The 55,836-nt window shown below is 73.1% G+C and carries 51 protein-coding genes (2 of these 51 cut by a window edge); 22 read left to right on the plus strand and 29 right to left on the minus strand.

From position 1 onward, the window contains the following. The 4 genes from ACIPAE_RS14525 to glnA (ACIPAE_RS14540) all read left to right on the plus strand — a co-directional run. Positions 1–340 carry the 3' end of a hypothetical protein gene (locus tag ACIPAE_RS14525; RefSeq protein ID WP_402445276.1) on the plus strand. The gene continues 353 nt to the left of window position 1, outside the view, so the window shows 340 of its 693 coding nt (coding positions 354–693); its start codon lies off the left edge, out of view; the stop codon is at positions 338–340. Positions 341–513: 173 nt separating this feature from the next. Beyond that, a complete protein-coding gene (locus tag ACIPAE_RS14530; protein WP_366412295.1) occupies positions 514–1,068 on the plus strand; it encodes a hypothetical protein in 555 nt (184 codons plus the stop codon). Positions 1,069–1,118: 50 nt separating this feature from the next. Continuing rightward, a complete protein-coding gene (locus tag ACIPAE_RS14535) occupies positions 1,119–1,961 on the plus strand; it encodes a hypothetical protein (protein ID WP_402445278.1) in 843 nt (280 codons plus the stop codon). Between the two features lie 141 nt (positions 1,962–2,102). Beyond that, complete coding sequence (glnA, locus tag ACIPAE_RS14540; RefSeq protein ID WP_328463226.1) at positions 2,103–3,464, plus strand: type I glutamate--ammonia ligase; 1,362 nt, start codon at positions 2,103–2,105, stop codon at positions 3,462–3,464. 88 nt (positions 3,465–3,552) lie between these two features. Here glnA (ACIPAE_RS14540) and ACIPAE_RS14545 read toward each other — a convergent pair whose 3' ends face one another. Further along, positions 3,553–3,987 carry an Asp23/Gls24 family envelope stress response protein gene (locus tag ACIPAE_RS14545; RefSeq protein WP_366412282.1) on the minus strand — a complete coding sequence of 145 codons (435 nt, stop codon included), beginning with the start codon at positions 3,985–3,987 and terminating at the stop codon, positions 3,553–3,555. Positions 3,988–4,110: 123 nt separating this feature from the next. On the opposite strand from ACIPAE_RS14545, the gene ACIPAE_RS14550 reads away from it, so the two are divergent. Continuing rightward, the gene (locus ACIPAE_RS14550) at positions 4,111–4,788 is read left to right on the plus strand and encodes a histone deacetylase (RefSeq protein WP_329370225.1); all 678 of its coding nucleotides are present in this window, start codon (positions 4,111–4,113) and stop codon (positions 4,786–4,788) included. Positions 4,789–4,882: 94 nt separating this feature from the next. Further along, a complete protein-coding gene (locus ACIPAE_RS14555; protein WP_402445281.1) occupies positions 4,883–7,897 on the plus strand; it encodes a bifunctional [glutamine synthetase] adenylyltransferase/[glutamine synthetase]-adenylyl-L-tyrosine phosphorylase in 3,015 nt (1,004 codons plus the stop codon). 118 nt (positions 7,898–8,015) lie between these two features. On the opposite strand, the gene ACIPAE_RS14560 is transcribed toward ACIPAE_RS14555, so the two are convergent. The 6 genes from ACIPAE_RS14560 to ACIPAE_RS14585 all read right to left on the minus strand — a co-directional run bounded on the left by ACIPAE_RS14560 (position 8,016) and on the right by ACIPAE_RS14585 (position 15,420). After that, positions 8,016–8,927 carry a phosphatase PAP2 family protein gene (locus ACIPAE_RS14560; RefSeq protein ID WP_329370229.1) on the minus strand — a complete coding sequence of 304 codons (912 nt, stop codon included), beginning with the start codon at positions 8,925–8,927 and terminating at the stop codon, positions 8,016–8,018. Positions 8,928–9,016: 89 nt separating this feature from the next. Continuing rightward, on the minus strand, positions 9,017–10,057 hold the full coding sequence (locus ACIPAE_RS14565) for a LacI family DNA-binding transcriptional regulator (RefSeq protein ID WP_329370231.1): 1,041 nt from the start codon (positions 10,055–10,057) through the stop codon (positions 9,017–9,019). A gap of 34 nt (positions 10,058–10,091) precedes the next feature. Continuing rightward, complete coding sequence (locus tag ACIPAE_RS14570) at positions 10,092–11,915, minus strand: glycoside hydrolase family 13 protein (protein ID WP_402445284.1); 1,824 nt, start codon at positions 11,913–11,915, stop codon at positions 10,092–10,094. A gap of 165 nt (positions 11,916–12,080) precedes the next feature. Then, entirely contained in the window at positions 12,081–12,986 is a 906-nt protein-coding gene (locus tag ACIPAE_RS14575; RefSeq protein ID WP_402445285.1) for a sugar ABC transporter permease, read from the minus strand. A 13-nt stretch (positions 12,987–12,999) separates the two neighbouring features. Further along, positions 13,000–13,998 (minus strand): carbohydrate ABC transporter permease, encoded by a 999-nt coding sequence (locus ACIPAE_RS14580; RefSeq protein WP_402445287.1) that lies wholly within the window; start codon positions 13,996–13,998, stop codon positions 13,000–13,002. 126 nt (positions 13,999–14,124) lie between these two features. Further along, entirely contained in the window at positions 14,125–15,420 is a 1,296-nt protein-coding gene (locus ACIPAE_RS14585; protein ID WP_329370234.1) for an extracellular solute-binding protein, read from the minus strand. Between the two features lie 803 nt (positions 15,421–16,223). Between ACIPAE_RS14585 and ACIPAE_RS14590 the strand changes: the two genes are divergently transcribed. Further along, on the plus strand, positions 16,224–16,760 hold the full coding sequence (locus tag ACIPAE_RS14590) for a GNAT family N-acetyltransferase (protein WP_329370236.1): 537 nt from the start codon (positions 16,224–16,226) through the stop codon (positions 16,758–16,760). A gap of 48 nt (positions 16,761–16,808) precedes the next feature. Here the strand turns inward: ACIPAE_RS14590 and ACIPAE_RS14595 are convergent, their stop codons facing one another. After that, positions 16,809–18,929, minus strand: a complete 2,121-nt coding sequence (locus ACIPAE_RS14595) for a hypothetical protein (RefSeq protein ID WP_402445289.1) — start codon at positions 18,927–18,929, stop codon at positions 16,809–16,811. Positions 18,930–19,087: 158 nt separating this feature from the next. Beyond that, the gene (gene glnII, locus ACIPAE_RS14600) at positions 19,088–20,107 is read right to left on the minus strand and encodes a glutamine synthetase (RefSeq protein WP_402445291.1); all 1,020 of its coding nucleotides are present in this window, start codon (positions 20,105–20,107) and stop codon (positions 19,088–19,090) included. Positions 20,108–20,330: 223 nt separating this feature from the next. Here glnII and ACIPAE_RS14605 point away from each other — a divergent pair, with 223 nt between their 5' ends. From ACIPAE_RS14605 to ACIPAE_RS14615, 3 genes are all read left to right on the plus strand, one after another. Then, positions 20,331–20,705 carry a 5-carboxymethyl-2-hydroxymuconate Delta-isomerase gene (locus tag ACIPAE_RS14605; protein WP_366412276.1) on the plus strand — a complete coding sequence of 125 codons (375 nt, stop codon included), beginning with the start codon at positions 20,331–20,333 and terminating at the stop codon, positions 20,703–20,705. Positions 20,706–20,707: 2 nt separating this feature from the next. Next, the gene (locus tag ACIPAE_RS14610; protein ID WP_329374365.1) at positions 20,708–21,577 is read left to right on the plus strand and encodes a Gfo/Idh/MocA family oxidoreductase; all 870 of its coding nucleotides are present in this window, start codon (positions 20,708–20,710) and stop codon (positions 21,575–21,577) included. 132 nt (positions 21,578–21,709) lie between these two features. Continuing rightward, a complete protein-coding gene (locus ACIPAE_RS14615; protein ID WP_329370242.1) occupies positions 21,710–22,078 on the plus strand; it encodes a hypothetical protein in 369 nt (122 codons plus the stop codon). Positions 22,079–22,177: 99 nt separating this feature from the next. Here the strand turns inward: ACIPAE_RS14615 and ACIPAE_RS14620 are convergent, their stop codons facing one another. Then, positions 22,178–22,624, minus strand: coding sequence for a group II truncated hemoglobin (locus ACIPAE_RS14620; RefSeq protein ID WP_328463196.1), 447 nt, complete (start codon positions 22,622–22,624; stop codon positions 22,178–22,180). 165 nt (positions 22,625–22,789) lie between these two features. Here ACIPAE_RS14620 and ACIPAE_RS14625 point away from each other — a divergent pair, with 165 nt between their 5' ends. Beyond that, positions 22,790–23,797, plus strand: coding sequence for an NADPH:quinone reductase (locus ACIPAE_RS14625; protein WP_402445294.1), 1,008 nt, complete (start codon positions 22,790–22,792; stop codon positions 23,795–23,797). A 145-nt stretch (positions 23,798–23,942) separates the two neighbouring features. On the opposite strand, the gene ACIPAE_RS14630 is transcribed toward ACIPAE_RS14625, so the two are convergent. The 4 genes from ACIPAE_RS14630 to ACIPAE_RS14645 all read right to left on the minus strand — a co-directional run bounded on the left by ACIPAE_RS14630 (position 23,943) and on the right by ACIPAE_RS14645 (position 26,990). Further along, positions 23,943–24,413 (minus strand): Clp protease N-terminal domain-containing protein, encoded by a 471-nt coding sequence (locus ACIPAE_RS14630; protein WP_402445296.1) that lies wholly within the window; start codon positions 24,411–24,413, stop codon positions 23,943–23,945. 7 nt (positions 24,414–24,420) lie between these two features. Further along, positions 24,421–24,615 carry a helix-turn-helix domain-containing protein gene (locus ACIPAE_RS14635; protein ID WP_328463190.1) on the minus strand — a complete coding sequence of 65 codons (195 nt, stop codon included), beginning with the start codon at positions 24,613–24,615 and terminating at the stop codon, positions 24,421–24,423. A 242-nt stretch (positions 24,616–24,857) separates the two neighbouring features. Next, positions 24,858–26,135 (minus strand): serine hydrolase, encoded by a 1,278-nt coding sequence (locus tag ACIPAE_RS14640; RefSeq protein WP_402445299.1) that lies wholly within the window; start codon positions 26,133–26,135, stop codon positions 24,858–24,860. Positions 26,136–26,303: 168 nt separating this feature from the next. Next, positions 26,304–26,990 carry a MarR family winged helix-turn-helix transcriptional regulator gene (locus tag ACIPAE_RS14645; protein ID WP_402445301.1) on the minus strand — a complete coding sequence of 229 codons (687 nt, stop codon included), beginning with the start codon at positions 26,988–26,990 and terminating at the stop codon, positions 26,304–26,306. A gap of 45 nt (positions 26,991–27,035) precedes the next feature. Here ACIPAE_RS14645 and ACIPAE_RS14650 point away from each other — a divergent pair, with 45 nt between their 5' ends. Together ACIPAE_RS14650 and ACIPAE_RS14655 are read left to right on the plus strand one after the other, a co-directional pair. After that, a complete protein-coding gene (locus ACIPAE_RS14650) occupies positions 27,036–28,037 on the plus strand; it encodes an EamA family transporter (RefSeq protein ID WP_402445303.1) in 1,002 nt (333 codons plus the stop codon). Between the two features lie 179 nt (positions 28,038–28,216). Next, the gene (locus ACIPAE_RS14655; RefSeq protein WP_366412270.1) at positions 28,217–28,849 is read left to right on the plus strand and encodes an NAD(P)H-binding protein; all 633 of its coding nucleotides are present in this window, start codon (positions 28,217–28,219) and stop codon (positions 28,847–28,849) included. Between the two features lie 39 nt (positions 28,850–28,888). On the opposite strand, the gene ACIPAE_RS14660 is transcribed toward ACIPAE_RS14655, so the two are convergent. From ACIPAE_RS14660 to ACIPAE_RS14670, 3 genes are all read right to left on the minus strand, one after another. Continuing rightward, entirely contained in the window at positions 28,889–30,088 is a 1,200-nt protein-coding gene (locus tag ACIPAE_RS14660) for a serine hydrolase domain-containing protein (RefSeq protein ID WP_402445305.1), read from the minus strand. Between the two features lie 324 nt (positions 30,089–30,412). Beyond that, positions 30,413–32,341, minus strand: coding sequence for an ABC transporter ATP-binding protein (locus tag ACIPAE_RS14665; RefSeq protein WP_402445307.1), 1,929 nt, complete (start codon positions 32,339–32,341; stop codon positions 30,413–30,415). Then, on the minus strand, positions 32,338–34,308 hold the full coding sequence (locus ACIPAE_RS14670) for an ABC transporter transmembrane domain-containing protein (RefSeq protein WP_402445309.1): 1,971 nt from the start codon (positions 34,306–34,308) through the stop codon (positions 32,338–32,340). The genes ACIPAE_RS14665 and ACIPAE_RS14670 overlap by 4 nt, the downstream gene beginning before the upstream one ends. Positions 34,309–34,447: 139 nt before the next feature. Here ACIPAE_RS14670 and rpmG point away from each other — a divergent pair, with 139 nt between their 5' ends. Both rpmG and ACIPAE_RS14680 read left to right on the plus strand, forming a co-directional pair. Then, positions 34,448–34,612, plus strand: a complete 165-nt coding sequence (gene rpmG, locus ACIPAE_RS14675; protein WP_328463179.1) for a 50S ribosomal protein L33 — start codon at positions 34,448–34,450, stop codon at positions 34,610–34,612. A gap of 5 nt (positions 34,613–34,617) precedes the next feature. Then, positions 34,618–34,878, plus strand: coding sequence for a type B 50S ribosomal protein L31 (locus ACIPAE_RS14680; protein WP_329370262.1), 261 nt, complete (start codon positions 34,618–34,620; stop codon positions 34,876–34,878). Between the two features lie 139 nt (positions 34,879–35,017). On the opposite strand, the gene ACIPAE_RS14685 is transcribed toward ACIPAE_RS14680, so the two are convergent. Then, positions 35,018–35,890 carry an ABC transporter permease gene (locus ACIPAE_RS14685; RefSeq protein ID WP_402445312.1) on the minus strand — a complete coding sequence of 291 codons (873 nt, stop codon included), beginning with the start codon at positions 35,888–35,890 and terminating at the stop codon, positions 35,018–35,020. Further along, on the minus strand, positions 35,887–36,843 hold the full coding sequence (locus tag ACIPAE_RS14690) for an ABC transporter ATP-binding protein (RefSeq protein ID WP_402445314.1): 957 nt from the start codon (positions 36,841–36,843) through the stop codon (positions 35,887–35,889). Before ACIPAE_RS14690 ends, ACIPAE_RS14685 begins: the two co-directional genes overlap by 4 nt. Positions 36,844–36,977: 134 nt before the next feature. Between ACIPAE_RS14690 and ACIPAE_RS14695 the strand changes: the two genes are divergently transcribed. The 3 genes from ACIPAE_RS14695 to ACIPAE_RS14705 all read left to right on the plus strand — a co-directional run bounded on the left by ACIPAE_RS14695 (position 36,978) and on the right by ACIPAE_RS14705 (position 41,887). Then, positions 36,978–38,303: a sensor histidine kinase gene (locus tag ACIPAE_RS14695; RefSeq protein ID WP_402445316.1), complete on the plus strand. Its 1,326-nt coding sequence runs from the start codon at positions 36,978–36,980 to the stop codon at positions 38,301–38,303. Continuing rightward, positions 38,300–39,058 carry a response regulator gene (locus tag ACIPAE_RS14700; protein WP_402445317.1) on the plus strand — a complete coding sequence of 253 codons (759 nt, stop codon included), beginning with the start codon at positions 38,300–38,302 and terminating at the stop codon, positions 39,056–39,058. Before ACIPAE_RS14695 ends, ACIPAE_RS14700 begins: the two co-directional genes overlap by 4 nt. 402 nt (positions 39,059–39,460) lie before the next feature. Beyond that, positions 39,461–41,887, plus strand: coding sequence for a hypothetical protein (locus ACIPAE_RS14705; RefSeq protein WP_402445319.1), 2,427 nt, complete (start codon positions 39,461–39,463; stop codon positions 41,885–41,887). Between the two features lie 218 nt (positions 41,888–42,105). Here ACIPAE_RS14705 and ACIPAE_RS14710 read toward each other — a convergent pair whose 3' ends face one another. The 3 genes from ACIPAE_RS14710 to ACIPAE_RS14720 all read right to left on the minus strand — a co-directional run bounded on the left by ACIPAE_RS14710 (position 42,106) and on the right by ACIPAE_RS14720 (position 45,032). Next, positions 42,106–43,260: a Gfo/Idh/MocA family protein gene (locus ACIPAE_RS14710; protein ID WP_402445321.1), complete on the minus strand. Its 1,155-nt coding sequence runs from the start codon at positions 43,258–43,260 to the stop codon at positions 42,106–42,108. Positions 43,261–43,503: 243 nt separating this feature from the next. After that, a complete protein-coding gene (locus tag ACIPAE_RS14715) occupies positions 43,504–44,370 on the minus strand; it encodes an Fpg/Nei family DNA glycosylase (RefSeq protein WP_402445323.1) in 867 nt (288 codons plus the stop codon). Between the two features lie 5 nt (positions 44,371–44,375). Next, complete coding sequence (locus ACIPAE_RS14720; RefSeq protein ID WP_402445325.1) at positions 44,376–45,032, minus strand: TetR/AcrR family transcriptional regulator; 657 nt, start codon at positions 45,030–45,032, stop codon at positions 44,376–44,378. 148 nt (positions 45,033–45,180) lie between these two features. Between ACIPAE_RS14720 and ACIPAE_RS14725 the strand changes: the two genes are divergently transcribed. Together ACIPAE_RS14725 and ACIPAE_RS14730 are read left to right on the plus strand one after the other, a co-directional pair. Further along, positions 45,181–46,116 (plus strand): SDR family oxidoreductase, encoded by a 936-nt coding sequence (locus ACIPAE_RS14725; protein ID WP_402445327.1) that lies wholly within the window; start codon positions 45,181–45,183, stop codon positions 46,114–46,116. Between the two features lie 274 nt (positions 46,117–46,390). Then, entirely contained in the window at positions 46,391–46,795 is a 405-nt protein-coding gene (locus tag ACIPAE_RS14730; RefSeq protein ID WP_402445329.1) for a VOC family protein, read from the plus strand. Between the two features lie 146 nt (positions 46,796–46,941). Here the strand turns inward: ACIPAE_RS14730 and ACIPAE_RS14735 are convergent, their stop codons facing one another. Further along, positions 46,942–47,805 carry a PhzF family phenazine biosynthesis protein gene (locus tag ACIPAE_RS14735; RefSeq protein ID WP_402445498.1) on the minus strand — a complete coding sequence of 288 codons (864 nt, stop codon included), beginning with the start codon at positions 47,803–47,805 and terminating at the stop codon, positions 46,942–46,944. Between the two features lie 255 nt (positions 47,806–48,060). Further along, complete coding sequence (gene glnA, locus ACIPAE_RS14740; protein ID WP_329370284.1) at positions 48,061–49,470, minus strand: type I glutamate--ammonia ligase; 1,410 nt, start codon at positions 49,468–49,470, stop codon at positions 48,061–48,063. A 252-nt stretch (positions 49,471–49,722) separates the two neighbouring features. Here glnA (ACIPAE_RS14740) and ACIPAE_RS14745 point away from each other — a divergent pair, with 252 nt between their 5' ends. Further along, complete coding sequence (locus tag ACIPAE_RS14745; protein WP_328463150.1) at positions 49,723–50,190, plus strand: RDD family protein; 468 nt, start codon at positions 49,723–49,725, stop codon at positions 50,188–50,190. A gap of 195 nt (positions 50,191–50,385) precedes the next feature. Here ACIPAE_RS14745 and ACIPAE_RS14750 read toward each other — a convergent pair whose 3' ends face one another. The 4 genes from ACIPAE_RS14750 to lipB form a co-directional block, all read right to left on the minus strand. Then, positions 50,386–51,066, minus strand: coding sequence for a DUF4191 domain-containing protein (locus ACIPAE_RS14750; protein WP_328463149.1), 681 nt, complete (start codon positions 51,064–51,066; stop codon positions 50,386–50,388). A gap of 33 nt (positions 51,067–51,099) precedes the next feature. Continuing rightward, positions 51,100–51,339 carry a hypothetical protein gene (locus tag ACIPAE_RS14755; RefSeq protein WP_402445500.1) on the minus strand — a complete coding sequence of 80 codons (240 nt, stop codon included), beginning with the start codon at positions 51,337–51,339 and terminating at the stop codon, positions 51,100–51,102. Between the two features lie 327 nt (positions 51,340–51,666). Further along, on the minus strand, positions 51,667–52,656 hold the full coding sequence (lipA, locus tag ACIPAE_RS14760) for a lipoyl synthase (RefSeq protein WP_366412257.1): 990 nt from the start codon (positions 52,654–52,656) through the stop codon (positions 51,667–51,669). A gap of 167 nt (positions 52,657–52,823) precedes the next feature. After that, positions 52,824–53,600 (minus strand): lipoyl(octanoyl) transferase LipB, encoded by a 777-nt coding sequence (gene lipB / locus ACIPAE_RS14765; RefSeq protein ID WP_329370289.1) that lies wholly within the window; start codon positions 53,598–53,600, stop codon positions 52,824–52,826. A gap of 311 nt (positions 53,601–53,911) precedes the next feature. Here lipB and ACIPAE_RS14770 point away from each other — a divergent pair, with 311 nt between their 5' ends. Next, positions 53,912–55,564: a regulator gene (locus ACIPAE_RS14770; protein WP_402445333.1), complete on the plus strand. Its 1,653-nt coding sequence runs from the start codon at positions 53,912–53,914 to the stop codon at positions 55,562–55,564. A gap of 181 nt (positions 55,565–55,745) precedes the next feature. Here the strand turns inward: ACIPAE_RS14770 and ACIPAE_RS14775 are convergent, their stop codons facing one another. Beyond that, positions 55,746–55,836, minus strand: partial view of an FAD-dependent oxidoreductase gene (locus ACIPAE_RS14775; protein WP_329370293.1) — the 3' end only. 1,166 nt of this gene lie beyond the right edge of the window; the window shows 91 of its 1,257 coding nt (coding positions 1,167–1,257); its start codon lies beyond the right edge, outside the window; it ends in the stop codon at positions 55,746–55,748.

Here is a 55,836-nt window from a genome sequence, read left to right on the forward strand (position 1 = left end):
CAGCAGCGCGCTGAGCCAGATCTTCGCGTACACGCCCGACGGCACCGACGCCACCGAGCAGGCCGCCCGCAACGTCCTCGCGGGCAGCGCGGCCACCCAGTACCAGGCGCTGTTCGCGCAGATCAAGCAGAATGTCGCCACCCAGCAACTCACCCTCACCACAAGGGTCGTACGGGCCGGCGTGGTCAGCCTCACCGCCGACCACGCCCGCCTGCTGGTCTTCCTCGACCAGACCGCGCAGCGCGCGGGTTCCACCGCCACCAGTGCCGCCGCCCAACTCTCGGTCACCGCCGAGCAGAAGAACGGCCACTGGCGGATCACCGCTCTCAAGGCCCGCTAGGGGAGAGGCAGATGCCACGTATGCGTTTCGGCTCGCGCCCACCGCGCAAGGACGACCCCGAGGGCGTCGAGCACGTCGAGGACATCGCGGATGTCGCGGATGTCGAGGGCGTCGCGAAGGCGGCCGAGCCCGCGCGGGTACGGCCCCCCGCGCCCGCCGGACGGCGGCCGCTGCTGGGCGCGGCGGTCGCCCTGGTGGTGGCTGCGGCCGTCGCCGCCGCGTGGACCGGCTGGTCGTGGTACTCCGCCGCGCACGACGACAACGCGGCGTTCGCCCGTACCCGGGACACCGTGCTGGCCGCGGGCGAGCAGGCCGTGCAGAACATGAACACGCTCGACCACGCCCACCTCGCGGCGGGCCTCGCCGTGTGGGAGCAGAGCACCACGGGCGACCTGCACAGCCAACTCGTGCAGGGCCGGGCCGACTTCGAGAAGCAGGTGCAGCAGGCGCAGACGGTCAGCACCGCGAAGGTGCTGAGCGGCGCGGTGACCGACCTCGACGACCGCACCGGCAAGGCCGATGTGATGGTCGCGCTCCAGATCACCGTGCAGGCGCCCAAGTCGAAGCCCGCGGTGAAGGAGAGCCGGCTGCTCGGCGAGATGACCCGCACCTCGGCCGGGTGGAAGCTCAGCGCGCTCGGTGACGCGCCGATGGGCGACAGCGCCTCCACCGCGGCCGACCCCACGGCGGCCCCGACCGCCGATCCCACCGCCACCGCCGGCCACTGACGCCCGCACCGCCGTACCGCCGCACGTCGTCCGCGAGAGGACCGCAGCCCATGTCGACCACCCGCCACCTCATCAACCGGCAGCGCAGGCTCGCCGCGGCGTCCGCGGCGTCCGCGGCTGCGACCGAGCGCACCGTACGACCGGCCCGCGACCGTACCGACGGTACCGACCGGCCCGACCGCACGGCCGCGGGCGCCGGCTCCGGCACGGGCAGCGGCACGGGCGGCGGCGCGGCCGAGCGCGCCCCCGGCAGGTCCGGCCGGACCGCGACCGTGACCGCGACCGCGGTCCGCCCGCGCCGCCCCGCCGCCCCGACCGAGACCGCCGGGAAGGACGAGGCGGCCCAGCGCCGTACCGCGTCCCTGCGGCTGCCCGCCCGCTTCCCCCTCACCATCGCCGTGCTCGCCCTGCTCACCGTGCTGCTCGGCGGCTTCGCGGCCTGGGCGGCCGGGAGGGCGTCCGCCCTGCACGACGGCTCGGCCACCTCCAACACCGCGCTCACCGACAACGCCCGCACCGCCGAGGTCAAGGGCCAGATCGCGCAGGACGTGAACTCCGTCTTCTCCTACGACTACACCGACACCGCCCGGACCGACACCGCCGCGAAGAAGGTGCTCACCGGCAAGGCGGTCCAGCAGTACGCCACGATGATCGCCCAGGTGAAGGCCGCCGCCCCGAAGCAGAAGCTCGTGCTGACCACCACCGTCACCGACACCGGCGTGGAGATGATCAGCGGCGACCGGGCCCGGGTGCTGGTCTACGCCGACCAGGCGAACACCTCCACAGCCAAGGGCGCGAACGCCGGCAGCGCCTACTCGGCGGCCATGTTCGCGGTCGACGCGGTCCGCCAGGCGGGCAGCTGGAAGATCGCCTCGATCGACACCTTCAGCTGACGTCTCCGCCCGATCCCGTCCGGCGTGCACTATGGAGGAGCGGCGCCCGCAACCCGTGCGAAACGGTGTGGTGCAATGCTCCTGATCCCCCGGGTTGCCGACGGCGGGGGAGCGGTGCCTGACCGGCGAGGATGGATGGATATGGACAAGCAGCAGGAGTTCGTTCTCCGCACCCTGGAGGAGCGGGACATCCGCTTCGTACGGCTGTGGTTCACCGACGTGCTCGGCTACCTGAAGTCGGTCGCCGTCGCCCCCGCCGAGCTGGAGCAGGCGTTCGACGAGGGCATGGGTTTCGACGGCTCCGCGATCGAGGGCTTCGCCCGGGTGTACGAGTCCGACATGATCGCCAAGCCGGACCCGAGCACCTTCCAGATCCTGCCCTGGCGCGCGGAGGCACCCGGTACCGCCCGGATGTTCTGCGACATCCTGATGCCCGACGGCTCCCCGTCCTACGCCGACCCGCGCTACGTCCTCAAGCGCGCCCTGGCCAAGACCTCCGACCTCGGCTTCACCTTCTACACGCACCCCGAGATCGAGTTCTTCCTGCTCAAGGAGCGCCCGCTGGACGGCAGCCGGCCGACCCCCGCGGACAACTCCGGCTACTTCGACCACACCCCGCAGAACGTCGGCATGGACTTCCGCCGCCAGGCGATCACCATGCTGGAGTCGATGGGCATCTCGGTCGAGTTCTCCCACCACGAAGGCGCCCCCGGCCAGCAGGAGATCGACCTGCGCTACGCCGACGCGCTGTCCACCGCCGACAACGTGATGACGTTCCGGCTGGTGATGAAGCAGGTGGCCCTGGAGCAGGGCGTGCACGCCACCTTCATGCCCAAGCCGTTCTCGGAGTACCCCGGCTCCGGCATGCACACCCACCTCTCGCTCTTCGAGGGCGACCGCAACGCGTTCTACGAGTCCGGTGCGGAGTTCCAGCTCTCCAAGGTCGGCCGGTCCTTCATCGCGGGCCTGCTCCGGCACGCCGCCGAGACCGCCGCCGTCACCAACCAGTGGGTCAACTCCTACAAGCGGATCTGGGGCGGCTCCCAGCGCACCGCGGGCGCCGGCGGCGAGGCCCCCTCGTACATCTGCTGGGGCCACAACAACCGGTCCGCGCTCATCCGCGTGCCGATGTACAAGCCCGGGAAGACCGGCTCCACCAGGGTCGAGGTCCGCTCCCTCGACTCCGGCGCCAACCCCTACCTCTCCTACGCCGTCCTCCTCGCCGCCGGCATGAAGGGCATCCAGGAGGGCTACGAACTCCCGGCCGGCGCCGACGACGACGTCTGGGCCCTCACCGACTCCGAGCGCCGCGCCCTCGGCATCGAGCCCCTGCCCCAGAACCTCGGCGAGGCGATCGACCTCATGCAGCGCAGCGAACTCGTCGCCGAGACCCTCGGCGAGCACGTCTTCGACTTCTTCCTGCGCAACAAGAAGCAGGAGTGGGAGGAGTACCGCTCGGAGGTCACCGCGTTCGAGCTGCGCAAGAACCTGCCGAACCTGTAACCGCAGGTCGGCGACTGAGCGAGGCGCCCCCGGGCCCGCCTTAGGGCGGTGCTCCGGGGGTGGCAGGACAGGGGTGCCCGGGGACGGGTCAGCGGACGCGGCCCTCGTCCTCGTCGGTGTCGGAGTCCTCGCCGGGGACGTGGACGTCGCGGACGTTGATGTTGATCTCGACGACCTCGAGTCCGGTCATCAGCTCCACCGCGCTGGTGACGCTGCCCCGGATGTCGGAGGCGGTCTCGGCGATGTGCGTGCCGTAGTCGACGACCACGTCGATGTCGAGGGCCGCCTGCTCCTCGCCGACCTCGACCTTCACCCCGCGGGTGTGGTCGTCGGAGCGGGAGACGCGGTCGCGGACCGCCCCCACGGCACGAGCGGCGCCGCCGCCCATCGCGTAAACCCCTTCGACCTCCCGGGTGGCGATCCCGGCGATGGTGGCCACCACCGTGTTGGCGATCGTCGTCTTCCCGGCGGTGTCCTTCTTGCGCCCGGGTGTTGTCTTCGCAGTGCTCTCCGCGGTTGTCATGGGGCAAGCCCCTTCCCTCTCGACTGCTCGCTGACGAAATGCGGGCTCCCTACCACTGTGAACCCGCACCGGCACCCGTGCCACTCTGATGCCGTAAGGGTCCGCGCGGGTCACACTGGGTGGATGGGCGCGCACACGGTCTGGTACGTCTCCTACGGCTCGAACACGCATCTCGCCCGGCTGACCCGGTACCTGGTCGGGGGCCGTCCGGCGGGCGGCGCGCGGGCCTACCCGGGGTGCCGGGACGCCGCGCCGCCGGCCAGATCCGTGCCGTGGGAGCTGCCCGGCACCGTGTACTTCGCGACGCACTCCCCGGTGTGGGGCGGCGGCCGCGCCTTCTACGACCCGGACACGCCCGGCCGCGCCCTGGCCCGCGCGCACCTGATCACCGTCGGCCAGTTCTCCGACATCGCCGCACAGGAGATGTACGCCGAGCCCGGCCGCGACCTCGACCTCACGCGGGTGCTGGCCACCGGGCGTGACCGGCTGGGTCCGGGCCGCTACGAGACGCTGGTGCGGGCCGGCTCGCTGGACGGCGTGCCGCTGCTGACGTTCACCGCGCCCTGGTCGATGGCCGAGGTGCCGTGGACGGTGCCGTCCGCCGCCTACCTCGACCACCTCGCGGCGGGCCTGCGCGAGGCGGGCGGCCGGCGTGCCTCGGACATCGCGCGCTACCTCGCCGCACGTCCGGGCGCGGCCGGGCACTGGATCGCGCGCGACGGGGTACTCGTGCCCGCGCGGCAGGTCGATCCGGCGAACCCGCAGGCCCCGCAGGGCGCCCCGGGCCCGCCGGACGGCTAGGCTCGGAAGGGCGACTGGAGCGGGTGCGGCCGTTGGCCGTGCGGTGAGTGCGGGTTGTAGTGCGGGTTGAGTGTGGTGACCCCCGGGAGGGCCGATGCAGGGGCGACGCAGCAGTACCTTCTCCCGGTTGCTGCGGCACGGCTTCACCGATGCCGCGACCGCCGAGCGCCTGCTGGAGGACGACGTGCTGGCGGGCGTACGCGGTGACCCGGTGCTGCTCGAAGCGCTCGGCGCCACCGCCGACCCCGACCAGGCGCTGCTCGGCCTGGTCCGGCTCGCCGAGGCACTGGACCCGGGCGAGCGCCGCACCCTGCTGGACACCGTGACCAGCGCCAAACCGCTGCGGGACCGGCTGCTGGGCGTGATGGGCGCCTCCGAGGCGCTGGGCGACCACCTGGCCCGGCACCCCGAGGACTGGCATGCCCTGGTGACGTACGAGGCGCGCGACCTGCACCCGGGGGTCGAGGAGTTCGAGGAGGGGCTGGCCGCCGTCCGCACCCCGGACGCGCTGCGCGCGGCGTACCGGCGGTGCCTGCTCGGCATAGCGGCCAGGGACGTCTGCGGCACCAACGACCTGGTGCGTACCGCCGCGGAGTTGGCCGACCTGGCGACGGCCACGCTGCGGGCCGCGCTGGCGATCGCCGCCGCGGAGCTGCCGCAGGACGCGGCGGCCTGCCGGCTCGCGGTGATCGGGATGGGCAAGTGCGGTGGCCACGAACTGAACTACGTCTCCGACGTGGACGTCATCTTCGTCGCGGAACCGGCCGAGGACACCGCCGAGGGCGACGGCACCGCCGACGACACCGCGGCGCTGCGGTCCGCGACCCGGCTGGCCGTGCGGATGATGGGCATCTGCTCCGACACCACCGCCGAGGGCACCATCTGGCCGGTGGACCCCAACCTGCGGCCCGAGGGCAAGAACGGCCCCCTGGTGCGCACCCTCAGCAGCCATGTCGCGTACTACCACCGCTGGGCGAAGACCTGGGAGTTCCAGGCGCTGTTGAAGGCGCGGCCGGTCGCCGGGGACGCCGCGCTGGGCGCCGAGTACGTCGCCGCGATCCGCCCGATGGTGTGGCAGGCCGCCGAGCGGGAGAACTTCGTCACCGACGTGCAGGAGATGCGCCGGCGGGTCGTCGACACCATCCCCGCAGCGCAGGTCGAGCGGGAGCTGAAGCTCGGCCCCGGCGGGCTGCGCGACGTGGAGTTCGCGGTGCAGCTCCTCCAACTCGTGCACGGCCGCAGCGACACGAGCCTGCGCAGCGCCACCACCCTCACCGCGCTCGCCGACCTGGCCCGGGGCGGCTACGTCGGCCGCGCCGACGCCGCCGCGCTGGACGCCGCCTACCGATTCCTGCGGCTGATGGAACACCGCATCCAGCTCCAGAAGATGCGCCGCACCCACCTGGTGCCCGACGACGAGGCGGGACTGCGCCGGCTCGGCCGGGGCCTGGGATTTCGCGCGGAGCCGGTGCAGAGCCTCAACCGGGAGTGGAAGCGGCACGCCCGCGAGGTGCGGCGGCTGCACGAGAAGCTGTTCTACCGCCCGCTGCTGGACGCCGTCGCCCAACTCGACAGCGACGAGACGCGGCTGAGCACCGACGCCGCCCGGACCCGGCTCCAGGCGCTCGGCTACGCCGACCCGGTCGCGGCGATGCGCCACCTGGAGGCGCTGGCCAGCGGGGTCAGCCGCAAGGCCGCGATCCAGCGCACCCTGCTGCCGGTGCTGCTCGGCTGGTTCGCGGACTCCGCCGACCCCGACGCGGGGCTGCTGGGCTTCCGCAAGGTCTCCGACGCGCTGGGCAAGACCCCGTGGTACCTGCGGCTGCTGCGCGACGAGGGCGCCGCCGCCCAGCGGTTGGCCCGGGTGCTCTCCTCCGGCCGGCTCGCCCCCGACCTGCTGATGCGCGCCCCCGAGGCGGTCGCCCTGCTCGGCTCCAGGGACGGCCTGATCCCGCGCGACCACCTGGCGCTTGAGCAGGAGGTGCTGGCCGCAGTCGGCCGCGCGGACAGCCCCGAGCAGGCCATCGCGGCCGTGCGCGGGGTCCGCCGCCGCGAGCTGTTCCGCACCGCCGCCGGCGACCTGATCGACACCTACGGCGACGACGAGGAGTCCGACGGCCCGCTCGACCCGGCCGTCCTCGTCGACCGGGTCGGCACCGCCGTGTACGGGCTGACCTCGGCCACCGTGGCCGGCGCGCTGCGGGCCGCGGTCAACGCGGTCACCGGCGGCGACGCCCACCCGCTGCCCACCCGCCTCGCCGTGATCGGCATGGGCCGCTTCGGCGGTCGCGAACTCGGCTACGGCTCCGACGCCGACGTGATGTTCGTGCACGAGCCGCGCGAGGGCGCCGACAGCGGCGACGCCGGCCGGGCCGCGATCGCCGTCGCCAACGAGCTGCGCCGGCTGCTGCAGATCCCCACCGCCGACCCGCCGCTGCTGATCGACGCCGACCTGCGGCCGGAGGGCAAGTCCGGCCCGCTGGTGCGCAGCCTGGCGTCGTACGAGGCGTACTACCGGCGCTGGTCGCTGGGGTGGGAGAGCCAGGCGCTGCTGCGGGCCCGCCCGGTGGCCGGCGACCTGGAGCTGGGGGAGCGGTTCATCGCGCTGATAGACCCGTTGCGCTACCCCGAGGACGGTCTCGAAGAGGAGGCGGTGCGCGAGATCCGCCGGCTCAAGGCGCGGATGGAGAGCGAGCGGATGCCGCGTGGCGCCGACCGCACCACCCACGCCAAGCTCGGCCGCGGTGGGCTGTCCGACGTGGAGTGGACGGTGCAGCTGCTCCAACTCCAGCACGGCGCCCGGCTGCCGTCGCTGCGCACCACCGGCACCCGGGACGCGCTGGCCGCCGCGCACGCCGAGGGTCTGATCGCGGAGCCGGACCTGCGGATACTGGACGAGGCGTGGGTGCTGGCGACGCGGGTGCGCAACGCGGTGATGCTGGTCCGCGGCCGCCCCGGCGACACCTTCCCCGGCGACGGGCGGGAGCTGGCCGCGGTGGGCCGCTACCTCGGCTACCCGGCCGGCCACGTCGGCGACATGCTGGAGGACTACCGCCGCCGTACCCGCCGCGCCCGCGCGGTGGTGGAGCGGCTTTTCTACGAGGCGTGACGCGGATCGGGCGCAAGCGGGAGGGGTTGGAGACCTGCGGGTTCGGGACCTGCGGGTTGAAGCCCCGGGCCCGGGACCTGCCGAAATCAGGGCCCGCCGCGCTCAGGGCCTGCCGCGGTCAGCGCTTCGCGGTGTGCTGCTCCTCCAACTGCTGCTCCCAGGACCGCGGCAGGTGGTACACCCACCGTCCGTACAGCAGGCACACCAGGCCGTAGCCGGCGCCGAGGCAGACCACGCCGCCGATCGCGTCCAGCCAGAAGTGGTTGCCGGTGGCGATGATCACCGTGAGGGTGAACAGCGGGTAGAGCAGGGCCACCACCCGCACCCACTTCCGCTTGGCCAGGTTGAAGACGGTGACGCCGCACCACAGCGACCAGCCGATGTGCATCGACGGCATCGCCGCGTACTGGTTCGACACGTGCGCCAGGCTGCCCTGGGAGAGCGAGCCCCAGGTGTGGTGCACGGCGACCGTGTCGATGAAACCGGCGCCGGCCAGCAGCCGCGGCGGGGCCAACGGATAGGCCCAGAAGCCGATCAGCGCCAGCCAGGTGGTCGCGAACAGCACCAGCCGGGGCGGCGCGTAGCGGTCGGGATGGGCGACGTACAGCCACACCAGCACACCGATGGTGATCACGAAGTGCAGTGAGGCGTAGTAGTAGTTCATCCCCACGATCAGCCATGTCACCGAGTTCAGCGCATGGTTGACGCTGTGCTCGATGCCGAGGTCGAGGTGGCGTTCGAAGCTCCACACGTCGGCGGCGTGCCGCAGCGCGGTGCTGCGCTCGGCGGGGACCGCGTTGCGGATCAGGGAGTACACCCAGTAGCTGACGCCGATCAGCACCAGTTCGAACCAGAGCCGGGGCCGGCGCGGGGTGCGCAGCCGGTGCAGCAGCGCGCCGGGCGACCAGCCGGGGCCGGGCGCCCGATAGGCGCCGCCCGCGCCCCGCCCGGCGCCGTTTCCGGCGGCGTCCGAAGGGTCGGTACGACGGTCCTTCAGCGACTTGGCGGTGTTGGCGGTCGATTCCCCCATGGGACACCAGTCTGCCAGACCCGGCCGGTCAAACGGGTGCCATGCCCGCTGAACCGGACATCCCGCGTGTCGTGCCCGACCACCACCGGTCAACCGCCCGCCGGCGCCCCGCGGTCGGCGGGTCCGGCGGCCGTCGAGCCGCGGACCACCAGTTCGGGCATGAAGACGAACTCGCTGTGCGGGGGCGGGTTGTCGCCGATCTCCTCCAGCAGCGCGTTCACCGCGGCCTGACACATGGCGGGAACCGGCTGCCTGATGGTGGTCAGCGGCGGATCGGTGAAGGCGATCAGCGGGGAGTCGTCGAAACCGACCACCGAGATGTCGCCGGGCACCGTGTGGCCCAGTTGCCGGGCGGCGCGGATCGCGCCGAGCGCCATCATGTCCGAGGCGCAGACGATCGCGGTGCAGCCGTCGGCTATCAGCGCGCCGGCCGCGGCCTGCCCGCCCTCCAGCGTGTACAGCGAGTGCTGCACCAGCGCCTGGGCGTCGTCGGCCGACAGCCCCAGCACGTCGCCCATGGACGCGAGGAAGCCCTCGATCTTCCGCTGCACCGGCACGAACCGTTTCTGCCCGACGGCCAGGCCGATCCTGCGGTGCCCGAGCGCGGCCAGGTGCGTGACGGCCAGCCGGACCGCGGCGCGGTCGTCCACCGACACCGACGGCGCGTCGATCTTGTCGGAGTGGCCGCTGATCAGTACGAACGGCACGCCCTGGCCCTTGAGCCGGGCGTACCGCTCGGTGTCGGCGGTGGAGTCGGCGTGCAGGCCGGAGGCGAAGATGATGCCCGCCACCCCGCGCTCGACCAGCATCTCCACGAGTTCGTCCTCGGTGGAGCCGCCCGGGGTCTGGGTGGCCAGCACCGGGGTGTAGCCCTGCCGGGTCAGCGCCTGGCCGATGACCTGCGCCATCGCCGGGAAGATCGGGTTCCCCAACTCGGGCGTGATCAGCCCGACCAGGCCGGCGCTGCGCTGCCGCAACCGGACCGGGCGTTCGTACCCGAGCAGGTCCAGCGCGGCCAGCACGGATTCACGGGTGGCCGCGGAAACACCTGGCTTGCCGTTGAGCACCCGGCTGACCGTCGCCTCACTGACCCCCGCCTGGGCTGCGATGTCTGCGAGCCGCGCGGTCACAGCACCGGATGCTACGGGGCGGAACACCGCCATGTCAGATCGCCCACCAAATTGCCGTGTCGGCGGCGATCGTGACGAATTCGCCCGAACCTCCGGTAATCGGGTCGCCGTCGGTACCCAGCGGGTCGGGACGCCGGGTGTCCGGGCGCCGGGTGTCCGGTGCCGCGGCCGGTCCCTCGCTGGACAGCAGCAGCCGTCCCGGCCGGGGCAGCCGTACCGGCGAGAAGGTGGGGTTGAGGGTGCAGACGAAGGCGCCGCCGGTCGCGTCACGGCGGAAGGCGAGCACCCCCTCGGGCGCGTCGAGCCAGTCCACGGCGGTGCCGGCGCCGAGCGCGGGGTGGTCGCGGCGCACCGCGAGCGCGGCGCGGTACAGCTCCAGGGTCGAGTCGGGGTCGCCGGTCTGCGCCTCGACGCTCAGCTCGGCCCACTGCCCGGGCTGCGGCAGCCAGCTGGGCCCGCCCTCGGCCGGCCCGAAGCCGTACGGCGCGGCCCCGCCCGACCACGGGATCGGCACCCGGCAGCCGTCACGGAAGCCGTCCTGCCCGGCCGCGCGGAAGAACGACGGGTCCTGGCGCACCTCGTCAGGCAGGTCGGTGACGTCGGGCAGCCCCAACTCCTCGCCCTGGTAGAGGTAGGCCGATCCGGGCAGGGCCAGCATCAGCAAGGTCGCCGCGCGGGCCCGGCGCAGGCCGAGCGCGCGGTCGCCCGGGGTGCGCAACTGGGTCGGCGGCGCCTCGGGGTTCTGCCCCGCGCTGACCGGCGGGAGGTTGCCGAGCCGGGTGGTGTGCCGGGTCACGTCGTGGTTGGACAGCACCCAGGTCGCGGGCGCGCCGACCGCGCCCATCGCGTGCAGCGACCGGTCGATCACCTCGCGCAGCGCGCCCGCGCTCCAACCGGCGGTCAGGTACTCGAAGTTGAACGCCTGGTGCAGCTCGTCGGGGCGCAGGTAGAGCGCGGCCCGCTCGATGGTCGGCGTCCACGCCTCGGCGACCGCGATCCGCTCCCGGCCGCCGGCCGCTCCCACCGGCCCGTACTCGTCCAGGATCTGCCGCCAGTCCCGGTAGATCTCGTGCACGCCGTCCTGGTCGAAGTACGGCATCGCGGCGGTGCCCAGCAGCGCCACCTGGCCGGAGTGGCCGATGTCGGGCAGGCCCTCGGCCTTCACCAGGCCGTGCGCGACGTCGATCCGGAAGCCGTCGATGCCCAGGTCCAGCCAGAACCGCAGCACCGAGCGGAACTCGTCGTGCACCGCGCGGTGGTTCCAGTTGAAGTCCGGCTGCTCGGGGGCGAACAGGTGCAGGTACCACGCGCCGGGGGTGCCGTCCGGTTCGGTGACGCGGGTCCAGGCCGGGCCGCCGAAGATGGACTCCCAGTCGTTGGGCGGCAGTTCGCCGTGCGCGCCCTTGCCGGCGCGGAAGTGGAAGCGGTCGCGGGCCGCGGAGCCCGGGCCCTCGCGCAGCGCCTGCTTGAACCACTCGTGCTGGTCGGAGCAGTGGTTCGGCACCAGGTCCACGATGACGCGCAGGGACAGCGCGTGCGCGGCGCGCACCAGGTCGTCGGCGTCGGTGAGGTTGCCGAACATCGGGTCGACCGCGCGGTAGTCGGCGACGTCGTAGCCGGCGTCGGCCTGCGGGGAGGCGTAGAACGGCGACAGCCACACCGCGTCGACGCCGAGGTCCCGCAGGTAGGGCAGCCGGGCGGTGATGCCCGGCAGGTCGCCCATGCCGTCGCCGTTGCCGTCGGCGAAGCTGCGCGGATAGACCTGGTAGATCACCGCGTCGCGCCACCAGTCTCCGCGCCCGGCGTCTGCGTCGGTCGCGGCGGCGGTGCTGGGCGCGTCGGTGAGGTGCTGGCTCATTGATTCCCTTTGGGGTTCGGGGGAACGACTAAGTGGCGTGCGGACGTGCGCGGGTGTGCGTCCGGGGTGCCGGGCGCTGATGCGGGGCCCGGGGTCCGGGGTCCGGGGTCCGGGGGTCGGGGTGCCGGGCGCTGGGTCCGGGTCGGGTGCGGGGTGCTGGGCGCGTCAGCCCTTGGTCCCGCCGGCCGTCAGACCGGTGACCAGGTGACGCTGGACGAGCAGGAAGACGACGGCCGCGGGTATCGCGATGAGCACCGAACCCGCGGTCATCGCACCCCAGTTGGCGCGGATGCTGGACGCGTACGTGGGCAGTCCCGCGGCCAGGGTGTAGTGCGTCTTCATGAACTGGCTGGAGTAGGCGACCTCGCCCCACGCGGTGAGGAAGCTGTAGAACGCGGTGACCGCCAGGCCCGGCCGGGCCAGCGGCAGGATCAGCCGCCAGAAGGTGCCGAACGGGCTGAGGCCGTCCATCCGGCCCGCCTCGTCGATCTCCCGCGGGATGGTGTCGAAGTAGCCCTTGAGCATCCACGCGCAGAACGGCACGGCGATGGTGCAGTACACCAGCACCAGGCCGAGGTAGCTGTCGAGCAGGTCCAGCCGGGCCATCAGGTTGTACAGCGGGACGATCAGCACCGCGACGGGGAACATCTGGGTGACCAGGAAGATCCACATCAGCTGCCGGTGGCCGGGGAACTTCATCCGGGAGATCGCGTAGCCGGCGCTGGCCGCGATGAACACGCCCAGCAGCATCGTGGCGCCGGCGACGATCACCGAGTTGAGCATCCAGTGCGGGAAGCCGCTGTGCAGCAGCACGAACCGGTAGTTGTCCAGGCCCAGATGGTGGATCACCTGGCCGGGCTGCTGCCAGGCGCTGTCCGGGCCGAGCGAGATGAAGACGATCCACAGCACCGGGAAGACCGCGACGGCGCTGGCGGCGATCAGGGTGGCGTGCAGGGCGAGCGAGGCGCCCGTGCCGCGCTCGCCGCGGCCACGCGGTGTGCGGCTGTCCTGTCCGCGGCCGGGCCGCACCGGGCCGCGCGGGTTCCGGCCGCGCTGAATGGTGGCACTCATGGGTGACGGCTCCTCAGCTCTGCTCGGTCTTGATGCGGCTGCGGTAGAAGGTGGAGAAGGCCACCAGGATCAGCAGGATGACGATGCCGTACGACGCGGCGCCGGCGTAGTCGGAGATGCCGACGAACGCCTTCTCGTAGGCGAACGTCACGAGGATGTCGGTGTCGCCGCTGGTGTTGCTGCCCAGCAGCAGGTAGATGATCGGGAACATGTTGAACGTCCACACGGTGCTCAGCAGGATCACCGTGCTGGTCACCGGGCGCAGCCCGGGCACCGTCACGTTCGTGAAGCGCTGGAACGGGGAGGCGCCGTCCATCTCCGCGGCCTCGTAGAGCTCGCCCGGGATCGACTGGAGGCCGCCGAGGATCGCCACCATCATGAACGGCACGCCGCACCAGACGTTGACGATGATGACCGCGACCTTCTGCGCGAACGGGGTGCCCAGCCAGTCCTGGGACGGCAGCCCGACGACGTTGATGACGTCGTTGAAGACGCCGTACTGCGAGTTGAACATCAGCCGCCAGGCGAACACCCCGACGAAGGCGGGCACCGCCCACGGCAGGATCAGCGCGAGCCGGTACAGCAGCCGGAACCGCATCGGCCGGTTGAGCAGCACCGCCATGCCCAGTCCGATGGAGTAGGTGATCCCGACGCAGGCGACGGTCCAGATCACCGTCCACTCCAGCCGCGGGTAGAAGTCGCCGTCCTGGCCGGAGATGATCTGCCAGTAGTTGTGCAGGCCGACGAAGTGGTAGCTGGCCGGCACGTGCACGGGGCCGATGTCGGTGGCGACGTTCTGCGCGGTGGCGTTGGTGAAGGACAGGTAGACGCCGTATCCGAGCGGGTACAGCACCAGGACGCCGAGGACGATCACCACGGGGGCGACCATCGCCCAGGCGTACCAGTGCTTGTCCCAGGAGCGGGCGATCGACGTCAGCAGGCCCTGCCTGGGCTCCTTGGACCGCGCGGGGCGGCCGGGGCGCTCGGCCCGTTCTACGGTGGCGGTGGTCATCTCTCCTCGGCTCTGTCGTTGCCTGGGGCGGGTGGAGGACCGGGCCGGCCGGTCGGGCGCGTGGGCCCGCCCGCCGCGTGCTGCGGCGGGCGAGACCCCGGCCGGCCGGCCCGGAGCCGGTGGGTGCTACTGCACCGAGTAGTCCGGCAGCAGCTTGCCGAACTGCTTGGCCGCGTCGTCCAGTCCGCCCTGGACGGTGGCCTTGCCCTGGAGGATCTTGATGTACTCCTGCTGGAGCGGGGTGAACAGGCTGCCGACCTGCGGGAGCGCGACCCGCGGCCGGGCGGTGTCCAGGATCGGCTTGAACCCGGCGATCTGCGGGCTCTTCAGCACGTCGGCGGTGTACGCCGAGGTGCGGGTGGGCAGCGTCCCGTTCTTCACCGCGATCTGCTCCTGGCTGGCGGTGGAGGTCATGAACTGGGTGAACAGGTAGGCCGCGGGGAGGTTCTTCGAGCCCTGGTAGACGGCCAGGTCCTGGCCGCCGGTCGGGGCGAGCGGCTTGCCGGTGGAGCCGGCCGGCACCGACGCGTAGCCGAGGTTGCCGCCGTCCTTGAAGGCCGAGCCGGTCAGGTCGTCGCCGACCGACCAGGGGCCCTGGATCAGCATGGCGACCTTGCCGGTCTTGAACGACGTCTGCATGTTGTCGTAGGCGTTGGCGAAGTCGATCTTCAGCGAGGAGGTGTCGTAGATCTTCTTCGCCTCGGTGACGGCCTTGACCGCCTCCGGGGAGTTGACGGTGACCTTCTTCGCGGACGGGTCGGCCAGGTCGGCGCCCTCACCGAAGAGGAAGGGCAGCAGGAAGTACGAGTCGGGGTTCATGTAGGTGCCGGTGACGCCGGTCTTCGCCTTGATCTTCGCGGAGTCGGCGACCATCTCGTCCCAGGTGGTCGGGGGCTTGGCGATGCCGGCCTGGGCGAACAGCTTCTTGTTGTAGAGCAGCCCGAGGGTGTCGGTGACCGACGGCACGGCGTACGACTTGCCTTCGTACTTCGTGGTGTTGAGCGGCCCGGCCACGAAGTCGCCCGTGTCGGTGAGGGCGGTGGTGCCGTCCAGCGGCGCGATGTAGTGCAGCGAGGCGTACTCCGGGATCAGCCCGACGTCGGTCCTGATCACGTCGGGCGCGCCCTTGCCGCTCTGCGCGGCGGTCTTGAACTTCTGCTCCACGGTGGTGAAGTCCACGTTCTGGTAGTTCACCTTGATCTTGGGGTACTTCTTCTCGAAGCCGGAGATCAGCGCCTTGTACGCCGGTGCCTCGACCTTCGCGTCGGAGGTGTCCCAGTACGTGACCGTGCCCGACACCTGGGCGGGGTCCTTCGCCTTGCCGCTGTCCTGCGTGCTGCCACTGCCACTGCCGCCGCCACAGGCGGTGGCACCGAGGACGATGGCCGCGGCCATCGCCACGACGGATATGCCGCGTCGCATACCTGACTCCTTGATGAGGGAAGTGCCCGTTCACCCGATCCGACGTCGAACGACCCCACCCACAGGCCGTTTCCGCTCGGGCTGGGCAGGACCGTAACAGCGGTGCAACACTTTGCGAAAGAGGCTGCAAGAAACTTTCTGCAAGAGCCTGCACCGCCGATCCACCGCCCCTCCGCCCCCACCCGAGGGCTCCCGGCCCCCGACGGCGCCCCCGGCGGCCCCTCCGCGTCCCGCCCACCCGAAAACGCTTACGCCCTTTTGCAGCAACCCGGTTGCCGCCCCACCCCACCCCTCGAACGCCTCCGCCGGACCGGGGCCAAGCCCGGTCCGGCGAAGGGGGTGTGCTGGGTTGGTGGGTGAGTCCGGCTCAGCCGGCGTTCGTGAAGAGTTCGTCGACGGTGCTGAGGTCGGCAGGACCTCGATCGCCGGTTGGTGCGGAATCCGCACGCCGAGGATGCCGAAGACGGGGGTGAGGAGTTCGGGGCGGTCCTGGAATATGCGATGCGACGCTTCGTGTCGGGAAGTGACCATGGAGTGACCACATGAGAGCCGTTCGGATGCGAGCCGTTGATCGGGAATTGATCACCCGATGGAGTGATTTGACCGGATGAATCGGCCAACTTCCCGGCCGGAAAGAGCTGAAGGGAGCTCGCTGTGAGCTTTCCGGGGAGCGGGGTCTGCACAACATCCGCACAGGGACTGCGTGTTGCGGGCACGACCTTCACGGGGGCGTCGCAAGTGAGGCGTGTCACCCATGCCCCGGGTGGGGGAACCTTTGGGGCATCTTGCGCGTCCATGTACCCATGAGCACCCCGCAACTCGAGATCCGGCACGCCTCGATCGAGGATTTGGACGAGATCTGTGGAGTCCACGCCCGAGCCAGGGCCACGTATTACGGGGGACACCTGGCGAGTGAGGTCTACAGCGGGCCGGCCGAGTTGGAGCGGCAGCGGGCGGGGACCGCGCAGGCGATCGTCTCGCGGGAGCGCACCGTGCTGTGTGCGACGCGGCAGGATCACATCGTGGGGTTCGCGGTGCTCGGCGCCCGGTTCGACGGCGACGAGCTGTTCCACTTCCACATCGACCCCGAGGTGTGGCGCACCGGCACCGGCACCGCGCTGCACCAGGCGTGCGTCGCCGAGTGGCAGGCCGCCAAGGTCGCCGTGGCCCGCCTGGAGGTCTTCGCGCCGAACGCCCGCGCCCGCGCTTTCTACGCCCGGCAGGGCTGGGAGGAGGACGGCCGCGACGACGACCACGTGACGATGCGGCTCCTGGTGCCGCAACTCCCGGCCCAGCCCCCGGTCCTGACCCCGAGCCCGGCGCCCTCCCAGCCGTCCTAGCCCGACCCGGGCTCCGGCCCCTTTCGGCCCGCCAGGCCCCGGCCCGTCCTAGTCGTTGCCCAGCGGCGCCAGCGGCTTGCCGTCGGTGAGGCGCCCGGTGAGGGACGCACGGGTGCCGCGCGCGGCCGGGGTCGCCAGGAAGGGCCCCTCGGACGTGGCGTTCACCCCGTGCGTCGCCGTGATCGACGCGGTGTCACGGCTGCCGGCCGCCAGCAGGTACCAGTGGTCCGCGGGCGACTTCCACATCACCCCGGCCATCACATGCTGGTCGAAGCGGCTGCACGCGTTCCCGTCGGCCTGCTGCCCGGCCAGCGTGCCGAGTTCGTCGGCCTTCGCGGCGGGCGGCACGAACTGGACCAGCGCGATGCCCGGCCCCCGCCAGGTGTCCGCCCGGTCGCACGTCCACGACGCGTCGCCCGCGCCCTCGGGCAGCGCGGTGTCCGCGAACTCCCAGTCGTTGACGGCCTTCACGCCCTGCCCGCGCAGCTCGACCAGCCGGCACGCGCTGTGCGCCCAACTCACCAGCGCCTTCGGCCCGGTGGCCTCCACCGGCGGCGCCGCCTCGCCCACGGACGGCGGCGGGGTGTACGTGAGGTGCACCGGCGCGAGGTCGCCGAGGTCGGTGAGCAGGAAGGAGTGCTTCTCGGCGATCGAGCTGGAGGAGCGCAACTGCATCACCGGCCAGGTCGTCCCGCACGCCGCCGAACCGGTGGTCCCCGCGGTCGCGCCCGCCCCCGGCATCGGCACCGGGTCGGTCACGCCGTCCGCGGAACGGTGCAGGTCGGTGGCCGCCTGGTCCGGCTTGAACAGGTCCCTGACCTGCGTCTGTGCCACCCACGGCGCGGTCAGGAAGCGGGCGTTGCCGTCCACCCGGTCCACCAGCAGCGCCGCCGACGTGGTCAGATCCGCGTCCTCGGCCTGCGCGAAGTCCAGCGCGGCCCGGCCGGAACCGGTCCTCGGCTGGGCGTAGCGCACCACCCGCAGCCCGTCGTAGAAGATCACCACGGTCGCGGCGTCCTCGTCCCCGGCGAAGAGCAGTTGCGGCGGCTGCGCGGGGCCGCTCCTGGGGGTGCCCGCGGTGGAGCTGACGTCCACCGACGCCCCGGGGTTCGCCCACACCGACAGCGCCCGGCCGAGCAGCGCGGTGTCCTTCGTACGGTTGCCGCGCGCCGGCCAGGCCGAGAAGTCCAGCCGGGCGGTGGCCTTCCACTGGGTGGCCGGCACCCGGACCAGCGAGGCCGGGTCCAGCGCGTGCGGGTCGGCGGCGGGCGTGCCGGAGGCCGCGTAGTGCTGCGAGGAGGAGCCGCTGCCGGCGATCGCGAACAGCAGCGCGCCGGCGGCGACCACCGCGGCCGCGCCGCCGCCGATCCGTCCCCGGCGGCGGCGCCGCAGCAGGTCGGTGGGGCGCAGTTGCAGCGTGCAGGCGTCGAACTCGCCCGACGCCATCAGCCGGCGGCCCGCGGCCGGGCCCGCCGCCGTCGTGCCGGAGCGGGTCCCGGCACCGGTGAACGCGCCACTGCCCAGGCCCAGGTCCAGGCCCGGACCGGCGTCGACGCCCGCACCCGTCACGACCCCGGTCACCATGCCCGGCATGGCACCCGTACCGGTGCCGCCCGCGGCCGCCTGCGCGGGGACGCGGACGCCGGCCGCCGCCCGTACCGCCTCGCGCGGGTCGCTCACGCCCGCCGCGTCCAGCACGCCGCGCGCGTCCGGCTCGCCCAGGGCCTCCGCGGACATCAGCGCGTACGCCGCCCGGGCCGGGGCCGGCAGCGCGGACAGCGCGCGGTAGAGCGCCAACTCCCCGTCACCGCCCGCCTGCGGGTGCGCCCGCAGCCCCACCACCCGCGGCATCCGTACGCCCTCCAGGGCCGCCCGCAGCCGGCCCTGGTCGCCGAACTCCAGTGCCGCGCGCAGCACCCGCACCCGCAGCACCCCGTACGCGCCGCCCTGCCGCGAGGGCGCGGGCGAGGTCGGCAGCGCGGACTGCACCAGCCGGTGCGCGGCCATCGCCCGGCGGTGCTTGCCGAGGCCGGCCGGCAGCGTCACGTAGGCCAGCCGTACCAGCCGCGGGTAGTGCTCGATCAGGGCCGCCTCGGCCTGCGCCACCGACACGGTGGCGGACGAGCCGCGGGAGGATGCGGAGGTCTCGGATGCCGCTTGCGTCTTCACGCAGTGTCGAACGAGCCGTCAGTGCGATGGTCACCCGGCGGCGTCACCCGATCGTGTGAGCGCCGCCGCGGCGGGACGCCGGAGGGACAACGGCAAGGGCGCCCCCGCCGGTTCGGCGGAGGCGCCCCCTCGCGGGCCGGAGTGGTACGGACCCGGTCTCAGACCAGGCCGGCCTTCTCCAACGCGCTGCCGCAAGTGTCCACGATCAGCCGCGTCACCACGTACGGGTCGATGTTCGCGTTCGGGCGGCGGTCCTCGATGTAGCCCTTCTGGTCCACCTCGACCTGCCACGGGATGCGCACCGACGCGCCGCGGTTGGAGACGCCGTAGCTGTACTCGTTCCACGGGGCGGTCTCGTGGGCGCCGGTGAGGCGGTGCTCGACGCCGGGGCCGTAGTTCTTGATGTGCTCCAGCGGCTTGTCGTCGCGGCCCAGCGCCTCGGCGGCCTCGATGATCGCCTCGTAGTTCTCGCGCATCTTCTTGGTGGAGAAGTTGGTGTGCGCGCCCGCGCCGTTCCAGTCGCCCTTGGCGGGCTTGGGGTCGAGGGTGGCGGAGATGCCGAAGTCCTCGGCGGTGCGGTAGAGCAGCCAGCGCGCCACCCACAGGTGGTCGGAGACCTCCAGCGGGCTGAGCGGGCCGACCTGGAACTCCCACTGGCCCGGCATCACCTCGGCGTTGATGCCGGAGATGCCCAGGCCCGCGGCGAGGCAGTTGTCGAGGTGCTTCTCCACCACCGGGCGGCCGAAGATCTCGTCGGCGCCGACCCCGCAGTAGTAGCCGCCCTGGGGCGCGGGGAAGCCGTTCTCCGGGAAGCCGAGCGGGCGCGAGCCCTGGAAGAACGTGTACTCCTGCTCGATGCCGAACAGCGACTCCTGGTCGGCGAACTTCTCGGCGATCTCCCGCAGCGCCGCGCGCGTGTTGGACTCGTGCGGGGTGCCGTCGATGTCGAAGACCTCGCACAGCACGAGCTTGTCGTCGCCGCCGCGGATCGGGTCGGCGAAGGTGGCGACCGGCTTGAGTACGCGGTCCGAGGCGTGACCCTCGGCCTGGTTGGTGCTGGAGCCGTCGAAGCCCCAGATCGGCAGCTCGGCGCCGTCGGCGAGAATCCTCGTCTTCGAGCGGAGCTTGGCCGTCGGCGCGGTGCCGTCTATCCAGATGTACTCAGCCTTGTAGGTCACGGTGACGCCATCCTTAACGAACGTGAGCGCGGGTGCGGCCCCGAGCCGCGCTGATCGGGCCGGTACGCAGCGTCCCAACGGCGGTTTTCCCATCCGTTGCCCAGGTGTTAACCACGTGTGAACTGACCGCCGTGACCAGCGGGAACCTCCTCATCCGCCCCGCCCGTCCCAGAGGGTGCCCGCATTACCCGGGCCGGCACCCGGCCCGGGTAGGGTCGGTGACATGCCGCACAGCATCGTGGAGTACTCCGCCGAACTCGCCGACACCTTCGACCGACCCCGTTTCGCCAAGGGCCTGCACGAGGCCCTCGTGCGGATCGCCGGCGGCCGGGCCGCGGGCTGCAAGACCCGCTTCGTCCGGCTCGACGAGACGTACATCGCCGACGGATCACCGGGCTACGCCATGGTCCACGTGCAGGCCGGCATCCTGTCCGGCCGCACCCCGCAGGTGAGGCGGGAGCTGGCCGAGGCGGTGCTGGAACTGCTGCGCGACTCCGTCCCGCCGCTGCCGGCCGCGGAGCTCCAGATGTCGGTCGACGTACGGGAGCTGGACCGCGAGACGTACGCCCGCCACGAGACGCCGGCGGTGAGTTCATGACGCTGCGGGTGGGGCTGTTCGGGACCGGCCCGTGGGCGTCGAAGGCGCACGCACCGGCGCTGGCCGCCCACCCGGGCGTGGAACTGGCCGGGGTGTGGGGGCGCCGGCCGGAGGCGGCCGAGCAACTGGCGCGGGAGTTCGGCGGGCGTGCGTACGGCGACCCCGACGCGCTGATCGACGACGTGGACGCGGTGGCGATCGCCCTGCCGCCGTCCCTCCAGGCACCGCTGGCCGCGAAGGCGGCGCGGGCCGGACGCCATCTGCTGCTGGACAAGCCGCTCGCGCAGACCGTCGAGGCCGCGCGGGAGGTGGTCGCGGCCGTGGAGTCCACCGGGGTGCGCTCGGTGGTGTTCTTCACGCTGCGCTTCGACGCCGGCGCGTCCGGGTGGCTGGAGCGCCAGGCCGCGGCCGGGCAGTGGTTCACCGGCCGCGCCGACTGGTACGGCGCGGTCTTCGGCGGCGACACCAGCCCGTACGCCGACTCGCCGTGGCGGCGGGAGAAGGGCGGACTGTGGGACGTCGGCCCGCACGCCCTGTCGGTGCTGCTGCCGGTGCTCGGCGACGCCACCGAGGTGCACGCGGCCCGCGGCCCGGGCGACCTGGTCCACCTGACGCTGCGGCACGACTCCGGTGCGTCGAGCACCTCCGTGCTGACGCTGACCTCGCCGCCGGCCGGCGCCGGCGTGGCGATCGAGTTCCGGGGCGCGCCCGGGATCGCGACGTTTCCCGACGGTGTCAGCGGCCCGGCGACCGACGCGATGGCGCGCGCGATCGACGCGCTGACCGCCGCGGAACCGCACCCGTGCGACGCCCGGTTCGGGCTGCGGGTCACGGAGATCCTTGCCGCGGCGGAGGAAGCGCTCGGCTCGTAGGGGTTCTGGCCTCCGGTTCCAGGGGGCAATTCCGCCCGGGTGCGCGCAAAGAGCGCACCCGGGCGAAAAGGATCACGGTCAGGGCGTGTTGCACCCCTACCGGACACCGTGGCCGATGCCTATCGTCGAAGGATGAACGCTGCGGACTGGTGGTCGATCGAGGTCATGGACGCCGAGCACGCGGAGATCTCCGCCGCGGCATGGCGCGACGCCCACACCCAGGCGCTCGCCGAGTCGCTGGTGACCAACGGCGCGACGCAGTGGGAGTGGTACACGCACAGTTGGGGCGTCGTGCTCGAAGTCGCCTTCCTGACGGAGGAGTCGTGGCTGTGGTGGCGCTCGCTCCCCGGCACCCGGGCCGCGCTCGACGCGGTGCCGGACCCGCTGGCCGGGCTGCTGGTGCACCGGGGGCACGGCGGGGCGTCGGGCAGCTATGTGCCGCGCGGCCCGCGGATCGCCCCGACGGCGGACCGGGTGGAGCTGCCCGAGCCGTCGATGTAGCCGACAGCGGGTGACGGGCCACGGGGCGCGGGTCGCCGGCTACGGGATGCGGGTGACGGGGCGCGGGTCGCCGGCCACGGGTCACGGGGCGCGGTGAGCTCAGTCCAGCCCGTCCCACCCCCAGCGCGGCGTCGGCCCCGGGTCGCCCACGGTCGCGCCCGGCTGGGACACCGACTTCGCGATGCGCGTACCCCACTCGACGTACTCCGCGAAGCGCCGCTGCAGCAGGGCGTCGGCGGGCAGTTCCTTCGCGGCCGTGGCGAGCATCAACTCCACCCACCGGGCCCGCTGTTCCTCGGTGATCGCGAGGTCGACATGGTGGGAGAGCAGGGCGTGGTGGCCGCCGAGCTTCGCGCTGTACTCCGCGGGGCCGCCGAACACCTCCGACAGCCACACCACCACGTGCTCGACGTGGGTGGGCGTGAAGTCGGCGAAGACCGGTGCCAGCAGGGGGTCCTGGAGGACCTGGTCGTAGAAGGAGTCGATCAGGCGGTGCAGGGCGTCGGCACCGCCGAGGGCGTCGTAGAAGCTCGGCTGCTCGGGCATGTGTCCCATCCTCGTTCCGGGGAGGGCCGGGAGCACGCGGCTTCGCCGCGAGCGCACCAAACGGAGCAGCGGCTTCCGCGAGGAGGGGGCGAACGAGGGCAAGTGCCGTTCCGTGGTCGCGCCGCGCCGGGAAGAGAAGCGCGGCGGGAGTAGTTTGCACTGATCATGAAGGCCATCGTTTACACCACCAGTGGCGGACCCGACGTACTCACCCTCACCGACCGGCCGGAGCCGGAACCCGGGCCTGGTGAGGTGCGGGTGAAGGTCCGGGTCTCCGGAGTCAATCCGACGGACTGGAAGTCGCGGCAGGGCACGGAGCCGGAACGGCCGCAGGTGCCCAACCAGGACGGTTCCGGCGTGATCGACGCGGTCGGCGCGGGCGTACCGGCCGAGCGGGTCGGCGAGCGGGTGTGGCTGTGGGAGTCGGCCCACCGGCGGCCCGACGGCACCGCGCAGGAGGTCACCACGGTGCCGGCCCGGCAGGCCGTACCGCTGCCGGACGGTGCGTCGTTCGACCTCGGCGCCAGCATCGGGGTGCCCGCGATCACCGCCCACCGCGCGCTGACCGTGGCGGAGTACGGCCCCACCCGGCTGGCCCCCGGCGCGCTCGACGGGCGTACGGTCCTGGTCGCCGGCGGCGCGGGCGCGGTGGGCAACGCCGCGATCCAGCTCGCCCGTTGGGCCGGCGCCACCGTCATCACCACGGTCAGCGGCCCGGAGAAGGCCGCGCTGGCCACCGCGGCCGGCGCGCACCACGTCGTCAACTACCGCGAGCAGGACGCGGCGGCCGAGATCCGCCGGATCGCGCCCGACGGCGTGCACATCGTGGTCGAGGTCGCCCCGGCGCACAACGTGGAGCTGGACGCGGCCGTCACCGCGAACAACGCGGTGATCGCGTTCTACGCGGACGACTCCCAGGAGTTCGTCGTGCCGGTCCGCCCCTCGATGTTCACGAACCTGCGCTGGCAGGGGCTGCTGCTCTACACGGTGCCGGACGAGGCGAAGGACGAGGCCGTGGCCGCGATCTCCGCCGCGCTCGCCGACGGCGCGTTGCGGGCCGGCCCGGAGGTGGGGCTGCCGTTCCACCGTTTCCCGCTGGAGCGCACCGCGGAGGCACACGAGGCGGTACGGGACGGGGCGGTCGGCAAGGTGCTGATCGACGTGGCGCCGTAGGGAGTTCGCAGGCGGTGTAGCCGTTTCGCGGAGGGCGTGCGGGCGGCGTGGGGGCGGTGCGCGCGGGCGGGCGCGAGGACGGTGCGCGCGGGCGGGCGTAAGGACGGTGCGCTTACGGCGTGGCGCGCGCGGAGGTCGTACGGGGTCAGGTGGCGGCGAGCCGTTGCCTGACCTCGTCCGGGTCCAGGGAGAGCGCGCTCAGCAGATCCGCCGCCGGGTCCGGGTGCCGGGCGGTGAGCAGCGCCAGCAGGAGGTGGCGTGGCTCGATCCGCCGTCCCTTGTCCTCGCGGTCGGCGAACCGCTTGGACTCGCCGACCGCGGAACGCGCCGAGGAGTTGAGCGGCAGTCGCCGGTTGCCCCGGGTGGGCGGCGGGGCCAGCGGCATGTCCAGGTGGACGCCGATCGCGCGGAGCGCGTCACGGTCCATCGCGTCCATCGCGGACCGCCCTTCGGCGAGGGTCGCCCCCAGCGCCCGCGCGGGCGGTTCCTTCGGGAAGTGCATCAGCGCGAGCAGCAGGTGGTCGGTGCCGATCCTGCGGTCGCCGCGCCGTTCGGCTTCGATGCGCGCGAGTCCGAGCACCGGCTTGAGCCGTGGTGCCGTGCTGCTTTCCGACATGGCCGCCTCACTTCCCGTATTTGGCGTGCACGGACTGGCGGGACACCCCGAGAGCGTCCCCGATCTGCTCCCACGACCACCCCTCGCGCCTCGCGAGTGCCACGTGCGTCGCCTCCACCTGCTCGGCGAGCCGGTGCAGGGCGCCGACGGCACGCAGGCCGACGGAGGGGTCGTCCGAGTCGATGACCGCGGTGAGGTCCATGCGTGTCAGTTTAGATTGACGAGTATCGGGGTGTCAACGCAGACTGACAGACGGGTGGGGGTGGTGGCCGTGGCCGCGCCTGGTGCGGCCTGGGGCAGCTTGTTGCGGGATTCGGGTCGCAGGTCGCAGGTCGCAGGTCGCGGTACGCCGGTTGCCGGTTGCCGGATGCGGGCTCGGGGCGGCGGTGCGGGACGGGGGGCGGCGGTGCGGGACGGGGAGCGGCGGTGCGGGACGGGGCGGAGTCAGGCGGCGTCGACGTATGCCTGCGCCGCCGCGCGGGCGACCCGTTCGACCTGGTCGATGCCGCCCTGCTCGGACTTCTGCCCGGACGACAGCACGCTCACCAGCAGCCGGTGCCCGTCGTACGTCACCTCGCCGATGCTGTTGATGTCCCACAGCCCGGTGGCGCTGCGCTGGAGCCAGCCGTTCTTCAGCGCGTAGCCGGAGTCGTCGGAGTCGGCCGCCGACACGCCCCAGCGCTCGCCGTCGATCACGGACCTCATCAGCCCGGAGACGTACGCGCGCGAGGACGCGGAAAGGGGCGAGTCACTGTCGAACACCGCGTGCAGCAGGGCGATCTGGTCGCTCGCGGTGGTCTGGGTCAGCCCCCACAGGTCGCCCTCGCCGCCGACCGTGTCGTCCAGCCCGAACGTCTTGTTCGCGGCCGCCAGCCCCGCGCTCCGCCCGATGGTCCGCCACAGGTCGAGCGCCGCGTCGTTGTCGCTGCGCTCGATCATCGCGGTCGCCAGGGTCCGCTGCGCGGCGGTCAGCCGGGTGCCGGCGTGCTGGTCCTGGAGCAGCAGCGTGGCGAGGATGTCCACCTTGACGATGCTCGCGGTGTCGTACGAGGCGGCGCCGGTCTCGTACGTGGCCGCCGCGCCGCCGTCCGCGTCGGTGACCGCGACGGACACGTGGCCGCTGACGCCGAGGGTGCGGACTGCCGTGGTCACGGCGGCGTCGGGCGAGGTGGTGGTCTTCGCCGCGGTGGCGGTGGCCGACGAGGTGGTCGTGGCGGTGGCGGTGGCGCGAGGCGTCGACTGCGTCGCGGAAGTGGTGGTGGTCGCGGTCGGTACGGTCGTGTCGGCGGTCGGGCTGGTGTCGGAGCCCGCCTTCGCGGAAGGGGACTGCACGATCGTGGCGAGGGTGAGGACGGCCATCACGGCGAGGGCGGTCACGGAGATCAGCAGGGGGCGGACCCAGGGGCGGGCGGGGGAGGGGTCGGATTCGGGCTCGGGTTGGTCGGGTGCCGTCTGCTCGGGTGTGGTGGGCGTGGTGGGTGCCCCGGGTGCCTTGGGCGCGTCGGGTGCCGCGGGTGCCCCGGGTGTGTCGGGTATTTCGGCCGGGTCGGCATCCTCGGCGCCGGCGTCCAGGGTGCCGGTGGATTCCGGGGCGTCGGAGCGGTCGGCGCCTTCCTTCGCCACCGGTTCGCCCGGCGCCGCGCCCGTACCGTCGTCGTGTGTGCCGGCCATGGCCGCCCACCCCCCGCCTTCGCGGTCCGCCAACGGTCTGTGCTCTTCCATGCCGCCGACGGTAGGAAGGGATTCTGGGGTTCCCCTGAGAGCCGGGTGGCAATCGTCTGAGACACGCCCCCCGCGAGGCGCCTGCGGACAACGGCCGACGCTATGCGCGAAGTGTTGTCGCCGGGTGTCCCCGCCGTGACGATCGGCGCACCGGCCCCCGGGGTGGCGTCACGCGGTCCCGTCGCCGGTCCCGTCGCCGAGGGACAGCAAGAGGGTGCGCAACGCGTCGGCCAGGGCGTCCCGTTCGTCCGCGTCGAGGGCGGCGAGCAGGCGATGCTCGTTGGCCACGTGGGCCGGGAGCGCCTCGTCGATCAAGGCGCGGCCCTGGTCGGTGAGCCGGACATGGACCACGCGGGCGTCGGCCGCGCTGCGGCTGCGGGCGACCAGGCCCGCCGCCTCCAGCCGGTCCAGGCGCTGGCTGACCGCGCCCGAGGTGACCATCGCGGCCTGCATCAGCTGGGCCGGGGTGAGGTGGTGCGGGGGGTCGCTGCGGCGGAGCGTGGCGAGGACGTCGAAGGAGGCGGCGTCCAGGCCGTGCTCGGCGAAGACGCGGCGCAACTCGCCCTCCAGCAGGCGGGTCAGCCGCTTCAGCCGGCCGATCACCGCCATGGGGGAGGCGTCGAGGTCGGGGCGGCGGCGGGACCACTGGTCGAGTACGAGGTCGACGTGGTCGCGGGCGGCAGCGGGTGTGGCCGCGGAAGCGGGTGCGGGTGTGGGTGTGCGCTCCGTCTTCGGTTCGGGTTCGGGCTCCGGCGCCGCCGCTCCGGTTCCCGTTCCCGTTCCCGTTCCTGGTCCTGGTCCTGTTTCGCCGGGCTGCCCGTCGGCGCCGTCGTCGCCGTGCTCCGTGTGCGTCATGGCATCACACTAGCCAATCTCTTAGCGCTGAGATACTTTCTCTTAGTGCTAAGAAACCGGGCGGGGATCGTCCTGCTCACCGCGCTCGCCCCCAGCGTGTGGGGGACCACCTACTACGTCACCACGGAATACCTGCCGCCGGACCGGCCGCTGCTGGCCGGCGTGCTGCGCGCGCTGCCGGCCGGTCTGCTGCTGGTGGCGATCACCCGCCGGCTGCCGCACGGGGTGTGGTGGTGGCGCTCGCTCGTGCTCGGCACCCTGAACATCGGCGCCTTCTTCGCGCTGCTCTTCATCGCCGCGTACCGCCTGCCCGGCGGAGTAGCGGCGACCGTCGGCGCGCTGCAACCCCTGCTGGTCGCGGTGTTCTCCGCGGCGCTGCTCGGTGACCGGCTCACCGCCCGCACCGCTCTCACCGGCGTGGCCGGAGTACTCGGCGTCAGCCTGCTGGTGCTCAGGTCCGGCGCCCGCCTCGACGGCCTCGGGATCGCCGCCGCGCTGGGCAGCGCCGTGGTCATGGCGACCGGGGTCGTCCTCAGCAAGCGGTGGCCCGCGCCCGCGCCGCTGCTCGCCGCCACCGGCTGGCAACTCGTCGCGGGCGGACTGCTGTTGCTCCCCGTCGCCCTGCTGGTCGAGGGCCCGCCGCCCGCGCCGACCGCCGGGAACGTCCTCGGCTACGGCTATCTGGCGCTGGTCGGTGCGGCGCTCGCGTACGCGCTGTGGTTCCGCGGTATCCGCGAACTCCCCGCGGTCAACGTGACCTTCCTCGGCCTGCTCAGTCCGGTGGTCGCCACCGTCGTGGGGTGGCTGGCGCTGGGTCAGGAGCTGACGGCCGCGCAGGCGGCGGGCGCCGCGCTGATCCTGGGTGCGCTGGTGGTCGCCCAAGTACGGCCCAGGGCCAAGCCGTTGGACGTGGGTGCTTCGGGTGCCTCGCGTACTTCGGCCGGCTCGGATGCCTCGCGCACCTCGCACGTCTCGTGTGCCTCATCCGGAGGTCCGGTCCAGGCCGCCGCCGCGCCACGACCGTCCGGTCGGCGATTCGGGCCCTGAACGAACCGTCCGCGAGGGCGAGTCGACCCGGAGGCCGGTGCCGCACCGTACTCCCGTACTCCCGTACTCCGGAACCCGCTCCCGTATGTCGCCCGCCCGGCCTCCCGGAACGGTTCGACCGGCCGGCCCCCGCGGAACTCCGCTCCCCACCCGCCCCTTCCCAACCGATGGAGTCAGCCATGCGTATTACCGTCTTCGGGGCCGCCGGAGCCGCCGGCCGCCGGATCACCGTCGAGGCGCTGTCCCGAGGGCACGCGGTCACCGCCGTCGTACGGTCGCCCGCCCGTTTCGCCGAACTGCCCGACGGCGCCCGCGCCCGCGTCGGAGACGCCCTGTCCGCCGCCTCGGCAACGGAGTCGGCCCGCGACCAGGACGTCGTGATCGCCGCCACCCGGCCCGCGCCCGGGCGCGAGGGCGAACTCGTCCTCGCCACCGAGGTGTTGCTCGCCGCCGTGACCGTCACCGGAGCGCGGCTGCTGGTGGTCGGCGGCGCCGGCACCCTGACCGTCCCGTCCGGCGGCACCGTCGCCGACGCACCCGACTTCCCCGCCGACTGGCTGCCGATCGCCCGCGCGGGCGCCGAACAGCTCGACCGCTGCCGCGCCGCGCCCCTCGCCGACTGGGCCTACCTCAGCCCCGCCGCCCTCCTCACGCCGGGCGAGCGCACCGGCCGATACCGCCTGGGCGCAGACGAGTTGGTGACCGACCAGCACGGCGTCTCGGCGCTCTCGTACGAAGACCTCGCGGTGGTCCTGCTGGACGAGGCCGAGCACCCCGAGCACCACCGGTGCCGGTTCACGGCCGCTTACTGATCAGGCCGGCGCCCCAACACCTCCTCATTCGCAAGGCCGTTACGACGACGCGCGGCCGCACAGCGCGTGGTCGGTCAGCGTCTCCACCGCGCGGTTCACCTTGTCCTGGTCGATCAGGGCCGTGGTGGTCGTGATCGACACGGTCACCGCGCGGCGGCCGTCGGCGGAGACGGCCGGGCGGGTGTACACGCCAAGACCGTCGCCCTCGTGCATGTCGTAGGTGCCGCCGCAGGTCAGCGGGACGACGCGCAGCCCGAGGCCGTAACCGCCCTGGGTGCCGGCGGGCGGCACGGGCAGGTCGTCGTAGGGGACCGTGGTGCGCATCTCGGCCAGTTGGGCGTCCGGCAGCAGGGTGCCGGAGGCGAGCGCGCGGAAGAACGAGTTCAGGTCGCCGGGAGTGCTGACGACCCCCGAGTCGGCGGTGTGCTGGAAGCTCTGATCGGTGAGGTCGACGGGCTTGCCGTCCGGGCCGGTGATCGTGACGCGCTCGTGCGGGCCGACCAGATACGGGTCGGCGCCGGGGATGTAGGTGTGGCGCAGGCCGAGCGGCGCGATCACCCGGTGCTCCACCAGCTCCCGCCAGTCCTGGCCGCCGCTCGCCTTCTCGGCGATCATCGCGGCCAGCAGGTAGTTGGTGTTGGAGTAGGCCCAGCGGCCGCCGCCGGGCGTGAAGAGCGGCGGATGACTCATCGCGATGGTGACCAACTGCTCGGGCGGGGTGTCGTCGAAGCGGTTCTCGTCGAAGTGGTTGATCATGCGGTCCTGGACGTCCGGGTCCTCGACGTAGTTGTAGATCCCGCTGGTCTGCTGGAGCAGGTCGCGCACGGTGATCAGGCGGCCGTCGTTGCCATGGCCGCTGACGACCCCGGGCAGCCAGTGGTCGACCGTGTCGTCCAGCGACAGCTTGTGCTCGGCGACGAGTTGGAGGACCACCACCGCCGTGAACGTCTTCGTGGTGCTCGCCACCCTGAACTCCGGCTCCCACGGCACGGGCGCCTTCGAACCGACCCCCGCCGTGCCGTACCTCGCGCGCAGCGGGCCCTCGCCCCGCCGGTCCACCCGCGCCACCACGTTGATGTCCCCGCCGCCGGCCGCCCGTACCGCCGCGAGATCCTTGCGCAGGTCCGCCGCCGAGTAACCGCCGCCCGCACGCGTATCCGCCCCCGCGGGCACCGCCGCGAGCGCCGACGCGGCCAGCGCCACCACCCACGCCACCACGACCGTCCGCTTCCCCGTCACCGCAACCCGCATCGCATTCCCCCGTCACTCGGCTCGCCCGTGTCCCTCACGGGCACCACACGTCGAGTCAAGCGCCGCGCCCGCCGATGTGCGATGCGGCTGCCACCCGGGGGAGGGGTAGGGAGATCCCCCCGACGCCGGGGCACTTCCTCGGCTGAGCGAGCGTCAGCGGTCCGGGAGGGGCACGGCGCGTCCCCCCGTGCCCGGGGCAGCGGCCGGAACCGTGTGGCCGGAACCGCGTGGCCGGAACCGAGGTGCCGTGGCCACCTGGCCGGAACCGCGTGGCCGGCACCGAACCGCCGTGCGGGTGGGTGTCAGTGGGTGTCAGCTGGGGCGCGACCAGGCGTCCCACAGGGCCGCGTACGTTCCGCCGGCCGCGCGCAGCGCCTCGTGGGTGCCCTGTTCGGTCACCCGTCCTCCTTCCATGACGAGGATCGTGTCGGCGGTGGCGGTCTGCGAGAGCCGGTGGGCGACGAGGAGGGCGCCGCGCCCGCGCAGGACCGTGGCGGCGGCGGTGTCGAGCAGCCGTGCCGAGTCACTGCCGCCTTCGGCCGTGGCCTCGTCGAGCACGACCACCTCCGGGTCGAGCAGGAACAACCGGGCCAGGGCGAGGTGTTGGGCCTGGCTGGGGGCGAGGTGGTGGCCGCCGGCGCCGATCACGGTGGCGGCGCCGTCGGGCAGCGCGTCGACCCATCCGCTCGCGCCGACCGCGTCGAGGGCGGCGGTGACCTCCGCGTCGGACGCGTCGGGCCGCGCCAACCGTATGTTGGCGGCGACGGTGCCGGCGAACAGGTGGGTCTCCTGGGTGACGAGGGCCACCCTGCGGTGCAGCTCGGCGGGGGAGAGGTCGGCGAGCGGCACTCCGTCCAGCGCCGCGGTGCCGCGCCGGGGTGTACGGAGCCCCGCCAGCAGCGTGGCCACCGTGGACTTGCCGGAGCCGGTGGTGCCCACGACCGCCACATGCCGACCCGGCTCGATGCGCACGCTCACGTCGTGAATCACGTCAGGCCGGTCGCCGTAGCCGAAGTCCGCGCCGTCGAGTCCGAGGACGGGCCCCCGCCCGGACCGCGACTCCTGTCCCGCCTCCTCGCCCGGCCGGACTTCTCCCGCCGGAACACCGGGTGCGGGCACGGGCTCAGGCGTCGGCCCGGACTTCGACGAGGGCTCCGCCGCGGAATCCGGTGCGTTCCCCGCCACCGCTGCCGCCTTCGCGGGCGCCGCGTCGAGGACCCCGATCAGGCGGGCCAGCCCGGCCGCCGCCTGCTGCACGCTGTCGAACGCGCCGAGCACCGCGTTGATCGGGTCGAAGAGCCCCACGAAGAAGAGGGCGGCCGTGGTCGCGGCGCCGACGCTCGCCGTGCCGGACCGCACCAGTACGGACGCGGCGAGCAGGATCGCGCCGAGACCGATGAACTCCGCGACGTTGAGCCGCCCGAAGAAGCGCGTGGCGGTGCGGGTGGCCTTGAACTCGTACTGAGCCGCGGCGAGGGACGCGTCCTCGACGCGGGTGTACTGGCGGCCGCCGAGCCGCAGTGCCCGCACGGTCGGCAGCGCGGCGAAGGCGCCCAGGAGGGCGGAGGTGCGGTGACCCTCGGCGGTGCGTCCGGCCGCGTAGATCGGGCGTGACGTGCGCAGGTACCAGCGCAGGGTGTGCGCCTGCAGGGGCACCGCGAGCAGCCCGGCGATCGCGAACCGCCAGTCCAGGGAGGCCAGTCCGACCAGGGTGGCCAGGATGGCGAGGGCCGCGGTCACGAAACTCCCGAATCCGCCCTGCGCCGCTTCGGTGACGCGCTCCACGTCGCCGGAGACGCGCGAGACGAGGTCGCCGCTGCCGCCCGCCTCCACCGTGTCCACCGGGAGGGCGAGCGCGGTGCCGACCACCTCCTCACGCAGGTCGGCCACTTCGGGCAGCACGACGCGGGCGAGCAGGACGTTCGACGCCCAGGTGGCCGGCGCGCCCAGGACGGCCGCGGCGGCGAGCAGGGCCACCGGTCCGATCACCGCGGAGGTGCCGCGGCCGTCCACGACCGCCTGCGTCACCCAGCCGATGGCGATCGGGCCGACGAGGCCGAGCGCACTCTCGGCGACCATCACGGCCGTGGTCGCCGCGAGCAGCAGACGGCGTCGGCGGAGCGCGGCGCGCAGATACCCGCGGGTGCGGCGGCCGTCGGCGACCGGGAGCAGCGGCCGCTCGGCGGCGGGTGCGGCGGCCGGGCCGGTGGCGGGGGCGACGGTGGAACCGGCGGCGCTCATCGGGTCAGCAACTCACGGTAGGCGGCGTTGTCCCGCATCAGGCCGGCATGGGTGCCGCTGTCCGCGCTGAGCAGGGTGACGGCCGGTTCGGGCGGTGACCCCTCGCCCGCGGGGCTGGGGTCGCCAGTGTCGCGATCCTTGCCGCGCGGTCGGACGGCACCGCCGTCGGCAACCCCCGTGTCGCCGGGGCCGGTCGGGCCCTGCTTGGTACGGCCCTCCGCCGCGGCGCCGTCCCTTCCGCGGCCGGCTGCCGCCACCTCCTCCGGCGCGTCGGCGTGCAGGAAGAACACCCGGTCGCAGCGGGAGAGCAGCGCGGGGCTGGTGGTGACCAGCAGCGAGGTCAGTTCGTCGCGCGCCCGCAACTCGCGCAGGCGGCCGGCGATTCGGTCCTCCGTCGCCGCGTCCACGGCCGTGGTCGGGTCGTGCAGCACCAGCACCGGCGGGGCCGCCGCCAGAGCGCGGGCGAGGGCGACGCGCTGCCGCTGCCCGCCGGACAGGCTCTCTCCGCGGTCTCCTACGGGCGCCTGCGCGCCACCGGGCACCGTGGCGATCACCTGGTCCGCGAACGCCGCCCAGGTGCCGCGCTCCGCGGCCTTCGAGTCGGGCGCGAGCAGCGCGATGTTCTCCGCGATGGTGCCCGGGAACAGCACGGCATCATGCGGCGACACCAGCACCCGGGCCCGCAACTCCTCCAACGGCACCTCGCCCACCTCCTTTCCACCGATCTCGATCCGTCCCGCCCCGGGCTCGCCCTCCCGCACCAGCAACCCCGGAATCCGCCCGGCCAACCCGGGCACATCGACCACCAACCCCGTCAACTCCCCACGCTCAGCCACGAACGACACCCCCGCGAACCCACCGACCTCGACTCCCGCCACCACAACCCGCGCCCCCTGTCCCTCCGCCCACTCACCCGGGAGAAAGCCGTCCCGCACTTCCTCCCGCATCCCCACGACCTCGAGCACCCGCCCCGCCGACGCCACCGCCCGCGCACACGCCGCGCTCGCCCCCGACACCACCTGCATCGGTCCCACCACGAATCTTGCCAATCCCAAAGCCGCCACAAACTCCCCCAAACCCATTCGACCCGAAAGTGTGAGCCACCCGCCCACTCCCGCGATCACCGCCAAGTACGCGCCGGTGAAAGCCGTTCCCACCGCCGACAGCAGCGACTGCGACGACACCGCCCGCAGCGACGCCCCCAACGCGGCCCGGCTGGCCCGCCCGTACTGTTCCGCCGCGGTCCGCTCCGCCCCGATTCCCTTGAGCACGCGCATCCCGCGCACCAGGTCCTCCGCGAGCACCGCGGCCTGCCCGGCCTCGTGCTGCTCGGTTCCGCTGTGCCGCCGCAACCGCCGCGCGACCCGGTCCTGCACGACCAGCAGCAGCGCCGTGCCGAGCAGGATCACCGCTCCCAGCGGCAGCGAGAACCACAGCAGCAGCGCCGTGGAGACCGCGAGCACCGCCACCGCCGCCACCGTCTGCGCGACGATCCCGGCGAACGCGCCGACCCGGCCGGCGTCGCTCGCCGCGCGGGTGAGCAGGTCGCCGGGGGCGAGCCGTATGCCGCCGGTAGGGCGCAGCACCCGCTCCGTCACCCACATGCGCACCACGTGCCCGGTGTGCTGCTTCGCCCGCATGCTCGCCCGCGCGCCGAAGCGGTACGACAGCGACAGCAGCACGAAGTCCGCGGCGAGCACACCCAGCCACAGCGCGATCGCCCACCGGCTGCCGCCCGCGACGGCCTGGCTCACCGTCGCCCCGACCAGCACCGGCACCATCGACTCGCCGAGCTGGTGCGAGCTGTAGAGGGCCGACGCGGCCACCAGGTCCCGACGCCGCGCCCGCAGCGCACCCCACAGCAGCGCGCGCGACGACGGCCACTCGACCGCGGGTGCCGCCGGCGGGGGCGCGGCGGGAGAGGGAGCGGCCGGCTGCGGCGGTATCGGTGGGGCGTCGACTGTCACCAGACCGACCCTAAAGGCCCGTCCGGTGGCGTACGCGCACCACGAAGCCAAGCAGTATCGCTGACCGGCCACACCCGCCGCCGCGAAACTGATCCCGCTCAGCCCTTGAAAATGAAAACCAAAGTCGTATAGTGGGGGCATGGCCAGAAACGAACTGCGTCCCGTCGTCAAGCTGCGGTCCACCGCGGGCACCGGCTACACCTACGTGACCCGCAAGAACCGCCGGAGCGACCCCGACCGCATGACCCTCCGCAAGTACGACCCCGTCGTGGGTCGACACGTCGACTTCCGTGAGGAGCGCTGAACACCATGAAGCCTGCGATCCACCCCGCCTACCGCCCCGTCGTCTTCCGCGACCGCGCCTCCGGCCACGCCTTCCTGACCCGCTCCACGCTCACCACCGACCGCACCGTCGAGTGGACCGACGGCCGTGCCTACCCCGTCTTCGACGTGGAGGTCTCGTCGGCGAGCCACCCGTTCTACACGGGCACCCAGCGCGTCATGGACTCCGCCGGCCGCGTCGAGCGGTTCAACCGCCGCTACGGCCACGCGGCACCCGAAGAGCGGTGAGGCCCCTGCCGCCCCACCGCCGGGGCGCGCACCCGCGCCAAGCCGCCCTCGGACGGAGCAGGAACCCGGCCCGGCACGTCCGACGTGCCGGGCCGCATCATGTCCCGGCACCCGGAGCATGCCCTGGCACCCGGGGTCCTCAGACGTCGCGACGCCGTATCACCACCACGGCGACGACCCCCGACACGACCGCCCACGCCGCCAGCGCGATCCACGAACCGTGCACCGACGCCGGGTACTTCCCGAAGTCGATCGGCGCCGCCGGATTGGCGACCAGCCGACTCTGCGCGTCGCCCGGAAGCGTGTTCCCGATCTGCCGCAGCAGCTTGTAGCGGTCGCCCCCGAACAGCAGCGGCACCAGGAACAGCAGCGCCACCACCGCGACGACGGAGGCGGTCGCGTGGCGGAACACAGCGCCCAGTGCCATGCCGACCAGCGCGCACACGGGCGCGATCAGCGCATACGCGGCGACGCAGCGTATGCACCCGGGATCGGTGATCGACAGGCCGACATGGCGCGAGGCCAGCATCGCGTTGCTGCCGAAGAAGGACACCGTGGACACCGTCGTCCCCATCACCAGCGTGACCGCGGTGACCACGACCAGTTTCGCGAGCGCCACCGCCCGCCGGTCGGGCACCGCCGCGAACGTCGTACGGACCATGCCGGTCGCGTACTCGCCGAACACGGTGATCGCGCCGACCACGGCCGCCGCGAGCATCACCAGGTCGGCGGAGATCTGGTTCAGGCCGTGGAAGATCGGGTCGTACGTCACCGGCCCGCGGCCCGGCATCGGTGGCGGCGGGTGGTCGATGTAGGTGAAGTCGGAGCGGACGGCGTTGAGGTTGACCACGACGGCGACCACGACGCACGACGCGAGCACCCAGTACGTCGACCGCAGCGACCGCAGCTTGATCCACTCGGCGGCGACGAGGTCGGTGAACCGGGGGCGGGGCCCGTCCCCGTCCGCCGAGAGGAGCGGATCGCCGGACACGGCAAGGGACGCTGAGCTCATCGGGTCCCTCCCGTCCGGTGCCCGGACCCGGTCCGGGCCGGTGGCCCCGCCGGGTACTCGACGCTGTCGGCGGTCAACCGCAGGAAGGCGCTCTCCAACGACGACGACCTGGTGGCCAGTTCATAGAGCGTGAGGCCATGGCGCCCGGCGAGTTCGCCGATCCGGCGGGCGGACAGCCCCGACACCTCCACCGCCTCCTCGGACTCGGACGCCTGCCGCACCGTCGCGCCCTCCTCCGCCAGCAGCGCCGTCAGCGCCGCCACGTCGGCGGTGCGCACGCTGACGACCGCAACTCCGTGCGCTGCCCCCGACAGGGAGGCGAGGTGCTCGTCGGCGATCAGCCGGCCGCGCCCGATCACCAGGACCTGCTCGGCGGTGTGCTCGATCTCGCTCATCATGTGACTGGAGACCAGCACCGTGCGGCCCTCCGCGGCGAGCCGGCGGAACAGGCCGCGTACCCACAGCACCCCTTCCAGATCAAGGCCGTTGAGGGGCTCGTCGAACAGCAGCACCCGCGGCTCCCCGAGCAGCGCCGCCGCGATGCCGAGCCGCTGCTTCATGCCCAGCGAGAAGCCGCCGATGCGCCGCCCGGCGGCCTTGCCGAGCCCCACCTCCTCCAGCACGTCGGCGACCCTGCCGCGAGGGATGTGGTTGCTGCGTGCCAGCGCCGACAGGTGCGCGGCGGCGCTGCGCCCGCCGTGCACGTCCTGGGCGTCGAGCAGTGCCCCCACGTGCCGCAGCCCGCGCGGGCGGTCGGCGAACGGCACTCCGTCGACCGTGACGGTGCCGCCGCTGGGGGCGGTCAGGCCGAGGATCATCCGCAGGGTGGTGGACTTCCCGGCCCCGTTCGGGCCGAGGAAGCCGGTGACCCGTCCCGGACGTACACGGAACGACAAGCCGTCGACGGCGACCGTGGCACCGTAGCGCTTGGTCAAGTGCGTTGCTTCGATCATGGCTTCACGGTGCCGGGCGCGCCGCCCGCCCCGCATCGGGCCGCGGGCCGCATTCCCGGGGGCCGTGCACCAGCCCCCGGGACTACACCTTCGGGCCAATGTGCCGCCCCGCCCCGGGCGCCTACGATCGGCGCATGCCCGCCGCATCCCGTACTCCGACGCGTACGCCCCTGCTCAGGCGTCCGCCACTGGGCGTGTGGGTGGCCGTCTTCTGGTTGACGGTCGTCCTGGTGCGCAGCTTTCAGCGCCGCGACGAACTGGCCCACCTCACCAATCTCAACGGCAACATCGAGGACGGCTCGCTCCTCGTCACCGCCCTTGCCACCACCTTCGTCGCCCTGCTGGTCTTCCGGCTGCCACTGGCGGCCCTGGTGGTCTCGCTGTCCGGGTCCGTCGCCGCCATCGGCACCGGCGTGCCCGAGGCACCGGTCGTGCTGTTCCTGCTGGCCGCTGTCGTCATCGGCTACATCACCGCGACGCGCTCGCGCCTCATGTCGGTGGCCGGCGCCGTCCTCTCCTGCGTGGTCGTGCTCGCCAGCCAGGACAACGGCGCCGTGTGGGCGGCACTGACCGCCATCACGTTCGTCGCCTGGCTGGTGGGCAACACCGTCCGGCAGAGCCGTACGCACACCGAGGCCCTGCGCCGCCGCGCCACCCAGCAGGCGGTGACCGAGGAGCGGCTGCGGATCGCCCGCGAACTGCACGACATGGTCGCCCACAGCATCGGCATCATCGCCATCCAGGCCGGCGTCGGCAGCCGCGTGATGGAGACCCAGCCCGCCGAGACCCGCAAGGCGCTGGACGCCATCGAGGCCACCAGCCGCGAGACCCTGTCCGGCCTGCGCCGCCTGCTCGGGGCACTGCGGGAGACCGACACCGACGGTGGCGAGCCGCCCCGCGACCCGGCGCCGGGCCTCGCCGACCTGGGCGGCCTCGTGACCACTACGCACGAGGTGGGCGTACGCGTCGAGGTCCGCTGGAAGGGGCAACGCCGCCCCCTGCCGCCCGACATCGACCTGTCGGCCTTCCGCATCGTCCAGGAGGCGGTCACCAACGTGGTCAGGCACTCGGGCACCCGGGACTGCGCGGTCACCCTCGACCACCGGCAGGACGCGCTGCTGGTGGAGGTGGTCGACCTCGGCTGCGGCGGCCGGCCGCCCACGGCGAGCGGCGGCTACGGCATCGTCGGCATGCGCGAGCGGGTCAGCCTGCTGCACGGCGAGTTCAGCGCGGGCCCGCGCCCGGGCGGCGGCTTCCGGGTGGCGGCGCGGCTGCCGCTGCCGGCGGGTGACGCGGGCGCGGTGGCGACCGCGGAGACCGGTGGCCGCGCGGGCGCGCGGGAGCGTACGGAACCGGCGACGGATACGGCACCTGCCGGTGCTGCCGGTCCCGCGGGCGGGGAGCGCCTGCCCGGGCACGTCACCGAGCCCGCTTCACCCGCCGGACGGGTTCGCGGATGATCCGCGTCCTCCTCACCGACGACCAGCCGCTGATCCGCACCGGTCTGCGCGTGCTGATCGCCGACACCCCGGACATCGAGGTCGTGGGGGAGGCGGGCGATGGCGCAGACGCGGTTTCGCTGGCCGGGCAACTGCGCCCGGACGTCGCCGTGATGGACATCCGCATGCCCGGCATGGACGGTATCGAGGCCACCCGGCTGATCACGGGCGCGGCCGGCGACGGGACCCGCGTGCTCGTCCTGACGACGTTCGACGACGACGAGTACGTGTACGCGGCGCTGCGGGCCGGGGCGAGCGGGTTCCTGCTCAAGGACATGCGGCTGGAGACCATCCTCGACGGCATCCGCGTCGTCGCGGCCGGCGAGGGGCTGATCGCGCCCGCCGTGACCCGCCGGCTGATCGAGGAGTTCGCCCGGCGGCCGCCGTTCGCCGGCGCACCGGCACGCGCACCGTCACGGGGAGGGGAAGCGGGTCGGAGCGGGCGGCGCCGGGAGGCCGGGCACAGAGGGCAGGACGAGCCGCACGGGCAAGAGGGGCAGGACGGGCGGGACGAGCGACTGCGCGGCATCACCGACCGTGAACGGGAGGTGCTGACGCTTGTCGGCCGCGGGATGTCCAACACCGAGATCGCGCAGACCCTGTTCATCAGCGTGGCGACGGCCAAGTCCCACGTGGCGCGGCTGTTCTCCAAACTCGGCGCGCGCGACCGGGTCCAGCTGGTGATCATCTCGTATGAGACAGGGCTCGTGGGCTGAATATCGGACTTCTCCTGCGGGCTGTGGATAACTTTGCGCACGGAGGTGGACGCAGCCCGTAACGTGGTTCTCGCGTGGTGCAGGGAGCACCGCGTTCATTCCCGTCCGGGAAGCCGGGGATGACGGGGGATACCAGGGGTGCCGGGGGTAGAAATGGACGGGTTCGTTTTCGGAGAGTTCCGCGTGGTGGTCGGCGGCCGCGGCCACGGCGTGAGAGTGGAGCGCGCCGTGCCCGAAGGCGGTCGGCGAGGCGGCGGCCGGGGCGGGGGTGAGGGCGAAGCCGACCCGGCTCAGCGCGTGCCGCGGCGGCGGGCGAACCATCCGCACACGGGCGCGGTGGGCACGCTGGTGGGGCGGGAAGAGCAATTGGGGCTGATGCGCAGCGCCGTGCGATCACGCCGCATGGTCGAATTCACCGCGAAATGCGGCTCGGGAAAGACCTCTCTGCTGCGCGCCGTCGCGCCGGATGCATATATCCGCGTCGGTGCCGCCGATCTTGAGGATTTCCTCCAGGACATGGTCCGCGAATTCTACGAGTACCCGCCGGGAGCACCCCGGTTGACCACGGACGAGTGCCGGCGCGCCCTCGAGCAGGTCGTCGCCGTCGTCGCGTTGGACGACGTGGGATACGGCCCGTTGCAGCTCGCCGATCTGCGGGACGCGTTACGCGGGTGCGCGGTGCTGATGGGCGCGGTCCGCCCGGGAATCGGGCGGCTCGGGGTGTCCCACCCGCTGCCCGGCCTCACCTCCGCGGACGCGATGACCTTGCTCTCCCGCGACCTCGACCGGATCGTCTCCGAGTCCGAACTGCCGCACGCGCGACGACTGGTGGCCGCGGTCGGCGGCAGACCGCTCGCATTGCGCCAGGCCGCCGCTCTGGTGCGGTACGAAGGCCGCCGCTTCGCCGAGTTGGCGCAGGAGGTCGAGCTGGACCCGGGGGTGCTCGACGAGTTGGCGATCGCCGCGCTCGACCCGGAGTCCAAGCGGGCACTGGCCGTGCTCGCACTGCTCGGCGGCGCCCACCTGCCCGCCCGACTGGTCGCGGCGATGGCGGAAGTGCCGGCCGGCGCCGAGCGGTTCGACCGGCTGTGCGCGCGAGGGCTCGCCGAGAAGCGCGGTGACCGCTTCGGCCTGCCGACCGGGCTCCCCGAGCCCTACCTGCGACTGCTCCACCGCCACCTCGACTTCGGCGTCTCGCTGCGGGCCCTCGGCAGCTGGATCGAGGCGCGCGACCCGTGCGGCGCCGAGGCGAGCCAGGCGGCGGACGCGGCGGTGCCCTTGCTGGACACGGCGGCCGGCCGCCGCGAGTGGGACACGGTGATCGCGCTCGCCGCGATCGTGGAGCCGGTGCTGTGTATCCAGGGGCACTGGAGGTCCTGGCAGCGGACGTTGGAGATCGGGCGCATCGCGGCCCTCGAACTGCCGGACGTCGTGGCGGAGGCCCACTTCGCCCACCAGGAAGGCACACTCCATCTCCTGGAAGGCCGTCCGGATGCGGCCAGGGACGCGCTGGCCCACGCGTTGGAGCTGCGCACCCGCCATGCGAGGGCCGCGGACGGCAGCGCGGCGGAGGAGACCCGGGCCAACCTGGCGCTCGTCGCGGGCGATTCCGGCGACTGGCGAGGTGCGGGCGGCGCGGGCGTCCCGCGGGCCTCTCTCGGCGGGCGACTGGCGGGCATGGGCCGTGCGGCGAGCCGCCGGGCGCGGGCCCGGGCACGTCGGCGGCGCAGAGCACTCGTGGGAATGGGCGCGGCGACCGTGGTCCTCGCGGCCGGTGTGGCGGTCGCGGTCGGCGCCGTCGGGAGGGACGGGCTGGGCGGAGCGGGCGGCTCGGGCTGGCACCACAACGCCTCGGCGGCCGGGGCCAAGGGCGGCCCGGCGGCGTCGGGCGGCCTGCCCGGCGCCCACCGGATCGACGGCGGCACCAAGGACCAGGACGCCCCCGGCGGCACCCTCCCCACCGGGTCCGACGACCCGGCCGACCCGGGCACCGCACTGAAACCCCTCACGATCAAGGGCACGGGAGACTACGGCGACGTGCACGAGGGTTCGGCCGCCGCCCCGGTCGCCAAGCTGACCATCACCAACCCGAACGGCAGCCCGGTCCCCCTGGACGCGATCAGCCTGTCCGCCCGCTCCGACTTCGCCATCACCACGGGCTCGTGCCACACCGGCGAGGGCATGTCGCCCGGGTTCCTCGACGACGAGGCGGGCGGCGGTCCGGCACCGGCCAAAGGGCTGGCGGCGGGCACCAGTTGCAGCGTGAGCGTGCGGTTCGCGCCCACCGCGCTCGGCAGGCGCGCCGACACCCTCACGGTCAGCTACGGCAAGGACGGCAGGAGCACCGCCCGTCTCACCGGCCGCGCCTTCGCCACGGTCAAAGTGACCGTCACCCCGGACACCGGCGGCCGGCGACACGGTTACGTCGACATCGCCGCCGACGGAACCACCACCAAGTGCGACCAGCCCACGCCCTGCACGGTCCGCTACTTCGACGCGAAGGCCCCGCTCTCCCTCAAAGCCCACGGCGACCCCGCGGGCGCCGACAGCTCCGGCGCCGCCGGGGACACCGGCGCCACAGCCGGCGTGAGCGATAGCGGCGGTTCGAGCACGGCGGGGAGCATAGGCGGCGCCGGTGATGCGGGCGATTCGAGCACGTCCGGGGGTTCCGGTGCGTCCGGCGGATCGTCCGGGGCCGGCGGCACCGTGAGCGAGCCGTATCAGCCGGACACCTGGACCGGTCCGTGCGCCGGTTCGGTGGACGAGTGCGACCCCACCCCGGGTGGTGATGTCACCACCAGCGTGCACTTCGCCCCGGGCAGCTCATGACTCGTTGGTTCCGAACTCGGCCGCGGGGCACGGCAGTTTACGGAGGGGCCGGGTGCGGGCCCGCGCACCGGCTCGCCACGTCCCCGGTCCGCAGGCCGGCCTGTCCGACCGGCTCGGTGCGAAGACCGGCCCGACCGGCGCCGCCCGAGCCGACCGCCACACCGAGCAGCCGAGCCCGCCGAGCCCGCGGAGTCCGCCGAGCCCGGCCGGCCCCACCCTCAGGCGGTGGCCCACGCCTCCTCCGCGGTGGTCACCGGCGCCCCTGTGCGAGCGGACTCCTCGACGGCCAAGGCGAGCAGGTGGTCCTGGCAGCCCTCGGCCAGCGGGTAGGGCTCAGGCCCCTCGCCGCGCACCCAGGCGCCGGTCCGGCACAGCAGGTCCACCACCGCGAGGTCGTCCTCGGACAGGCTCGCGCCGACGTAGTCGTTGCGCCACACCACCCGGCCGTCGAAGGAGATGTGGTGCACCTCGGCGCCCTCGAGGTTGAGGTCGGTGCCGGTGCGGCGGCGGACCAGCGCGGACTCCACCGGGGTCCGCGGGTCGGCCATCCGCACCACGCTGTCGTCCACGATCTCGCCGAGCGAACCGCGGACGACGACCCGGCGGGCGCGCAGCGGGTTCCACCACTGGTTGTCGGTGAAGTCGTACAGGCCGGTGCGGCCGGCGCCGAAGTCGATCAGGGCGAGGGTGGTCGTCGCGTCTTTGGGCGTCAGGTCGTCCGACCAGCCCCTGGGGGAGAGCGGGTCGGCCAGCGGTGCGGTGAAGGCGCGCGCGGTCACCGTCGCCGGCCCGAAGCCGACGCCGAGGGTGTGCCGGATCAGGGACATCGCGTGGTACATGTGCGTGGAGGAGAGCTGGACCGAGGTGGCCGCGCCGATCACGCCGTCGCGGACGAGGGCGATCCGGGCCGCGTGCCCGGGCATCAGCACGTACTGCTCGGCGACCTGCACCAGCGCGCCGCCGTCCGCGGCCGAAGCCGAAGCCATGCCCCCGCCCCCGCCGCTAGCGGCGCGGCGGGCGCCGCCCACCGCGCTCCACAGCTCCCGGAGCCCTGCCGCGTCCGGCGCCGGCGGCGTCTCGGCCAGCACCGGCACGCCCTGCTCCACCAGGTCCCGCACCACCCCGGGAGTCACGTCCCAAGGAACCGACGGGATCACGAACTCCGGTTCGGCCGCGAGCAGTTCACCGACCGTACGGTAGGCGGGCACGCCCCATGCCGTGCGGACCTGCTCGGCCCGTTCCGCCGAGCGTGTCACCACCCCGGCCACCGCGAGCCGCTCGGGCAGTGCCCGGGCGAGCCGTACGAAAAACTCCGACCGCCAACCGCTACCGACAATGCCGAACCGTATCGGCGCCGTGTCCACGTCACCCATCGCGCCGGCCTCCAGCCGCTCGCTTGCCCGCGGGCACGTCACCGTCCCGCCTCACTGCTGGAAAACCATACGGTCAACGCCTTACGCACCGACATCCGGTCCCGCCACCCGGTCCCGCCACCCGTTCCCGGCGCCCGGCAACGGCAGCCCACCGCCGCGGGCGCCCCACATCGGGCCGCACGGCCGTATGCACGGCAACCCGGGCCGACCCGGGCCCGGCTCACCCTGTGCGCCGCCGGGGCGCTACTTCAGCAGTCGCGACATCCGCCGGTCCGCCAGAGGCTTCCCGCCGGTCTGGCAGGTCGGGCAGTAATTGAGCGCCGAGTCGCTGAACGACACCTCGCGAACGGTGTCCCCGCACACCGGGCACGGCTCGCCCTTGCGCCCGTGCACCCGCAACCCGCTCTTCTTCTCGGCCTTCAGATCCCGCAGCGGCAGCCCCCGCGAGCGCTCCACCGCGTCCCGCAGCGTGCTGCCGATCATGTCGTACAGCAGCGCCGCCTCCTGCCCCGACAGTTTCGCCGCGAGCTTGTACGGCGACATCTTCGCCGCGTGCAGGATCTCGTCGGAGTAGGCGTTGCCGATCCCCGCGATCACGCTCTGGTCGCGCAGCACCCCCTTGATCTGCCGCCGCTCGCCCGCCAGCAGCCGCGCGAACGCCTCGGGGGTGAAGTCCGATGCCAGCGGGTCCGGCCCCAGCCGCGCCACGCCCGGCACCTCCGCCGGGTCGTGCACCACGTAGACCGCCAGCCGCTTCTGCGTGCCGAACTCCGTCACGTCGAAGCCGGTCCCGGCCGGCTCCGCGAGCCGTACCCGCAGCGCCAGCGGCCCCTTGCCGGGCCGGGGCGGCGCGTCGGGCAGGTTGTCGTTCCAGCGCACCCAGCCCGCCCGCGCCAGGTGCATCACCAGGTGCAGGTCACCGGCCGCCAGGTCGAGGAACTTGCCGTGCCGCGCGACCGCGTCGAACGCCCGCCCCTCCAGGTCCGCGACCCCCGGGCGGTACGTCTTGAGGGCGCTCACCGCCAGCGGGTACACCCGCTCGACGGTCCGCCCCACCAGGTGGTCGTCGAGAAACCAACGCAGCGCTTCGACCTCGGGCAATTCAGGCATACCCCCTATGATGCCTCCGCGTCCCGCGCTTCCCCGTCCCGCACCTTCCCGACCCGTGCTGTCCCGTCCCGCGCTTCCCCGGCCCGCGCGTTCCCGTCACGCCGTTCAAGGGTGGCGAGGAAGCTCTCCGCCGCGTCCTGGACCCGGGCCCGGTCGCCGGTGGCGAGCAGGTCGAGCAGCAGGCCGCGGATCGTCGCGATCACGAGCGTGGCCGTGCGTTTCGCGGTCACCGGGTCGGTGCCGGGCCCCTGCGTCTCGCACAGCGCGTTCATCCAGTCGGCGACCACCCGGTCCAGGAACTCCGCGAACTGCTCCGGCGCCTGGAGCGCGCGCCCGTAGACGGCGAAGAACAGCCTGAACTCCGCCCCCCGCCGCGGGTCCGAGGTCCGGGTCCAGACCGCGCGCACCGCCGTCGCCAGGTCGGGCTGCTCGCCGAGGGTGTCGTTGGTGGCCGCGAAGATGCGCTCCCGCAGCCGACCGAGGATGGCCTCCAGCATCTGCTCCTTGGTGCCGAAGCGGTGCACCAGGGTCGTGGTCGACACGCCGAGCGCGGCGGCGACCGGCCGCCACGACAGCTCGGAGAACCCGTGCTCGACCGTGTAGTCCACCACCGCGTCGAGCAGCTCCGCCCGCCGCTGATGGTCGACCGGGCGCCCCGCCATCGCTTCCTCCTGTTGCTCCCGACCCGGCCCCGCCGCCCTCGGCGCTTCCGCCGCCGGGCGTGGCCTCGGTTTGACATTTCTGGTACGACTGTACACAGAATATTTCTAGCACGACCGTACAAATAATAAGACCCTCTGGAGGTTCCCCGTGCACGTCTTCGTCACCGGAGCATCGGGCTGGATCGGCCGCGGGCTCGTCCCCGACCTGATCGCCGCCGGCCACACGGTCACCGGGCTGGCCCGTTCCGACAACTCGGCCCGCGCCCTGCGCGACGCGGGCGCCGAAGTCCGCCTCGGCTCGCTCGACGACCTCGACACCCTGCGCAGCGCTGCCGCCGACTCCGACGGCGTCGTCCACCTCGCCTTCAAGCACGACATCGCCTTCGCGGGCGACTTCGCCGGGGCCACCGGCGCCGACCGCGCGGCGATCGAGACCTTCGGGGAGACCCTGGCCGGCACCGGCAAGCCGTTCGTCATCGCCTCCGGCATCCTCGGCGTGCTCGGGCTCCCGCCCGGCGCCGTCGCCACCGAACGCGACGGGCTGGCCGCTCCCGCCGCGGAGCAGGGCGCCCCGATCGCCGGCGCCAACGCGCGGATCGCCAACGCCCACTACACGCTCGCCCTCGCCGACCGCGGCGTGCGCTCCTCGGTCGTACGGCTGCCCCCGGCCACGCACGGAAACGGCGACAACGGGTTCATCCCGACCGTGATCGGCTTCGCACGCGAGAAGGGCGCGGCCGCCTACGTCGGCGACGGCGCCAACCGCTGGCCGTCGGTCCACCGCGACGACGCTGCCCGCCTGTTCCGCCTCGCGCTGGAGTCCGCGCCGGCCGGGTCGGCGCTGCACGCGGTCGGCGACGAGGGCGTACCGATCCGCGAAGTAGCGGAAGTCCTCGCCGAACGCCTCGGCATCCCCGCGGTCTCCGTCCCGCCCGAGCGGGCCGGGGAGTACGTCGGCTGGCTCGGCGGTTTCTGGGGCACCGACGGGCCCGCCTCGGCGCGGCTCACCCGCGACCTGCTCGGGTGGGAACCGACCCGCCCGGGCCTGATCGCCGACCTCAAGGAGGGCCACTACTTCGCATGACGCCCCGGGTTGGCATGACGCCCCCGGGCCGCCTCGCCTGACGCGCCGGCGCACCTCCAGCCCCGGCCCCGGCGCCGTACAATCGCCACTCCGGTCGGGCCGCCCCGCGAACCCGGCCCGCCCGGATCGGCGAACCCGCCGACGAAGAAGGGGACTTGCCGGTGCGCCACCACGACCGCGACCGCGACCGACGCCGCGACCACGACCACGACCGCGACCGACGCCACGACCGCCACCGCGGGACCACCGCGATGCCCGACCGGTCGGCGGCGTCATGACCGCCCCGACCCCGGGCGCGCTCCACCACGTCGAACTCTGGGTCCCCGACCTCGACCGTGCGATCACGTCGTTCGGCTGGCTGCTCGAAGCCCTCGGCCACACGCCCTTCCAGCACTGGGACCGGGGGCGGAGCTGGCAGCTCGGTACGACCTACCTCGTCATCGAACAGTCCCCCGCCCTCACCGCAGCCGCCCACGACCGCTGCCGCCCCGGCCTGAACCACCTGGCGTTCCACGTCGCCGACCCGCCCACCGTCGAGGCGCTGGCCGCCGAGTCCCGCCACCACGGTTGGCGCCTGATGTTCCCCGACCGCCACCCCCACGCCGGCGGCCCGGACCAGTACGCCGCCTACCTGGAGAACGACGACGGCTTCGAGGCCGAACTCGTCGCGATCGCCTGACCACCGCCCCCGACCGGAGCATCCGGCTTGCGCACCGGTTCGCAGGCGAAGCCGACGACCTTCGGCGAGAGCCCGTCGGTCGTGCGGCGGCCCGGCAACCCACTCGGTGACGGGGCCGCCGCCGTAGGCGAGGATTCCCCGCTCGACTACGGCAAGGGGGCCGTCGCGGTGATCTGCGCGGCACCACCCACGCGTACCAGCGAACCCGATGAGCCGTGCCACGTGGTGGCCGTGATCGTGGAGGGGCTGCCGAGCGAGTCGCCCATGTCCACGGCGATGTCGGTGATGCCCCGACCGGCCAGGTCAGCGGCCAGGCAGGCGGTGCTGTTGGCGTTGGCGATGTCCTCCGCCACGCCGATCGACGGGGCGAACATGCGGGCGGCGACGCGGCCGTCGGGCGTCGGCACGGAATAGACGTAGCAGCCCAGCAAACCGAGACGGTCACAGCCGGCCCTGAGCCGTACGAAGTCCGGGTCGAGCGCCGCGAGAGCCGACCGCGTGGTGATGGGTACCAGCAACCGAGGCCGTCCCACCGAGGCTACGCGGATACCCGGCGCGAGCGAGTCCGCGGTGACCCCGAGCGCGGGCAGGACGAGTTCGCACTCGACAGGCGTGGCCTCGCGCAGGTCCACAGGGCCGGGCTCGAACGCCGCCCTGAACTGCGCCTTCTCCCGTAGACACCAGCCGTTGAAGACCCGCCCCGCCGTACGAAGCGTGGCCAGGTACTCCGCGCCCCCGGCGCGTTCGGCGAGGAACGCCAACGCCGCAACCGTTCCGTGGCCGCAAGCGGGCAGTTCCCCCTCGGCGGTGAAGAAGCGCAGCGACGCCCCGGGCACGCCCTGCCGACCGTCGTCCACCGAGACGAAGACGGCATGCGACGTCCCCGCCGTCACCGCCACCCGCCGACGCTCCTCATCGGTCAACGCCGCGTCGTCCACCACCGCGGTGGGGCTCCCCCCTCGACCTCCACGCACACAAGCGCGAACGATCACCACGGCCGACCCCCGCACACCCGTCAACTCCCCTCCCCGAACCCCGAACCCCGAACCCGCGCCACGCCACCTGCCAAGCCCGCACCGCGTCGCGCCCCGTCGTGGAAGGCACAGCCGAGGACGTCGCTGTCCCGGATCGTTCGCCTGGCGCCGAACCGGCGGCGCGGGCGATGCGAGCCCCATGACGCAGAGATCCCCAGGCCGGCGAAGTGCCGACCTGGGGAATCTCCGGGACCGGGGACCGTGAGACCCCGGCGCACCCGACCTCGCGGTTTAGATGTCGAAGTAGAGCTCGAACTCGTGCGGGTGGGGGCGGAGCTGGAGGGGCGCGATCTCGTTGGCGCGCTTGTAGTCGATCCAGGTCTCGATCAGGTCGGAGGTGAAGACGCCGCCGGCCTGGAGGTACTCGTTGTCGGCCTCGAGGGCCTCAAGGACCGCGGGGAGCGAGGTCGGGACCTGGGCGACGCTCGCGTGCTCCTCGGGGGCGAGCTCGTAGAGGTCCTTGTCGATCGGCTCGGCCGGCTCGATCTTGTTCTTGACGCCGTCCAGGCCCGCGAGGAGGAGCGCGGAGAAGGCGAGGTAGGGGTTGGACGACGGGTCCGGCGCGCGGAACTCGACGCGCTTGGCCTTCGGGTTGGAGCCGGTGATCGGGATGCGCATCGCGGCGGAGCGGTTGCGCTGGGAGTACACGAGGTTCACCGGGGCTTCGAAGCCGGGCACCAGGCGGTGGTAGGAGTTCACCGTGGGGTTGGTGAACGCCAACAGCGAGGGGGCGTGCTTGAGGATGCCGCCGATGTAGAAGCGGGCGGTGTCGGACAGGCCCGCGTAACCCTGCTCGTCGTAGAAGAGCGGGGTGCCGCTCTGCCACAGCGACTGGTGGACGTGCATGCCGGAGCCGTTGTCACCGAAGATCGGCTTGGGCATGAAGGTGGCGGTCTTGTTGTTGCGCCAGGCGACGTTCTTGACGATGTACTTGAAGAGCATCAGGTCGTCGGCCGCGGCGAGCAGCGTGTTGAACTTGTAGTTGATCTCGGCCTGACCGGCGGTGCCGACCTCGTGGTGCTGGCGCTCCACCTGGAGCCCGGCCGCTTCGAGTTCGAGGGAGATCTCGGCGCGCAGGTCGGCGAAGTGGTCGACCGGCGGGGCGGGGAAGTAGCCGCCCTTGTAGCGGACCTTGTAGCCGCGGTTGTCCTCGGTGGCGCCGGTGTTCCACGCGGCCGCCTCGGAGTCGATGTGGTAGAACGACTCGTTCGCGGAGGTCTGGAAGCGGGCGCTGTCGAAGACGTAGAACTCGGCCTCGGGACCGAAGTACGCGGTGTCGGCGATGCCGGTGGAGGCGAGGTACGCCTCGGCCTTCCTCGCGACGTTCCGCGGGTCACGGCTGTACTGCTCGCCGGTGATCGGGTCGTGGATGAAGAAGTTGATGTTCAGCGTCTTGTCCCGCCGGAACGGGTCGACGCGGGCAGTCGACAGGTCCGCGCTCAGCGCCATGTCGGACTCGTGGATCGCCTGGAACCCGCGGATGGACGAGCCGTCGAAGGCCAGTTCCTCGGTCGGGTCGAACGTCGAGACCGGGACCGTGAAGTGCTGCATCACGCCGGGCAGGTCGCAGAAGCGGACGTCGACGAACTTGACGTCCTCGTCCTTGATGAACTTGTTGACGTCGTCGGCGTTCTGGAACATCCAACTCCTCCTAGGCCCGGCCCCGCGGGTCGGGTTGGCGATCGAGATGTGCGGCCAGTGCGGTGGCGCACACTGCCCTGACCTTAGGGATCAGGGATTTCTCCAGCATGACCCATTTGTTTCGCAGAGGTTAACCGCGATGCCCCGGAATCGCCCCCGGCCGCCCGCCGCCCAGCGCCCGCAAGGGCAGCCGGGAGGGGCGTCAGGTGCCCGCCCGGTGGTCCGTTCGTGCGCGGGGTTACCGTGGATGCCGTGGACAACAGGGAAGTAGTGGGATCGTGGCTCTCCGGGCCGCGCGCGGCCGCGGAACAGATGGGCGTGGAGTTCGGCTACCGCGGTGAGCGGCTGGGCCTGCCCGAGGACGGACCGGGGTCCATCGCGTCCATCGGCCGCCGGGTCGCGGCGATCTTCATCGACTGGGTGCTGTGCGTGGTGATCGCATACGGCCTGATCGCTCACCGTAATGTGCACACCGCGAACAACTGGGCGCTCGTCGTCTTCGGCGCGGTCAGCCTGATCGGGCTCGCGCTGGTCGGCAGCACCCCGGGGAAACTGATCACCCGGCTGAGGGTGATCGGCGTTGACGGCCGCCGGCTCAGCCCGCTCGCCGCGCTGATCCGTACGGTGCTGCTGCTCCTGGTCGTCCCGGCGGTGGTCTGGGACCGCGACACCCGGGGGCTGCACGACAAGGCCGCCAAGGCGGTCCAGGTCCGGATCTGACGGCGGGACGCGGGAACGGGAACGCGGGACGCGGGAACGGGAACACGAGGACGGGAACGCGCCGACACGAACAGCGCGGGCGCACGAAAAGGGGCGCCGGGATCTCCCCGGCGCCCCTTCGGCGTGTTCGGCTTCGGCAGGCGAAGCGGCTCGGCTTCCGACGGGCGACGCGCTCGGCTCCGACGGGCGAAGCGCTCAGCGCCCGCGCGGCATCCGCATGCCCTTCGGCATCGGGCCCTTCGGAATCGGCATGTTGCTCATCAGGTCCCCGAGCGCCCGCAGCCGGTCGTTCACCTCGGTGGTCTTCGGACCGCTCAGCGACCGCGGCAGCCGCAGCAGCGTCGTACGGATCTTCTTCAGCGGAAGCTGGCCCTCGTCGTCACCGACGATGTAGTCGTGCACCGGCACGTCGTAGACGACCCGGGCGACCTTCTTCTTCTCGGCGGCCAGCAGCCCCTTCACCCGGTTCGGGTTGCCCTCGCCGACCAGGACGATGCCGGCCTTGCCGACCGCCCGGTGTACGACGTCCTGGCTCTTGTTCATCGCCACCGCGGGGGTCACGGTCCAGCCCCGCACGTTCTGCAGCACGGCGGCTGCCGCGCCCGGCTTGCCGTCGAGCTGCCCGAAGGCGGCCCGCTCGGCACGGCGGCCGAAGACCACCGCGGTCGCCAGCAGGCCCACCAGGAGACCCAGGATGCCCGCGTAGATGGGGTGGTTGATCAAGAAGCCGAGGGCGAGGATGACACCGAAGGTGACGATTCCCACAGCCGCAAGGACAAGGCCGATCTTCGAATCGGCCTGCCTGGTCATCTTGTATGTCTGGACGATCTGCGCGAGCCGTCCAGAACTGCTCTCGGATGTTTCCTTCCTCGCCATGTGGCAAAGGATACGTGGCCTGTCGGTACGCCGTCACCGCGGCCGGGCGGCTCCGCCGCGCTCCGCGCCCGCGAGCGCCGCGATCTCGTGCTCGGCCTCTCGCCGGTCCTTGGCGCGCTGCCGGTCCGCCACGACGGCCGCCCACGCGTTCCTGCGGGCGGTCTGCTGGCCGCCGCTCAGCAGAAGGGTCTCCACCGCGCGCAGCGCGCCCGCCACCGGCACCGCCGGCGCATGCCGCTGACCGCGGCGGAAAAGGGGCCGGCGGCCGGTCAGGAGGCGGCCGGGAACGTGCACCTGCTCGGACGACGACGACATGGCGTCCCCTCGGGAGGAAGGAGGAAGGAGGTGGACGGAGCGGGAAGAGCGGCGGTACGGGTCTGGCGGCAGTACGGGGCCTGGCGGACGTACGGCGGTGCGGGACCTACGGGCGGTGCGAAACCTGCGGTGCGAAACCCTGCGGTGCGGGACCTGCGGAGGGCCCTGCGGAGGTACGGAACGCGTGCGGTGCGGGACCTACGGCGGCGCCGCGCTGCCCGACACGACAACGGTGCGGCGAGAACAAGTCTCGCCACACCGTGTTACCAGCCGGTGACCTTCCGGTCAATCGCGTATGAAAGCCGCACCGCCGGCGTGTGCCGGGGCGTCCAGGCCGGCCCGCCGGTCGATGGCCTGCTGGAAGAGCCGCCCGGCGCGGTATGACGAACGCACCAGCGGCCCGGACATCACACCCGCATAGCCGATCTCCTCGGCCTCCTCCTTCAGCTCCACGAACTCCGCCGGCTTCACCCAGCGCTCCACCGGGTGGTGCCGTGCGGAGGGCCGCAGGTACTGCGTGATGGTGATCAGCTCGCACCCCGCGTCGTGCAGGTCCTGCAGCGCCTGGCTGACCTCCTCGCGCTCCTCGCCCATCCCCAGGATCAGGTTGGACTTGGTGACCAGGCCGGCCTCGCGGGCGCGGGTGATCACCTCAAGCGAGCGCTCGTAGCGGAAGCCGGGGCGGATGCGCTTGAAGATCCGCGGCACCGTCTCCACGTTGTGCGCCAGGACCTCGGGGCGGGCGCCGAAGACCTCGGCGAGCTGCGCGGGCTCGGCGTTGAAGTCGGGGATGAGCAGCTCGACCTTGGTACGGCCGCCCGCGCGGTCCGCGGTCATCGCGTGGATGCGCCGGACGGTCTCCGCGTAGAGCCAGGCGCCGCCGTCCTCCAGGTCGTCGCGGGCGACGCCGGTGATGGTGGCGTAGTTCAGGTCCATGGTGAGCACGGACTCGCCGACCCGGCGCGGCTCGTCGCGGTCGAGGGCCTGCGGCTTGCCGGTGTCGATCTGGCAGAAGTCGCAGCGCCGCGTGCACTGGTCGCCGCCGATGAGGAAGGTCGCCTCGCGGTCCTCCCAGCACTCGTAGATGTTGGGACAGCCCGCCTCCTGGCACACGGTGTGCAGGCCCTCGCTCTTCACGAGTTTCTGCATCTGCGTGTACTCGGGACCCATCTTCGCCCGGGTTTTGATCCACTCGGGCTTGCGCTCGATGGGGGTCTGGCTGTTGCGGACCTCAAGGCGCAGCATCTTGCGTCCGTCGGGTGCGACTGCAGACACGACCGGCTCCCTCTAAAGCTTCGATTCTACGGCGAACACCAGCGTACGCCCGTACTTCCCACGGCTCATCATCGATGCAACCTGCGGCATGGACGGGGCATTCCCGTCCCCGCCGGGCCGCCGTCCGCCCGGCACACACCGCGCCGGGCCGACGCCGTCCGGTCGGCTCACACCGCGCGGGGCAGCGGGACGGCCGTGCCGAGCACCGCGGTGAGGTGCTTCTCGACCACCGGCAGCACCTCGGCCACCGGCACGTCCCGGCCCAGTTCGGCCGAGAGCGAGGTGACGCCCGCGTCGCGGATGCCGCACGGCACGATCCGGTCGTACCAGGTGTTGTCGGGGTTGCAGTTGAGCGCGAAGCCGTGCATGGTCACGCCCTTCGCGACGCGGATGCCGATCGCGGCGAGCTTGCGGTCCTCGCGGCGCTGGCCGGCGTTGGAGGGGGCGTACTCCGGGCCGTTCAGCCGCGGGTCGAACTCCTCGTCGGCCAGCCGCGGGTCGAAGTCCAGGGTGAGGCCGCCCGGGCGCTGCTCCACGGGGTCGCCCAGCACCCACACGCCGCTGCGCCCCTCCACCCGCGAGGTCTCCAGACCGAAGTCGGCGGCCACCTGGATCAGCGCCTCCTCCAGCCGGCGGACGTGGGCGACCACGTCGACGGGGCGGGGGAGCTTCATGATCGGGTAGCCGACGATCTGGCCGGGGCCGTGCCAGGTGATCTTGCCGCCGCGGTCGACGTCGACCACGGGGGTGCCGTCGAGGGGGCGCTCGTTGTCGGCGGTGCGGCGTCCGGCGGTGTAGACCGGCGGGTGTTCGAGCAGCAGGCAGGTGTCGGGCACCTCGTCGAGGAACCGGGCCGCGTGCACACGGCGCTGCTCCTGCCACGCTTCCTCGTACTCGACGGCGTCGGCGCCGAACCCCAGGTGGACGAAGCGCAGTTCGCTCACGGCTACTCCTACTCCTCTGCGGTACGCGACGGAGGCGCGTTGCCGGCCACGGCTGGTGGTGCGGCCGGGCGCACCTCAGCCACTGTACGGCGGCGCGCGGAGCGGCCGTGCCGCGGGCCCTGCGCGGCCGGGGGCCGGCCCCTTCCCGACCACCGCCGCGACCGCGATCCCGCCGCACAGGAACTGTCCGGAATGCGGCCAGTTGTAGTCCATTCGGGCGAATATACGGCTCTTACGGTGAGCTTCCCGGCACTGACCGTTACATTCACGCCGTTCTTGAGACCGCCCAGAGGAAGTGGACCGTACTGCCGATGACGGACCGCCCCACGCAGCGAACGCCGAACCTTCCGACCAGCGCGGCGCCCCGCCAGGCGCGTACCGAACGGCAGAACCGAGCCAACACCAAACTCGCCGAGATCATCGCGGAAGCAGGCTTCTCGCATGCGGGACTCGCCCGCCGGGTCAACCAACTCGGCGTCGAGCACGGCCTCGACCTGCGCTACGACAAGACGTCGATCACCCGCTGGCTGCGCGGGCAGCAACCCCGGGGCACCACGCCGGCGCTGATCGCGGAGGTCTTCACGCAGCGGCTCGGCCGCCGGCTGGCCGCGCCCGACCTCGGGCTCGACGCGTGCGCGCCGGTCTACGCCGGGCTGGAGTACGCGGCCACGCCCGAGGAGGCGGTGGACATCGTCAGCGGGCTGTGGCGCAAGGACACCGGGAACCAGGCCGAGTTGCGGAAGATCGCGTTCACCCCGGCGGGGCTGGTGGTGCCGAGCCGGGACTGGCTGATCGGGCGGGCCGACGAGCGGGTGGGGCAGGGGCCGCAGCATCCGGTGGCCCCGGTGCCGTCCGTGGCGGCGGAGGCGGGCCCGGCGGACGGCGACGGGGAGCGCGCGGCCGGGGCGGAGGAGCCCGGGGGCGGGGCCGTGGCGGTCCAGGGCGCCTGGGCGGCCCGGGCCGCGCGGGTGCCGACGCAGAGCCGCGGGGCGCGCGAGGGCGAGCCGGTCGTGCTGCTCGGGGGCCATGCGGGAGCCGGGACGGGCGGCGGCGTTCCTGGTCGGGTCGGCGCGGGCGACATCGCCGCGGTACGCGCCGTCGGCGACCTCTTCCGCTCCCTCGACCACGCCTACGGCGGCGGGCACGCCCGGCAGGCCCTCGTCCGCTACCTGGAGCACGAGGCCGAGCCGCTGCTGCGCGGGTCCTACGGCGAGGCGCTCGGCCGCCGGCTGTTCGCCTCCGTCGCCGACCTCACCCGGCTCGCCGGGTGGACCTCGTACGACATCGGGGCGCACGGTCTCGCGCAGCGCTACTTCGTGCAGTCGCTGCGGCTGGCGCAGGCGGCCGGGGACCGGGTCTACGGGAGCTACGTCCTGGTCACGATGAGCCGTCAGGCCGTCTACCTCGGGCACGGGCGCGAGGCGGTGCAACTCGCCCGGGTCGCCCAGCAGGGGGTCGGGTCGGGGGCGCCCGCGGTCGTGCACGCGCTGCTGCACGCGGCCGAGGCGCGGGGGCACGGGCTGATCGGGGAGGCGCGGGCCTGTGCGGGGGCGCTGGCGCGCGCCGAGCGGTCGCTGTCCGCCGCCCGCGGCGGGGACGAGGTGCCCGGGTGGGCGCGGTTCTTCGACGAGGCGCAGCTCGCGGACGAGTTCGCGCACTGCCATCGGGACCTGCGGCAGTACCGGGCGGCGGTGCAGTACGCCGAGCGGTCGCTGCAGCTCAGGGCGGCGGCGTACGCGCGCAGCAGGCTGTTCTGCCGCACCGTGCTGGCGTCCGCGCGGCTCGGGCTGGGCGAGGTGGAGGTCGCCTGTGCGCACGGGGTGGAGGTCGTTCGCGGGGCGAGCGAGATGCGGTCGGTCCGCGCGGGCGAGTACGTCCGGGAGTTCCGGGGGCGGTTGGAGCCCTTCCGCGACACGGTCGCCGTCCGCGCGTTCCTCGACCGCGTGGCGGCGTTACCGCGCTGATCGACCGCGTGGCCGTGTTACCGCGCTGACCTCCCCCCGCCTTCCCTCCATCGCCGGGCGGCTCCACCTGTGCCTCCGGGGGCGGGCCCGGGAGGTTTCCGGCCCGGGGGGACCTGCGAGCGTACGGGGGCGGGTGAGTCCACCCGGCCCCGTACGCCCCGCTCGCCACCCCGGGCCGGGATCACGCCGGGAAGCCCGTCGCGAGGTCGCGGAGTGCGGCCGCGGCGGCGCGGCGGCCGGAGAAGAGGGCGCCCTGGATCGTGGAGGTGTCG

The organism is Streptomyces sp. NPDC087270, assembly GCF_044744625.1.
Lineage (GTDB): Bacteria > Actinomycetota > Actinomycetes > Streptomycetales > Streptomycetaceae > Actinacidiphila.

What these genes read in the sequence shown, in the direction of transcription:
- ACIPAE_RS14535 (WP_402445278.1), top strand. Translation starts at nt 1,119, where the DNA reads ATGTCGACCACCCGCCACCTCATCAACCGGCAGCGCAGGCTCGCCGCG.
- glnA (WP_328463226.1), top strand. Translation starts at nt 2,103, where the DNA reads ATGGACAAGCAGCAGGAGTTCGTTCTCCGCACCCTGGAGGAGCGGGAC.
- ACIPAE_RS14545 (WP_366412282.1), bottom strand. Translation starts at nt 3,987, where the DNA reads ATGACAACCGCGGAGAGCACTGCGAAGACAACACCCGGGCGCAAGAAG.
- ACIPAE_RS14550 (WP_329370225.1), top strand. Translation starts at nt 4,111, where the DNA reads ATGGGCGCGCACACGGTCTGGTACGTCTCCTACGGCTCGAACACGCAT.
- ACIPAE_RS14555 (WP_402445281.1), top strand. Translation starts at nt 4,883, where the DNA reads ATGCAGGGGCGACGCAGCAGTACCTTCTCCCGGTTGCTGCGGCACGGC.
- ACIPAE_RS14560 (WP_329370229.1), bottom strand. Translation starts at nt 8,927, where the DNA reads ATGGGGGAATCGACCGCCAACACCGCCAAGTCGCTGAAGGACCGTCGT.
- ACIPAE_RS14570 (WP_402445284.1), bottom strand. Translation starts at nt 11,915, where the DNA reads ATGAGCCAGCACCTCACCGACGCGCCCAGCACCGCCGCCGCGACCGAC.
- ACIPAE_RS14575 (WP_402445285.1), bottom strand. Translation starts at nt 12,986, where the DNA reads ATGAGTGCCACCATTCAGCGCGGCCGGAACCCGCGCGGCCCGGTGCGG.
- ACIPAE_RS14580 (WP_402445287.1), bottom strand. Translation starts at nt 13,998, where the DNA reads ATGACCACCGCCACCGTAGAACGGGCCGAGCGCCCCGGCCGCCCCGCG.
- ACIPAE_RS14585 (WP_329370234.1), bottom strand. Translation starts at nt 15,420, where the DNA reads ATGCGACGCGGCATATCCGTCGTGGCGATGGCCGCGGCCATCGTCCTC.
- ACIPAE_RS14590 (WP_329370236.1), top strand. Translation starts at nt 16,224, where the DNA reads ATGAGCACCCCGCAACTCGAGATCCGGCACGCCTCGATCGAGGATTTG.
- ACIPAE_RS14605 (WP_366412276.1), top strand. Translation starts at nt 20,331, where the DNA reads ATGCCGCACAGCATCGTGGAGTACTCCGCCGAACTCGCCGACACCTTC.
- ACIPAE_RS14615 (WP_329370242.1), top strand. Translation starts at nt 21,710, where the DNA reads ATGAACGCTGCGGACTGGTGGTCGATCGAGGTCATGGACGCCGAGCAC.
- ACIPAE_RS14620 (WP_328463196.1), bottom strand. Translation starts at nt 22,624, where the DNA reads ATGCCCGAGCAGCCGAGCTTCTACGACGCCCTCGGCGGTGCCGACGCC.
- ACIPAE_RS14625 (WP_402445294.1), top strand. Translation starts at nt 22,790, where the DNA reads ATGAAGGCCATCGTTTACACCACCAGTGGCGGACCCGACGTACTCACC.
- ACIPAE_RS14630 (WP_402445296.1), bottom strand. Translation starts at nt 24,413, where the DNA reads ATGTCGGAAAGCAGCACGGCACCACGGCTCAAGCCGGTGCTCGGACTC.
- ACIPAE_RS14635 (WP_328463190.1), bottom strand. Translation starts at nt 24,615, where the DNA reads ATGGACCTCACCGCGGTCATCGACTCGGACGACCCCTCCGTCGGCCTG.
- ACIPAE_RS14640 (WP_402445299.1), bottom strand. Translation starts at nt 26,135, where the DNA reads ATGGAAGAGCACAGACCGTTGGCGGACCGCGAAGGCGGGGGGTGGGCG.
- ACIPAE_RS14645 (WP_402445301.1), bottom strand. Translation starts at nt 26,990, where the DNA reads ATGACGCACACGGAGCACGGCGACGACGGCGCCGACGGGCAGCCCGGC.
- ACIPAE_RS14655 (WP_366412270.1), top strand. Translation starts at nt 28,217, where the DNA reads ATGCGTATTACCGTCTTCGGGGCCGCCGGAGCCGCCGGCCGCCGGATC.
- ACIPAE_RS14665 (WP_402445307.1), bottom strand. Translation starts at nt 32,341, where the DNA reads ATGAGCGCCGCCGGTTCCACCGTCGCCCCCGCCACCGGCCCGGCCGCC.
- rpmG (WP_328463179.1), top strand. Translation starts at nt 34,448, where the DNA reads ATGGCCAGAAACGAACTGCGTCCCGTCGTCAAGCTGCGGTCCACCGCG.
- ACIPAE_RS14680 (WP_329370262.1), top strand. Translation starts at nt 34,618, where the DNA reads ATGAAGCCTGCGATCCACCCCGCCTACCGCCCCGTCGTCTTCCGCGAC.
- ACIPAE_RS14685 (WP_402445312.1), bottom strand. Translation starts at nt 35,890, where the DNA reads ATGAGCTCAGCGTCCCTTGCCGTGTCCGGCGATCCGCTCCTCTCGGCG.
- ACIPAE_RS14690 (WP_402445314.1), bottom strand. Translation starts at nt 36,843, where the DNA reads ATGATCGAAGCAACGCACTTGACCAAGCGCTACGGTGCCACGGTCGCC.
- ACIPAE_RS14695 (WP_402445316.1), top strand. Translation starts at nt 36,978, where the DNA reads ATGCCCGCCGCATCCCGTACTCCGACGCGTACGCCCCTGCTCAGGCGT.
- ACIPAE_RS14700 (WP_402445317.1), top strand. Translation starts at nt 38,300, where the DNA reads ATGATCCGCGTCCTCCTCACCGACGACCAGCCGCTGATCCGCACCGGT.
- ACIPAE_RS14705 (WP_402445319.1), top strand. Translation starts at nt 39,461, where the DNA reads ATGGTCGAATTCACCGCGAAATGCGGCTCGGGAAAGACCTCTCTGCTG.
- ACIPAE_RS14710 (WP_402445321.1), bottom strand. Translation starts at nt 43,260, where the DNA reads ATGGGTGACGTGGACACGGCGCCGATACGGTTCGGCATTGTCGGTAGC.
- ACIPAE_RS14715 (WP_402445323.1), bottom strand. Translation starts at nt 44,370, where the DNA reads ATGCCTGAATTGCCCGAGGTCGAAGCGCTGCGTTGGTTTCTCGACGAC.
- ACIPAE_RS14720 (WP_402445325.1), bottom strand. Translation starts at nt 45,032, where the DNA reads ATGGCGGGGCGCCCGGTCGACCATCAGCGGCGGGCGGAGCTGCTCGAC.
- ACIPAE_RS14730 (WP_402445329.1), top strand. Translation starts at nt 46,391, where the DNA reads ATGACCGCCCCGACCCCGGGCGCGCTCCACCACGTCGAACTCTGGGTC.
- glnA (WP_329370284.1), bottom strand. Translation starts at nt 49,470, where the DNA reads ATGTTCCAGAACGCCGACGACGTCAACAAGTTCATCAAGGACGAGGAC.
- ACIPAE_RS14750 (WP_328463149.1), bottom strand. Translation starts at nt 51,066, where the DNA reads ATGGCGAGGAAGGAAACATCCGAGAGCAGTTCTGGACGGCTCGCGCAG.
- ACIPAE_RS14770 (WP_402445333.1), top strand. Translation starts at nt 53,912, where the DNA reads ATGACGGACCGCCCCACGCAGCGAACGCCGAACCTTCCGACCAGCGCG.